We start from the raw sequence: 56,622 nt of genomic DNA, 5'->3' as shown, positions 1-56,622 counted from the left end.
CGCGCCAAGCACGGCGGCTTCGATCTCGTCGGGCGTCAGCATCAGCGGCGGCATGTCGAAGCCGCGTTCGAGGATATAGCCCATGCCGGCTTCGCCGCGGATTGGGACGCGCTGCGCCATCAGTGTCGCGATGTCGCGATAGATCGTCCGTTTTGACGTTTCCAGTTCGGCGGCAATGGCGTCCGCCGTTAGAGGCTTCCGCGTGCGCCGAAGCACCTGGATGATCTGAAACAGGCGGTCCGCGCGTCTCATGGTCGTCTCTCTGTCTTGTTGGGTCCACTGTCGATGCTGACAGCATGTTGGCAGCAGGGGGCAGTCATACAGGAGCCAGGTTCAAACGAACGAAGGATTCTGCAATGACCGCTTTCGATAGCCTCGAGGCATTTTCGCATGATGACCGGCTCTGGCGCATCCGGGCATGGCTGCTCGAACGCACAATTTTCGTCCTGTCGGGAGACCTTCGCTGGGCCCTGATCGGGCTTGGCTGGCGGACGATCTCCGCTGCAGCGCTTCAGACCCGGGCTTTGGTCGCTGGCCTCGCCCGGCGTGACCGCTGCTGACACCACGGTGGCAGCAGCGACTGCCTAGTTTCTTGTCCTTATCACTTGGAGAAACCACATGATCGTCCTTCACGGCGCAGGCGCGGGCTTCGGCCTGCCGGAAATCAGCCCTTTCGTCACCAAGACGGAAGTCCAGCTCAAGATGGCCGGCTTACCCTATCAGAAGCAACCGGCACGGCCGCAGGATTCGCCGAAAGGGCAGATGCCCTATATCGATGACGGCGCCGAGACCATTGCCGACTCCACCTTCATTCGCGCCCATATCGAGCGTAAATATGATGTGGATTTCGATCGGGGCCTCGATCTGGCTCAGCGCGCGCAGGCTTGGGCAATCGAGCGCATGATCGAGCATCATCTCTACTGGTCGCTGGTCGGCGTACGCTGGGTCGACGCTGACAATTTCGCCAAGGGACCGTCGCACTTCTTTGATGGCATTCCAGAAGCGCAGCGCGACGACATCCGTGCATCCGCGCGAAAGTCTGTCATTCAGAATCATCTGGCGAACGGCCTTGGCCGCCATCCCGCGGATGAAGCCCTCCAACTCGCCGATCGTTCCCTGATGGCGCTGTCGGTGCTTCTGGCCGGAAAATCCCACCTGATGAGCAACCGCCCGGCCGGAGTCGATGCGACCGCATTCGCCGTCCTTGCGGGGATCTTGGCTCCATTGTTTCCATCGCCTCTGCAGCGCCAGTTGCAGCGCTACGGCAATCTCGTCGTCTACGTCGATCGCATGATGGCAGAGTATTATCCCGAGCACGCCTGGCAGTGCAGTGTCGCTGCCTAACACTGCGTGCCCTTCAATGCGGCGACGCTGCACCTTTCAGCGTCGCCAGTTCGGCTTCCAATTCCTCAATCCGAGCATCGCGTGCTGCCAGTGCCGTCGCGACATCGGCCGCATCGAATTTCTGCGGGATATGCTGCGGGCAATTGGTGTCCCATGCGGCGATCGTGAACAGGATCACCTGCTCGGGCTTCGCGCGATAGCCTTGTGGCATCAGCGATGCCATCAGCGCTGGATCATCCTCGACCACCCGCGCGGTGCCCCACAGCTTGACGCGTCGGCGATGCGCGTAATCCATAATGAAGATGTTGGCCTTCGGATTCTCAGCGAGATTGCCCTGAGTGATGTATTGCCGATTGCCGCTATAGTCCGCGAAGGCCAGCGTATGCTTGTCGAGCACCTTCACGAAGCCCTTAGGCCCGCCGCGATGTTGCATGTAAGGCTGCCCGTCAGCGCTGGCGGTAGCCAGAAAGAAGCTATTCGCCTCGGCGAGAAACGCTGCGAGATTGTCGTCTACCTCGGTGCGCCAGCCGCCGTTTTCCTCGACATGCGCATAGCCGGAACGCGACCCCTTGCGGGTCTGGATCGCCTTGACGGTCGGCGTGAAGGCGATGTCGCTCGAATAGGTGTGAATGTCGGCCATAGCTTACTCCCTGATTGGAGCTTGGAGCGGATACGTTCCCAGCGCCTGACAAAGGTGGCTCTTTCCTTCGGCAAGAACAATCATCGGAATTGACACTTCATTATTGCGGGATATGAAATGGTGCGATGGATCGCATCGAAGCCATGACCGTCTTCGTCGCCGTGGCGGACCTGCAGGGGTTTGCACCTGCGGCCCGCAAGCTCGGGCTCTCCGCCTCTGCGGTTACCCGCATGGTGGCGGCGCTGGAGGAACGGCTTGGCGCCCGCCTGCTGCAACGGACCACGCGCTCAGTCATGCTGACCGATGTCGGCGCGCGCTATCTGCAACGGGCGCGCCAGATTCTCGCGGATATCGAGGAGGCCGAAGGCTCCGCACAGGCCGAACGGGCGCGGCCAAGCGGGCGTCTGGTTGTCTCCGCACCGGTCGGTTTCGGGCGCCTGCATGTCACGCCGCTGGTCTCAGCCTATCTGCAGCGCTTTCCGGATGTGTCCGGCGAATTGCGGCTGACCGATCGCATGGTCAGTTTGGTCGAGGACGGAATTGATGTCGCTGTCCGGATCGGCCATCTCCCCGATTCCAGTCTGGTGGCGCGCCATGTTGGCAGCATGCCGCGTATCGTCGTTGCGTCGCCGGATTATCTGGCGCGGCGCGGCGAGCCGAAGGTGCCGGACGATATCGCGAAGCACGATACGATCCAGTTCGGCACCATTGCATCAGCGCCGGAATGGCGTTTCGTGCAGAACGGTGACGATATCCGCATCACGCATACGCCACGTTTCACGGCTGATGTTGCCGATGCCGCCATCTGGCATGCCGAGCATGGTGGCGGCTTGACCCGTGTGCTGGCCTATCAGGCGGCAGACGCGCTGGCGGCCGGGCGCCTCAAACGCGTGCTTACGGAGTTCGAGCCGCCGGCGGTACCGATCCACATCGTTTATCCGACCTCGCGTTTGTTATCGGCGAAAGTGCGCGTCTTCATCGATCTCGCTGCAGATACCTGCCAGTGGGATTTCAGTAAGCGATAGCGATCGCTACACTTTTGGCGGTGCTACGCTGAAGGTGCCATTCGCTCGGGCGCAAGGCTCGCCATCCGCTGATATCAGCGCCTGCGCAAAGCAGAGACGTTTGCCGGTCTTGATGACCTCCGTTTCGATCTGCAGCCATTGCCCGATCTGTGCAGAGCCGAGAAAATCAGCGGACAGATTGACTGTCACCAACCGCGTTCCGCCACCCAGCACATGGCCGCAGCTTAGGCCCATCGCATTGTCGGCCAGCGCCGTGATCAGCCCACCATGCGCCATGCCCCGCGAATTGGTATGTGCTTCGGCGATGCGGAGACCGAGGATGACGTTGGTGTCGGTCACCTTGGAATAGATCGGCTCCCACGGTGCGGTGAGGGGGCTCTTGCGATAGTGTGGCGTGAAGCCCTCGGGGATAGCGGTGTCGGTCATGGTGCATCCGTCTGGATTGTTTGCGCCATCAAAACCAATTCGCGCGAGAAGGACAGACCAACAAAGTTTCAAACGGGTCTGGCGGGACGTTTAAAATAGTGGGCGTCCTACGATATTAATACGGCAGCCCCACATAGTTTTCCGCCAGCGCCGCCGTTGCGGCATCCGAATGCACGACGTAGTCGAGCTCGGCCTGCTGCAGCTTGGTGCCGAACCCGTCATTGTCGGGAAAGCGATGCATCATCGAGGTCATCCACCACGAGAAGCGTACAGCCTTCCACACCCGCTTCAGCGCGACGGCCGAATAGAAGTCGAGACCGCTCGAGGATTTCTCGTCATAGAACTCGCGCAGCGCCATCGAGAGATAATGGACGTCGGAAGCCGCAAGGTTGAGCCCCTTGGCGCCGGTCGGTGGCACGATATGGGCGGCGTCGCCGGCCAAAAAGAGCCTTCCGAAACGCATCGGTTCCGCGACAAAACTACGCAGCGGCGCTATACTCTTCTCCAGGGACGGGCCGGTGATGAGGCTTTCGGCGGCCTCCGTGTCGAGGCGGCGGCGCAGTTCGTCCCAGAACATGTCGTCGGTCCAGTTCTCGACTTTTTCGTCGAGGGAACACTGGACGTAATAACGGCTGCGCGTCATCGAACGCATCGAGCACAGCGCAAAGCCGCGGGTGTGATTGGTATAAATCAGCTCGTGCGAGACCGGCGGCGTATCCGACAGCAGGCCAAGCCACCCAAATGGATAGACGCGCTCGAAGGTCTGTACAGCGGATGCCGGAACGCTTTGCCGTGACACGCCGTGGAACCCGTCGCAGCCGGCGATGAAATCGCAGGCAATCTCGTGGCTTACGCCGTCCTTGACATAGCGGACGCGCGGGCTGGCGCCGTCGAAATCATGCAGGCTGACATTGTCCGCGTCATAGACCGTAGTCAGCCCGGCCGCGGCGCGGGCGTCCATCAGGTCGCGAGTGACTTCGGTCTGGCCATAGACGGTTACGACCTTGCCGCCGGACGCTTTCTTCAGATCGAGGCGGTGGCGAATTCCGCCGAACAGAAGTTCGATCCCATCATGGATCAGGCCTTCGTGATGCAGACGCTCAGTAATCCCCAGCTTTTCCAGGAGGCCGACGGTGCCCTGTTCGAGCACGCCTGCGCGGATACGAGCGAGGACATAGTCCCGATCCTTACGCTCCAGAATGACGTTGCCGATCCCGTAGGCATGCAATAGTTGCCCAAGCAACATTCCAGCCGGACCAGCTCCAATGATTGCAACTTTCGTACGCAACGCTTGCTCCCGCGGTTGATATAGGCTCTGTCGTCCGACTGAGTTGACAAGTCAAGCGTTGTCGCGAGACTAGCCGCCCAGCACGTGCAATCGCACTGCTTGCAATGATGATTATAACATATAACAATATTCGCAAAGGGCCGTTCAAGGTCCGGTGAACAAGTTCGATAGAACAAGTTCGAGAGAACACGTCCAAACGGGCGTAAAGGGAGAGACGATGAGGAAGGCAATTCTCGCATTGCTGGCGGCTGGCTGTATGATGCCAGTACTCACGCCCGCTCAGGCGCAAGACAAAACCGTCAATATGAAGGTATCGTTGTGGGTGCCGCCGGCGCATCCGCTGGTGCCTGCCACGCAGGCCTGGGCCGCCGATATCGAGAAGGCCTCGGGCGGTAGCATCAAGATGTCGGTGTTCCCATCCGAGCAGCTTGGCAAGGCGTTCGACCATTACGACATGGCGCGCGACGGTATCGCCGACATCACTTACGTGAATCCCGGCTATCAGCCCGGCCGTTTCCCCATCGTGGCCGCGGGCCAGCTGCCGTTCGTGTTCTCGGACGGCAAGAAGGGCACCCTGGCGCTCAACGAGTGGTATCAGAAATACGCGAAGACCGAGATGAAGGATACGAAGCTGTGCTTCGCCTTCATTCACGACCCCGGCTCGCTGCATGGCAAGAAGAAGATCGTCGTGCCCGGTGACCTCAACGGCGTGAAGGTGCGCCCGGCGCAGAGCACCATCGGCGAAATGGTCAAACTGTTCGGCGGCACCAATGTGCAGGCCTCGGCGCCGGAATCGCGCGACGCCATCGAGCGCGGCGTGGCGGATGAGATTGCATTCCCCTGGGGCTCGATCTTCCTGTTCGGTATCGACAAGGTTGTGAAGTATCACATCGATGCGCCACTCTATTCGACGGTGTTCACCTACAACATCAACCTCGCCAAATATAACTCGATGTCGCCCGCGCAGAAAAAGATCATCGACGATCACTGCACGCCGGAATGGGCCTCCAAGGTCACTGATCCCTGGGTCGATTTCGAGGCCAATGGCCGCACCAAGATGAAGGCGCTGCCGGATCATGAGGTCTACAAGCTGACGCCCGAGCAGCTTGCCGAGTGGAAGAAGGGCGTTCAACCGCTTAACGCTGCCTGGGCTGCGGCCGTGAAAAAGGCCGGTGGTGACGCTGATGCCATCGATGCGGACCTCAAGGCGATGCTGAAGAAGCACGACGCGGGGCTGTAATCCCAACACTGTCATTCCGGGGGCGCTTCATCGGTGCGTCAGCATCGATAAAGCGAACCCGGAATCCCGAAGTGTTCAGCCATGTCGAGATTCCGGGTTCGTGCGGGCTTCGCCCGCCCCCGGAATGACGAGTTTCTGATCCGGAATGACCAACTGAAATCGAATCCATCATGACTGCCACGCCCCAAATCTCCCAAGACGGCGCCCTCGGCACTCCGCCGGATTCGCCGAAGAAGAACGTGATGGATCGCTTTATCGATTCCATCGAATGGATCGCCGCGTTCTTCGTCGGAATCGTCGCGTTGAACACCTTTGTCGCGGTGTTCATGCGCAAGTTTTTCGCAGTCACGATCCCCGATTACTACAATATCGGCCAGTTCATGCTCGGCGTGCTGATCTTCTGGGGCATCGCAGCGACCTCCTATCGCGGCTCGCATATCACCGTCGATCTGGTCTGGGCCAATGCCAAGCCGAAATATCAGCGCTGGATCGATGTGTTTGCGACGCTGGTGCTGCTGTTCGTCGTCTCGGTGCAGACCTACACGCTGTTCGACAAGGTGGTCGATACCTATTCCAGCCACATCGTCACCATGGATTTGCAACTGCCGGTCTGGCCGTTCTTCCTGTTGTCATGGATCGGCGACGTCTCGGCAGTGCTGCTGATTGCGATCCGCACCTACCGGCTGATCTTCCATCCGGAGGAGATGCATGAACCCGAAATCAAGACGGCAGAGTAAGTCGCATGGATCTTAGTAACGAAGCGGTTGCCGTCATCGGCTTTGTCAGCCTGTTCGTGCTGATGTTGCTACGCGTGCCTGTCGGTATGGCGATGGGCCTCGTGGGCATTACGGGCTTCGGTTATCTCACCGGCTTTGCGCCGGCGCTCAAGCTGGTTGGCCAGACCACCATGCGGACGGTGACAGATTATTCCTTCGGCGTGATCCCAATGTTCCTCCTGATGGGCGCCTTCGTCTCGGTGTCGGGTATCAGCCGCGAACTGTTTCGTGCGGCCAATACCTTTGTTGGCCACTGGAAAGGTGGACTGGGCATCGCCACGATCGCCGCCTGCGGCGGCTTCGCTGCGATCTCCGGCTCGTCGGTGGCGACGGCCGCGACGTTCTCCGCCGTGGCCTATCCGGAAATGCGCCGTTTCAATTATCCGCAGAGCTTCGCCACAGGCGTCATCGCCGTGGGCGGCACGCTTGGCGCGATGCTGCCGCCGTCCACGGTGCTGGCGGTTTACGGCATCATTACCCAGCAGGACATCGGCAAGCTGTTCATTGCCGGCATTGTGCCCGGTCTCCTTGCCATCGTTATGCACATGATCACCATCGCGATTATCGGCGTGGCGAAACCCGGTTTCCTGCCTGCAGGCCCGAAGGCGTCATGGCGCGAGCGCGCCGCGGCGATCCGCGATGTCTGGTCGCCGCTGCTGCTGTTCGTCTTTGTGATCGGCGGCCTTTATGGCGGCTTCTTCATCCCGACCGAAGCCGGCGCGGTGGGGGCGGTCGGCGCCTTCATTATCGGCGTGTTGCGCGGGAAGCTGACGAAAGACGGCATCCTGCAATCGCTGTTGCAGGCGACGCGCACCGCTGCCGCCGTATTCACCGTTCTGATCGGCGCACTGTGCTTCGGTTACTTCCTCACCATTACGCAGACGCCGCAGCACGTCACCGAATTCCTTACTGGTTTGGGCATCGGCCCCTATGGCGTGCTGGCGCTGATCCTTCTGATGTATCTGGTGCTCGGCTGTCTGATGGACGCCATGGCGATGGTGATCCTCACCGTGCCGATCGTGTTTCCGGTGGTGATGGCGCTGGGCTTTGATCCGATCTGGTTCGGCATCGTCATTGTCATGACCGTCGAACTCGGCCTGATCCATCCGCCGGTCGGCATGAACGTGTTTGTCATCAAGAGCGTGATCAAGGATGTCAGCATGGCCACGATCTTTAAGGGCGTGCTGCCGTTCGTGGCCACCGACTTGATCCGCCTGATCTTGCTGATCCTGTTCCCGCTGATCGCCACCTGGCTGCCGATGCGGATGATTGGGTGACGTCATGACCACACCGCCCCTTGCGACGAAATATGTGTTCAGCCTGTCGATCAAGGTCGGCACGCCGATCGTGGTCGGCGATCTCGGCTATGGCATCCGCCGCGTCATCCCGGTCCTTGGCGGCAGCGTGCAGGGCGAAGGCATCAAGGGTACGATCCATTCGGGCGGTGCGGATTTCCAGGTCATTCGTCCGGACGGCTTTACCGAACTTGAGGCGAAATACGCGTTTGAGCTCGATGATGGCGCTGTGGTCTATATCGAGAATATAGGTGTCCGCTTTGGCCCGAAGGACGCGCTTGATCGCATCGCTCGGGGCGAGGCGGCCGATCCCGCACTGATCTATTTCCGCTCGGTGCCGAAATTCGAGACAGGGCATCCCAGGTATCGCTGGCTGATGCAGAACCTGTTCATCGGCGTCGGAGCACGGCATCCCGACCGTGTCGAACTCGCGGTGCATCAGGTGCTGTGAGGTCTGCGCAGTCGGGCCGTGCTTACTTTCTCCCACTTCGTGTTGTTAACTACGGTTGACCGGCAAAAGCCGGCGCATATCGGGAGGATACAACATGCGGAAGGCTTGCGTGCTTGGGTGTTCGATCTCTGTGTTTGCGATCATTTTGCCTGCATCTGCGCAGGACTGGACCAAATCGAAGTGGGGGCCGAACGATGAGATCGGCGCCGCGAACTACATGAAGCCCGACCTGGTGAAGTCGGCCGCGCAACTGGTGAAGACCGGGAAGACCTACGCACTCGGCATTCCGGTGGGCGCGGACACGCCGGCCTATCCGCCCCGCGGTTTCAAGATCACCGTGGTACAGCCCGGTCAGGCCGGCAATCCCGGGCTCGGTCCCAATCACGCGACCTATAACGACGACATGCTCAACGGCTGGGTCGGCGTCGGCAGTCAGATGGACGGGCTCGGCCATCTCGGCGTCAATCACGTCTACTATAACGGCAACAGAATCGCGGACTTCGGTGATCCCACTGGCCTGAAGAAGCTCGGCATCGACAAGGTGCCGCCGCTGGTCACCCGTGGCGTGCTGTTGGACATGGCGGCCTACTACAAGACCGACGTGGTCAAGGAAGGCACGGCTTTCAACGTCAAGGAAATCGAGGAAGTCGCCAAGGCCCAGGGCGTCGAGATCAGGCAAGGCGATGTGGTGCTGTTCCACACCGGTTGGCTCAGCCTGCTTGGCAAGGACGACAAGCGCTACAATGCCGGCGAGCCCGGTCTTGGCGCCGAGGGCGCCAAGTATCTGACCAGCAAGGGCGTCGTCGCGGTGGGCGCTGATACCTGGGGCGTCGAGGTGCTGCCGTTTGAAACCGGCAATGTGTTTGAAATCCACCAGATATTGCTGGCGATGAACGGGACTTACATCCTCGAAAACATGGACACAGCCGAACTGGCCAAGGACAAAGGCTACGAGTTCCTGTTCGTGCTCGGTCAGCCCCGCTTTAAGGGCGGTGTGCAAAGCATGATCAATCCGGTGGCGATCCGCTAGCCATCATGGGAGAGGCGGTCCGGTCTGTCCTGCCGGGCAGGCGAGACCGGATCGCTGTCGTGCACCGGAATACGTGACTTTTTTTGTAGGACGAGATCCGTCCCTATTGCACCGCAAGATTGACTCATGCGATATTCGTTATAATATATAATTATTCTAGCTAGGACCTAATCGCGCTCATGACCGAAGCCGTTGCCGCTACCGCTATGCTCCAGATCGAAACCCAGGGCCGCGTGTTGATCGTGGGCCTGAACCGTCCCGCCAAGCGCAACGCGCTGAATGATGGGCTGATCCTGGAGATCGAGCGTTGCTTCGCATCGCTGCCGGACAACATCGGTGCGGTGGTGGTGCACGGCATCGGCGGGCATTTTTCTGCGGGTCTTGATCTGTCCGAACTCACCGAGCGCGATGCGACGGCCGGCCTGATGCATTCACGGATGTGGCACCGGGTGTTCGATATTATCCAGCATTGCCGCGTCCCGGTGATTGCCGCACTACAGGGGGCAGTGATCGGCGGCGGGCTTGAACTGGCTTGCTCCGCCCATATCCGCGTTGCCGATCCCTCGGTTTACTACGCGCTGCCGGAAGGCAGCCGCGGGATCTTCGTTGGTGGCGGCGGTTCGATGCGCCTGCCGCGCCTGATCGGTGTGCACCGGATGGCCGACATGATGCTCACGGGCCGCGTCTACAAGGCGGAAGAGGGCATGTCGCTCGGCTTCGCGCAGTATCTGACGGAAGCCGGCGGCGCCTTGCCCAAGGCCATCGAACTTGCCGAGCGTGTCGCGCAGAACGCGCCGTTGACAAATTTTGCCGTGCTGCAAGCCTTGCCGCTGATCGCCGAAGCCAGTCCGCAGACAGGGTTGATGCTCGAAGCGCTAATGGCCTCGGTGGCGCAGAGCGATCAGGAGGCAAAAAATCGCATCCGCGATTTTCTGGATCGCAAGGCCGGTAAGGTGAAGCCCGGTTGATCCGGCAAGACGACAACGAACAAAAATAAAAGCAACAATCGAGACGAATACACAGGGCGGAAACAATGTCTGCAAGCGCCGACAAGATCGATCAGACCAAGCGGGCAGAGGCGGCGCATCCGTTGCGGCCGATATCCTATGGCGATCCCGCGGTCACCATCGAGCGCCACGATAACGGCACCATCTATCTGCGTCCGACTAATGCCATCGGCGACTATCCGGAGCGCGTCACCGATTATCTGCATCACTGGGCCAGGGAGACGCCGGATCGCGTCTTCATGGCGGAGCGCGCGGAAGGCGGCGGCTGGCGTGAGGTCACTTACGCGCAGATGCTGAACGCGGCGCGCCACATCGCCTCGGCTCTGCTGGCCCGCGGGCTGTCGGCCGACAAACCCATCGTCATCCTCTCCGGCAATTCGGTCGATCATGCGCTGATCGCTTTTGGTGCGCTCTATGCCGGTATCCCCTATGCGCCGGTGTCGCCGGCCTATTCGCTGGTGTCGAAGGACTACGGCAAGCTCAGCTATCTCATGAAATTGCTGACGCCGGGGCTGGTGTTCGTCGATGATGGCGACCTGTTCGCGGATGCCGTCCGCTTCAATATCCCAGCTGATGTCGAGGTCGTCGTGTCGCGCGGCGTGTTGCCAGATCGCGGTGTGACAAAGCTCTCTGAGCTTCTCACGACGCAGGAGGCAGCCAATCTCGACGCTGCGAATGCCGCTATCGGTCCTGACACAATCGCCAAGTTTCTGCTGACTTCGGGCTCGACAGGGAATCCGAAGGCTGTGATCAACACCCAGCGCATGATGTGCGCCAACCAGATCATGCTGCGCGACACGCTGGCTTTCCTGAAGGACGAGCCACCTATCATCATCGACTGGCTGCCGTGGAATCATACTTTCGGCGGCAATCACAATATCGGGCTGACACTGTTCAATGGCGGCTCGATGTATCTCGACGACGGCAAGCCGACACCGGCTGGCATCGAGCAGACCATCCGCAATCTCCGTGAGATTTCACCGACGGTTTATTTCAACGTTCCCAAAGGCTATGAATCGCTGCTGCCCTATCTGCGCGAGGATGCGGCGCTGCGCGAGAAATTCTTCACGCGGCTGCATGCGATGTTTTTCTCGGGTGCTGCGCTGTCGGCCTATGTCTGGGACAGTCTCGATGAACTGTCGGTCCAGACCACCGGCGTGCGCGTGCCGATGCTGACGGGTCTCGGCGCGACCGAGACCTCGCCCTTCTTCATGTGTGTCAATCCCGTCACCAGTCGCTCCGGCCATGTCGGTCTCCCGGTGCCGGGCAACGATGCAAAGCTGGTGCCGAACAACGGCAAGATGGAAGTACGCGCAAAGGGGCCGAACATCACGCCGGGCTATTGGCGCGAGCCGGAACTGACCGCGAAGGCGTTCGACGAGGAGGGCTATTACATCTTCGGCGATGCGCTCAAAGCGGTCGATCCCAATGATCTTTCCGCAGGCTTCGATTTCGACGGCCGTATCTCCGAGGATTTCAAGCTCGGCAGCGGCACCTGGGTCAGCGTTGGCCCGCTGCGCGCGCGCTTCGTCGGCACCTGTGCACCGCTGGTGCGCGATGTCGTCATCGCCGGCATCAACCGCGACGAACTCGCAGCTCTCGTTATTCTCGATCTCGACGGCTGCCGTGTGATCAATCCCGATCTTCCTGCGGGCGACCTCGCTGCGGCAGCCAATGATCCGATCATCCGCAACGCGTTTCGCGAGCGCCTCGCGCGCTTCATGGCCGGCGCCACTGGTTCATCGACGCGCATCGCCAAGGCCGTGCTGCTCGATACACCGCTGTCGATCGATCGCGGCGAAGTCACCGACAAGGGCTCGGTCAATCAGCGCGCGGTGCTCGAGCATCGCGCCAAACTGATCGACGACATCTATGGGAATGCGGAAGCAGCGAAAGTCATTGCGATCTGACCACACACGGTCATTCCGGGGGGCGTCAGCTGTACGCGAGTCCAGAATGACGAGCGGGGACTACAAGAAGAGCTAAACACGGGAGAGCGTCATGCAACTCACAAATCAATCCGCTATTGTCACCGGCGGCGCATCCGGCCTCGGCGCTGCGACAGCGCGCAGGCTCGCTGCGCAAGGCGCGAAAGTCGCGCTGCTTGATCTCAACACGGCACTCGCCGAAACCGTCGCCAGGGAAATCGGCGGCATCGCGATCTCCTGCGATGTGTCGGACGCTGCGTCCGCTGAAGCCGCGGTCGCCGCCGCCGCCAAGGCGCACGGCCCGGCGCGCGTGCTGGTGAACTGCGCCGGCATTGGCGTCGCCAAGCGCGTGATTGGCCGCGATGGTCCGATGGCGCTCGGCGATTTCGACAAGGTCATCCGCGTCAATCTGATCGGATCCTTCAACATGATCCGTCTGGCGACCGATCCGATGTCGAAGTTGGAGCCGCTGGAGACAGGCGAGCGCGGCGTGGTGATCTTGACGGCCTCGGTGGCCGCTTATGACGGCCAGATCGGTCAGTCCGCCTATTCGGCGTCGAAGGGAGGCATCGTCGGCATGACGCTGCCGATCGCGCGCGAAATGGCCCAGTTCGGCATTCGCGTGCTGACGATCGCACCGGGCCTGTTTATGACGCCGCTTCTGGCCGGTCTGCCGCAGGAGGCGCAGGACAGTCTCGCCGCGGCGATCCCATTTCCGCGCCGGCTCGGCCATGCAGACGAATTCGCGTCTCTCGCACTGCACATGATCGATAATCCATATCTGAACGGCGAGGTGGTCCGGCTCGACGCCTCGCTGCGCATGGCGCCACGTTAAGCCTGCGGCAACGCATCAGTGCGCCAGCCCTTTACCGGTACCGGCGCACTGACCTAAAGAAGGGGCTGATAAAGCAGCCGAACTTTGATTTAGCTGACGATACAAAAATAACCTTGAGGGAGAGACCCATGACCAAGCATCACTTGGCGATCGCGGCCGTCGCCGCCTCGCTGGCACTGGCCGGCCCAGCCATTGCCCAGACCTCGGACATCACCATCGGCATCACCACGTCGACCACCGGCCCCGCGGCCGCCCTCGGCATTCCCGAGCGCAATGCGCTGGAATTCGTGCCAAAGGAAATCGGCGGCGTGCCGCTCAAGATCATCGTGCTCGACGATGGCGGGGATCCGACCACCGCGACCACCAATGCCCGCCGTTTCATGACGGAATCCAAGGCCGACATCATCATGGGCTCGGCGGTTACGCCAACCAGCATTGCGGTGTCCAATGTGGCCAACGAAGCTGGTATCCCGCACTTTGCTCTGTCGCCGCTGCCGATCACGCCTGAGCGTGCCAAGTGGTCGGTGGCCATGCCACAGCCCGTGCCGATCGTCGGCAAGGTGATGTACGACCACATGAAGGCGAAGGGCATCAAGACCGTCGGCTATATCGGCTATTCCGATAGCTACGGCGATCTGTGGTTCAACGATCTCAAGACCCAGGCGGTGCCGATGGGCATCAACATTGCTGCGGAAGAGCGTTTTGCCCGTCCGGACACCTCGGTCACGGGTCAGGTGCTGAAGCTGCTCGCCGCCAATCCTGACGCGATCCTGGTCGGTGCCTCCGGCACCGCGGCCGCGCTGCCGCAGACCGAACTGCGCGACAAGGGCTACAAGGGCCTGATCTACCAGACCCACGGCGCCGCCTCGATGGACTTCATCCGCATCGCCGGCAAGGCCGCCGAGGGTGTGCTGATGGCTTCCGGCCCGGTGATGTACCCGGAAGGGCAGGCCGATACGGCGTTGACCAAGAAGCCCGGCATGACGCTCAACACCGCCTATGAGGCCAAATATGGCCCGAACAGCCGCAGTCAGTTCGCCGGCCACTCCTATGACGCCTTCGAGGTGTTGAAGCGGGTGGTCCCGACAGCGCTGAAGACCGCCAAGCCCGGTACCCCCGAGTTCCGCGAGGCGATCCGGCAGGCATTGCTCACCGAGCGCGAGATTGCCGCCACCCAGGGCGTCTACAACTTCACGGAAAAGGACCGCTATGGTCTCGATGAGCGGTCGCGCATCCTGCTCACCGTGAAGGACGGCAAATACGTTCTCGCGCAGTAACGCAGATCTGACGGAGGACAGGGGCGCGAAGCGCCTTTGCTTCGCCAGCATTTTTCGATAACAAGGCCGGCCCTCGCCAGAGGGTCGGCTTTTTGCTGCGCGCGAGCCTTCGCGCGGCCACAACCAGCGCCACGTCTGCCGGTATCACTCCGCTTTCGGCGCCCTCCGAGTCCACACGAGAAAGATACGACATGTCCAAGCTTCACCTGGCGATCGCGGCTGTTGCCGTCTCGCTGGCGATTGCCGCCCCCGCCGAAACCCAGACCGCCGAGATCGCCGTCGGTATCAGCATCTCCACCACGGGCCCTGCGGCGGCGCTGGGCGTGCCTGAGCGCAACGCGCTGGAATTTGTGCCCAAGGATATAGGCGGCGTGCCGTTGAAGCTGATCGTGCTCGATGATGGCGGTGATCCGTCCATCGCGACCACCAATGCGCGCCGGTTTGTGTCGGAATCCAAGGCCGACATCATGATCGGTTCGTCGATCGTGCCGTCGTCGGTGGCCATGTCCGCCGTCGCCAATGAAGCCGGCGTGCCGCATTTCAGCCTGTCGCCGATGCCGTTCACGCCGGCGCGTGTGAAATGGTCGGTGGATATGCCGCAACCGGTCGAGATTGTCGGCAAGGTGATGTACGACCACATGAAGGCCCATGGCGTGAGGACCATCGGCTATGTCGGTTACTCAGACAGCTATGGCGATCTGTGGTTCAACGACCTCAAGGCCCAGACATCAGCGATGGGCATGTCCATCGTCGATGACGAGCGCTTCGCGCGTCCGGACACGTCGATCACCGGTCAGGCGCTGAAGTTGATCGCAGCCAATCCCGATGCCATCCTGATTGGCGCGGCCGGCACTGGCGCCGGCATGCCGCAGTCCGAGCTGCGCGACCGCGGCTACAAGGGCCTGATCTACCAGACCCATGGTGCGGCCTCGAGCGATTTCATCCGCATCGCCGGCAAGTCTGCCGAAGGCGTGCTGATGGCCGCCGGTCCCGTGATGTATCCGGAAGGCCAGCCGGACACGGCGCTGACCAAGAAGCCCGGCCTCGAACTCAACGCAGCCTATGAAGCCAAATATGGCGCCAACAGCCGCAGCCAGTTTGCCGGTCACGCCTATGACGTGTTCGAAGTGCTCAAGCGTGTCGTGCCGGTCGCACTGAAGACCGCCAAGCCCGGTACCCCGGAATTCCGCGAAGCCATCCGTCAGGCGCTGATGAGCGAGAAGGAAATCGCCGCGACACAGGGCGTCTACAACTACACCGAAAAGGACCGCAATGGCGTTGATGATCGCTCGCGGATTTTGCTGACTGTGAAGGACGGGAAATACGTTCCGGCGAAGTGAGCTGGAGCGCAGCTCAAACAAAAGCCGGCTGTCGCAAGACAGCCGGCTTTTTTACGTGATCGAGATCAGATCGCGCTCGTTCCCTCGTGCTGGAAGCCGAGATAGCTGGCCACGACGCGCTGATTGTTGGCAATGTCGCCGGCGTTTCCGTCGAGCACGAATTCACCGAGTTCCATCACATAGGCACGGTCGGCGATCTTCAACGCGGCCTGCGCGTTCTGCTCGACCAGCAGCACGGAAACGCCGGCTGCCCTGAGCTCGCTGACGATACGGAAAATGTCGGCGACGATAATCGGGGCGAGGCCGAGGCTCGGCTCGTCGAGCATCAGCAGCTTCGGAGCGCCCATCAGCGCGCGACCCATGGCCAGCATCTGCTGTTCGCCGCCGGACATCGTGCCGGCCAGCTGCTTGCGACGTTCCTTGAGGCGCGGAAATAGCGTGTAGACTCGCTCGAACGAACGCGCGGCCGTTGCCTTGTCGATGCGGAAGGCGCCGAGAAGCAGATTGTCTTCCACATTCATGGTGGCGAACAATTCGCGATGTTCGGGCACGAGGCTGAGGCCAGCAGCGACACGATCCTCGATATCGAGTTTTGAGAGATCCTGTCCCGCGAATGTCACGCCGCCTTTCAGCGGCAGGATGCCCATCGTCGCATTCAGCAATGTTGTCTTGCCGGCACCATTGGCGCCGATAATGGTGACGATCTCGCCTTCGCGCACCTCGAGATTGACCGCACGGACCGCCTCGACCTTGCCATAGGCGACATGCGCATCGGTAACCGTCAATAACGCGCTCATGCGACCGCTCCCAGATAGGCTTTGATAACGTCGGGGTTGGTCTTGATGTCAGCGGGCGTGCCCTCGGCGATCTTGGTGCCGAAATCGAGCACCACGATGCGGTTGGCGAGATTCATCACGAAGCCCATGTCGTGTTCGACCAGGAGAACCGACATGCCGCCGTCGCGGAGTTGGCGCAGCAGCGCTGCGAGCTGTTGCTTCTCCATGTGGCGCAGGCCGGCCGCGGGCTCGTCGAGCAGCAACAGCATCGGATCGACGCAGAGTGCGCGGGCGATCTCGACGATGCGCTGCTGGCCAAGAGACAGGGATCCTGCGAGCTGGTTCATCTGGTCGCCGAGGCCGACGCGCTCAATCTGCTTGGCGGCTTCCGCCAGCAACTTCGCTTCGTCGGCGCGGTCGAGTCGCAGCATGCTGGCAACGGCGCCGGAGCGGCCGCGCAGATGCGCGCCGAGGGCGACATTTTCCAGCACGGTCATGTCGGGCACCAGCTTCACATGCTGGAAGGTTCGGGCGATGCCAAGGTTGACGATCTCTTGTGGTCGTGCGCCAGAGATACTCTTGCCGAATACCGCGACCTTGCCTGCGGTCGCGGCCAGTACGCCGGTGATGAGGTTGAAGGTCGTGCTCTTACCGGCGCCGTTGGGGCCGATCAAAGCGACGATCTCGCGCGCCTGCACATTGAACGACACGTCGTTGACGGCGACCACGCCGCCAAACTGCTTGCGCGCCTTGTCGACCTGCAGCAGCACGCCGGATACCGGATGGCGCTCCGCACGTGTTGGCAATGCATCGGCTGGCGCGGGGCGCTTACGGTTGTCGCCAGACGGCAGCCACGCGGTCAGCCACGGCCACATACCAGTTGGTGCGAGCTGGAGGAGGGCGACGAGCAGGATGCCAAACACGATGGTTTCGAGCTGGCCACCGCCGCCGCCGAAGATCAGTGGTAGATAGCTTTGCAGCACTTCCTTGAGGATCACGACTACGGCCGCACCGAGCACACCGCCCCAGACATAGCCGGCGCCGCCGACCACCGCGATGAATAGATATTCGATGCCGAGATGCGGTCCGAACGGTGTCGGGTTCGCAGCGCGCTGGAAATGCGCATATAGCCAGCCGGACAGGCCGGCTAGAACTGCTGCATAGATGAAGACCAAGAGCTTCGCGCGCGCCGTCTGCACGCCGAAGGCTTCGGCTGCGATATGGCCACGGCGCAGCGCGCGGATAGCGCGGCCCGTCCGCGAGTCCAGAAGGTTCATCGACAGCAGCGCGCAGATGATGACCGCAATCCAGATCGGGAAATAGATCGAGCCGGGATCCAGCATCTTCCACGTGCCGATCGACAGCGGAGGAATGCCCGAGATGCCGTCGTTACGTCCGAGGAATTCCAACTTGCTGAACAGGTAAAAGAGGCTGATGCCCCAGGCGATGGTGCCGAGCGGAAGATAGTGGCCCGACAGACGCATGGTGATGATGCCGAGTAGCACTGCGGCGAGGCCTGAGACGATCAGTGACATCGGCAGGGTCAGCCACGGCGACATACCATAGGCGGTGGTGAGATAGGCCGTCGTATAGGCGCCGAAACCGCAGAACGCCGCCTGGCCGAATGAGGTCAGGCCGCCGACGCCGGTGAGCAGCACGAGGCCCATGGCGACGAGTGCGGCAAGGCCGATATTGTCGAGCAGCACGATCCAGAATGGCGGCACGCCCGGCACGAACGGGATCGCGGCCATCACCAGCGCGAAGACGAGAATGGGAAGGAGACGCTGTTGCATGGCGCTTAATCCTTCTCTTCTTCGACTTCAGGTGCGGCGAGCGAGCGCAGCACCAGAACCGGAAGGATCAGTGTGAAGACGATGACTTCTTTGTAGTTGCTCGCATAGAAGGACGAGAATGCCTCGACACAGCCAACCAGGATCGCGGCGGCAGCCGTCAGCGGATAGCTGACGAGGCCGCCGATGATTGCGGCGACGAAGCCCTTCAGGCCGATCAGGAAGCCAGTGTCGTAATAAAGCGTGGTGATCGGCACGATCAAAATGCCTGAGATCGCGCCGATGACCGAGGCCAGCAGGAACGCGATCTGACCCGACAGTGAGGTGCGGATGCCGGAGAGGCGAGCACCGAGGCGGTTCACCGCCGTGGCGCGCAGCGCTTTGCCATAAAGCGTGTAGCCGAAGAACAGCCACAATCCGACGATCAGCGCAATGGTGATGCCATAGACGGCGATGCTCTGGCCGGTGAAGCGCAACGCGCCGATGGTGATCGCGTCGGAAGAGATCGCCGGACCGCGCTGGCCTTCGGCGCCGAAGAAGACGAGGCCGAAGCCCTGTAGCGCCAGGTGGCAGCCTACCGAGGCGATCAGCAGCACCAGCACGGAAGTGTGGGCAATCGGCTGGAACGCGATGCGATAGAGATAAAGGCCAATGGCGGCGACGATCAGCAGCGACAGCGCGATATTGAGGGCGATATTCCCTGGCCGTCCACCCAGCGCCCACATCACGCCCCAGATAGCCAGCGGGAATAAGATATTGACCGCAATCGAGCGCAGTACGCGCTTGGCGTGCAGCGCCTTGCGGAAGGTGAAGAGGTCGAAAGCAAAGGCCACGACCCCCATGGCGACCGCGAGCTTGATGGTGCCCGGCATCTGGCCGGCCGAGAGGCTGGCATAAGTCAGCGCACCAAAGGTGATGAATTCACCCTGGGGGATCAGGATGATGCGTGTAACCGCAAAGACCAGCACCAGGGCCAGCCCTAGCAGCGCATAAATCGCGCCATTGGTGATGCCGTCCTGCAAAAGGAACAGCAAAATCGTCGTATTCAAAGCCGCGCGCTCCCCCACACTGTCTGCGCCGGATACCATAGGCGCGGGACGATCAACAATGGCGGTTGAAACCCGCCGTCTATTTGATATATCTCATAACGATTATCAAACATAATCTCAAGGCCCGTCGCACTTCGATCGGGTGTTTCATTCAAGCTGCCGGGTACCGCGGAAAGCGAGCAATGACTGTTTCAAAAACGTCGTCTCAGGATCAAGCCAAGCAAGTCGCGCCCGTCGGGTTCGATGAGGAGAGTGGTGCGCTGCAGCTCGGTGAACTCTCCGAACTGTTGGGCTATTCGCTGAAACGCGCGCAGTTGAAGGTATTCGAAGACTTCCTGCGCTGCATGGCGCCGTTGCAGCTGACACCGGCGCAGTTCTCGGTACTTTTGCTGCTGGACAAGAACCCGGGCCGCAATCAGACCGAAATCGCCAATACGCTCGGCATTCTCCGTCCGAATTTTGTTTCGCTGCTCGACGCTCTGGAGAGCCGCGACTTGCTGACGCGGATGCGCTCGCCGAGCGATCGCCGCTCCCACGTGCTGATGCTCACTGACAAGGGCCGCGCCACGCTCATCCGCGCCAAGAAGCTGGTGGCGACGCGGCATGAAGCCCGGTTGATCGAGGTGCTGGGGCCGGCCGAGCACAAAGCGCTGCTGGGCATGATGGCGAAGATCGCCCGGGAGTTTTAGCTCGTCATTCCGGGTTCGCGACCGCGAAGTGGCGCTCGCGCCCCGGAATGACGAGCGTAAATCTCAATCCACCAAAATCACCCTGACATCATTCACATTGGTCAGCGTCGGCCCAGTGTGCAGCAGATCGCCCGTCGCGGTGAAGAACGTCGTCGCGTCATTGTTCGCCAGCGTTGCCTTCGCATCCAGCTTCTGAGTGCGCATGGCGTCGAACGTGCGTGCATCGATAATCGCGCCGGCGGGATCGCTGGCACTACCGGCGCCGCCGTCGGCGCCGTCGGTGTCTCCGGCGAGCGCAACGATGCCACTGGTGTCCTTGAAAGCCTCGACCAGCGTCAGCGCATATTCCTGGTTCGGGCCACCGCGGCCGTTGCCGGTCACAGTGACGGTCAGTTCTCCGCCGGAGAGGATAGCGAGCTTCCTGCCGTCGGCCTTCGCCTTGAGGGCGAGCTTCGCATGTTCCGCCGCTACTTCACGCGCTTCGCCTTCGAGATCGGCGCCGAGATCGATGATCTCATAGCCGGCTTCTTTCGCTACCTTGATCGCTGCATCGAGCGACTCGCGCGGCCGCGCGATCAGTTCGAAGCGTGCGCGCGAGAACGCCGGATCGTTCGGCTTCACGCTTTCATTGGCCGCGTCGTTGAGCGCCGCGCGCACCGTATCATCGGTGGTGAGATTGAACTTGGCGATAATGGCGCGCGCATCAGCTAGCGTCGTCATATCCGGCACGGTCGGGCCCGACGCGATTACGGCGGGATCGTCATGCGGCACGTCGGAGATCGCCAGTGTGACGATTTCGGCTTTCTGGCCGGCACGGGCGAGGCGGCCGCCCTTGATGCGCGATAGATGCTTGCGCACCGTGTTGATCTCGCCGATCACTGCGCCTGAGCGCAGCAGCGCGCGGTTGAGCTGTTGCTTCTGCTGGAAGGTGATGCCCGCCACTGGCGCGGTCCAGTTGGCCGAGCCGCCGCCCGAGATCAGCACCAGCAGCAGGTCGTCGGCAGTGGCTTCCGCCGCGAGCTTCAGTGAATCGTCGGCGCCCTTGAGCCCGGCTTCGTCCGGCACGGGATGGCCGGCCTCGACCACGCGGATACGCCGTGTCGGCACCCCGTGACCATGGCGCGTGGTGGCGATGCCGATGAGGCGCGCGGGATCGAGTTTGAGCTCGTCAAGATAGTGTTTCTCGGCGGCGGCAGCCATGGCAGCGGCACCCTTGCCGGCGGCGAGGCAGATGATGCGGCCCTTCGGCGGCGCCGGCAGGTGGGCGCTGAGGATGACATCGGGATGGGCCGCAGCAACTGCGGCATCGAAAATTGCGCGGAGCAGGGGGCGTTTATCGGTCATGCCCGGGGTTATGCCGCTCTACGGCAGGGACAGCAAGATGTCTTGCCTTCCCTTCCGGAACGCAGCAAACAGCAAAAAGCCCTTCGCGACGCGCGAAGGGCTTTCCTGTTGCACTATTGGACGGCCATTTAACCGCCGCTGCCGCCCGCGCCGAGTTCTCCGGTGAGCACATCGCCGAACAGCTTCCAATTCTCGCCCTCGAAACGCATCAGCTGCATCTGCTCGATGGGCGAGAAGTCGGTGGGCGAGGTGTTGACCTTGACGCCCGGCAGCAGCGTCGACTGCTGGACATCCTTGAGGTTTGCCGCCTGCTTCATCACATTGGCGCGGGTGAGGTCGTCGCCGCACTGCTTGAGCAGGATCGCCATGGTCTCGGCGATGTTGTAGCCGGACATCAGCGAACTGTCGGCCGGGTTGCCGTCCGGGACATATTTGGCCAGGAACTCCTTGTACGCCTTCATGCCCGGATCGTCCTTCCACTGCGGGTCGGTAGCGTCCTTGGAGTAATGCGCGGAGATCAGGCCCTGTGCGTTCTCGAAACCCGCCGGACGCAGCACCTGGCCGATCGAGACGCTGACACCAGGCACGATCATCGCCGGCTTCCAGCCGAGTTCGGCGATCTTCTTGATGGTCTGCGCGGCAAACTTTGGCGTCGCGAAGATCACTACCACGTCGGGATTGGCGGCCTTGATCTTCACGATATGTGAATCGACCGTTGGTTCGGTGAGCTCATAGCTGTCTTCGATGGCGATGGACGACGCCTTGTCGCCGAACCCGTCGCGCAGGCCCTTGAGATAGTCCTTGCCGAAATCGTCGTTCTGGTAGAGCACGCCGATCTTGGCGCCGGCCTTTTCCTTCAGGAGATACTTGGCATAGATGCGGCCTTCGCTCTGGTAGCTCGGCAGCCAGCCCATGGTCCACGGGAAGTTCTTCGGATCGGCCCATTTGGTGGCGCCGGTGGCCAGGAACAGCTGCGGTACCTTCTTGGCGTTGAGATATTTCTGGATCGCGGTGTTGGATGGTGTGCCAAGCGCCGAGAACATCAACAGCACTTCGTCAGATTCAACGAGCTTGCGGGTCTGCTCGACGGCCTTCGGCGGCGAATAGGCGTCGTCATAGGAAATATAGTTGATCTTGCGGCCGTTGATGCCGCCCTGATCGTTGATCATCTTGAAATAGCCTGCCTGCGCCTTGCCCACCGCGCCATAGGCCGAAGCGGGGCCGCTGTAGGGCACGATATTGCCGAGCTTGATTTCGGTGTCGCTGGCGCCGGTGTCGTATTTCTTCTGGGCGAGGACGTGGGTAGAGGAGACGGCGAGCAACATGGTGGCGGCCGAGAGCGACAACAGTCGCGCGGACGTGGCAGACATTTGAGTTCCTTCCCTTGCTTGCAAGGCGAGATTTTCTTGTTCAGCAGGCTCTTTTGCGCCTGCGAGATAGTCATACCGCGATTGCACAATGGCTCAAATGGAAAGGGATCAAAAACAAGATGAGGCCCGCGCTGTTTTTGACGCGGGCCTCACATATTTTCCGTTATGTGGAATGAGGGCTATCAGCCGCCCACGTCAGCGCTAATGACCTCGCCGAACAGCTCCCATTTATCGCCCTTGAAACGCATCAGCTGAAGCTGGCTGATCGGTGCAAAGTCTGTCGAAGATGTGTTGATCTTGATGCCGGGCAGCAGCACCTCGGTTCGAAAGTCCTTCAGGCTAGCCGCCTGCTTCATGACGTTTTCGCGGGTCAGGTTGTCGCCGCACTTCTTAAGAACCTCGACCAGCGTCTGGGCAACCCCATAACCGGTGACGATCAATCCATCGAGCTTGTTGCCTTCCGGAAAATCCTTGTCGAGGAAGGCGAGAAATTCCTTCATGCCGGGATCGTTGTTCCATTGGGCGTCCGCGACGTCCTTCAGATATGCGGCGGAAATAATGTCCTGCGAGTTTTCGAAGCCGGCCGGCTTCATTACGCTGCCGATCGAGTTGGACACGTTGTTAAGGAAGTGCATCGGCTTCCAGCCGATCTCGGCGGCCTTCTTGATTGCCTGTGCCGCAAATTTCGGCGTCGTGATGTTGACGAAGACGTCGGCGTTCAACGACTTCAGCTTGACGATGTGGTTGTCGATGGTCGGCTCGGAGGTTTCGTAGCTCTCCTCCACCACGATCATCGAAGCGGCCTTGGCGCCGAGACCGTCCTTCAGACCCTTGAGATAGTCTTTTCCGTAGTCATCGTTCTGGTAGAGCACGGCGATTCTTGCGCCAGGCTTCTCCTTCAAGAGATATTTCGCGTAGATCTGGGTTTCGCTCTGGTAGTTCGGTTGCCAGCCCATGGTCCAGGGAAAATCCTTCGGATCGTTCCACTTGGTAGCACCGGTGGCAACGAACAGTTGCGGCACCTTCTTGTTGTTCATGTATTTCTGGATCGCCGAGTTCGGCGGTGTGCCGAGCGAGTTGAACACCAGCAGAACCTCGTCCGATTCCACCAGCTTGCGCGCCTGCTCGACGGTCTTTGGCGGCGAATAGGCATCGTCATAGCTGATGAAGTTGATCTTGCGGCCGTTGATGCCGCCAGCAGCATTGATCTTCTTGAAGTAGGCTTCCTCGGTCTTGCCGATCACGCCATAGGCGGAGGCGGGTCCGCTATAGGGCATGATGTTTCCGATCTTGATTTCGGTGTCCGACGCGCCGGTGTCGTATTTTTTCTGGGCAAGCGCGCCGGTGGCGGACGCGGCGAGCAAAGCCAAGGCAGCCAAAGAGGCAGCCGAAAGCGCGGCCAGGCGCAGATGCGTTGCGGGCATTTCTGATCTCCCTGATCAATTGTGATGTGTCACGTTTCTTGACATGGAACTCTGCGGCTCCTGAGAGCATTCAACACCCGCCTGCATGTCGCAGCAAGAAAAAGCCCCCGCGACATGATCGCGGGGGGCGGTATAAATGGTGTTCGCTGATGCAGCAGAGTTGCTGCTGCAACTGAGCTATTGCGTCGCGACGTCGGCGCTGAAGATCTCGCCGAAGCGCTCCCACTTGTCGCCCTTGAAACGCTGCATCTGCAATTGCGAGATCGGCGCGAAATCGGTGGGCGAGGTATTGATGGTGATGCCCGGTAGCAGCGTGTCGGGGGTAAAGTCCTTCAGGCTGGCAGCCTGCTTCATGACATTCGCCCGGGTCAGGTCGTCGCCGCACATCTGCAGCACCTTGACCAGCGTCTGCGCAGCACCATAGCCGTAGACCGTGCTCGAATCCGCCTTGTTGGCGTCTGGCATGTATTTGTCGAGGAACGCGTTCCACTTCTTCATGCCCGGATCGTCCTTCCACTGCGAGTCGGTGCCGTCCTTGGTGTAGGAGGCCGACAGTACGCCCTGCGCATTGTCGAAGCCGGCGGGCTGCATCACCGCTCCCACGGAGACGCTGACATTGGCGAGAATCTGCAGCGGCTTCCAGCCGAGTTCGGCGGTTTTCTTGATGGTCTGCGCCGCAAATTTCGGCGTGGTGAAGATCATCAGCACATCTGGATTGGCGGCTTTGAGCTTTACCACATGGGTGTCGATGGTGGGTTCGGCGATCTCGTAACTATCCTCGATGGTGATCATCGACGACGCTTTGGCGCCGAGACCATCCTTGAAGCCTTTCAAATAATCCTTGCCGAAGTCGTCGTTCTGGTAGAGCACGCCGATTTTCGCGTTCGGCTTCTCCTTCAGAAGATACTTCGCATAGATCTGCGCTTCGCTTTGATAGGAGGGTTGCCAGCCGATCGTCCACGGGAAGCTCTTCGGATCGTTCCACTTGGTGGCACCGGTGGCAACGAAGAGCTGCGGCACCTTCTTGCCGTTCAGATATTTCTGGATCGCGGTGTTGGAGGGCGTACCGAGTGGATTGAACACGACGAGCACCTCGTCGCTCTCCACCAGCTTGCGCACCTGCTCGACGGCCTTCGGCGGCGAGTACGCGTCGTCGTAACTGATGAAGTTGATCTTGCGTCCGTTGATGCCGCCTTGGGCATTGATCATGTTGAAATAGGCGGCCTCGGTCTTGCCGATCGTTCCATAGGCAGATGCCGGACCGCTATAAGGGATGATGTTGCCGATTTTGATTTCAGTGTCGGTGGCGCCGGTGTCGTATTTCTTCTGCGCGAGCGCGCCGGACACACTGGCGGCCAGAAGCGCCATTGCAGCAGGCAGTGCTGCAAGGCGCATGGATCGTGCGAGCATCATGGATCTCCGTGATCATTTCTTCCCAAGTCTTTGTTGGAGTTCTGCGACTCCTGTCCGCATTGAATACCCCTGATGCGCCGGTCACAAGAATAAGCCCCTGCGACCAAATCGCAGGGGCGCCGTTGTTTCAGTGGTGCAGTGCAAAGTGCTGCGGCACTAGTCCGGCGCAGTCGTGTCGGCATTGATTACGTCGCCGAACAGCTCCCACTTGTCACCCTTGAAGCGCATCATCCGCAACTGCGCGATCGGTGCATAGTCGGTGGCCGAGGTGGAGATGGTGATGCCCGGCAGCAGCGTATCTGGCGCGAAGTCCTTCAGGCTTGCAGCCTGCTTCATGACATTCTCGCGGGACAGGTTGTCGCCGCACATCTCCAGCACCTTCACCAGCGTCTGCGCAGCGCCATAACCGTAGACGAGGCTGTTGTCCGTGCGGTCGGCACCCGGCATGTATTTGTCAATGAAGGCCGACCATTTCTTCATGCCCGGGTCGTCCTTCCACTGGGAGTCGGCGCCGTCCTTGCGATAGTCGGCGGACAGGACGCCTTGCGCATTGTCGAAACCGGCGGGCTGCATCACTGCGCCGACGGAAACGCTGACATTGGTGACGAGCTGCAGCGGCTTCCAGCCGAGTTCGCCGATCTTCTTGATGCCCTGGGCTGCGAATTTTGGCGTCACGAAATGGACGACGACATCAGGATTAAGCGACTTCACCTTCACGATGTGGGAATCGATGGTCGGCTCAGAGATCTCATAGCTCTCTTCCGTGACCAGCATCGTGGCAGCCTTGGCACCCAGCGCTTCCTTGAACGCCTTCTGGTAGTCCTTGCCGAAATCGTCGTTCTGATAGATCACCGCGACCTTGGCGTCCGGTTTCTCCTTCATCAGATACTTTGCGTAGATCTGTGCTTCGACCGCGTAGCTCGGCTGCCAGCCCATTGTCCATGGGAAGTGTTTCGGGTCGTTCCATTTGCTGGCGCCGGTGGCGACGAAGAGTTGCGGCACCTTCTTGGCATTCATGTATTTCTGGAACGCGGTATTCGACGGCGTGCCGAGCGAATTGAAGATGAACAGTGCCTCGTCGCTCTCGACCAGCTTGCGGGCCTGTTCGACCGCCTTGGGTGGCGAATAGGCGTCGTCGTAGCTGATGAAATTGATCTTGCGGCCGTTGATGCCGCCCTGGTCGTTGATCATCTTGAAATAGGCGGTTTCGGTCTTGCCGATCAGTCCGTAGGACGAGGCAGGGCCGCTATACGGCATAATGTTGCCGATCTTGATTTCTGTGTCAGTCGCGCCGGTGTCGTATTTCTTCTGGGCCAGCGCGCTGCCGCTGGTTGCGACGCTGAGGGCCGCGGCAACCGACAAAGCCAGTGCGCGCGATTGGATCGAAGGCATTTCAGAACTCCCTGATTTTTATTCGTCTCGTTTTACGGGCCTTTGCGGCTCCGGCCGGATTGAACACCGTTCGCGTATATGCGGCAACAAAAAGCCCCTCGCGATGACACCGCGAAGGGCTGCTTTATTGGGCAACGGATATGCCGTTCCCCGGTATAATTCAGCGGCTGATCTCGCCCGAGATCACAGGGCCAAACAGCTCCCATTTGTCGCCCTTGAAGCGCATCATCTGCAACTGTTCGATCGGGTAGAAATCAGTCGCCGACGTATTGAGTTTGACGCCCGGCAGCATCGTGTCCGGCGCAAAGTCCTTCAGGCTGGCGGCTTGCTTCATCACATTGGCACGGGTGAGATCGTCATCCGCCTGCTTTAGCACCTGCACCATGGTCTGAGCTGCGCCGTAGCCGTAGACTACCGAGATGTCATTGCGGCGGGCATCCGGTGCGTATTTGGCGAGGAACGCATAGAAGCGCTGCATGCCGGGGTCATTGTCCCATTGCGGATCGGAGCCGTCCTTGGCGTAATAGGCCGACAGGATGCCCTGCGAGATCTCCTGTCCCGCCGGCTTCAGCACCGAACTGATCGACGCGCTGGCATAGCCCTGAATGTAGAGCGGTTTCCAACCGAGTTCAGCCACCTTGCGAATGCTCTGTACCGCAGACTTCGGTGTGGTGACGCTGATGAACGTATCGGCGCCCGAGGCCTTTAGATTGATGATGTGGCTGTCAATGGTCGGCTCGGTGACCTCATAGCTCTCGGCGGCCACCAGCATGCTCGCGGCCTTGTCGCCGAGGCCATCCTTCAAACCTTTCAGCACATCCTTGCCGAGGTCGTCATTCTGATAGAGCACTGCGATCTTCGCGTTGGACTTTTCCGTCAGCAGATATTTCGCATAGATGCGGCCTTCACTTTCGTAAGGCGGTTGCCATGCCATGGTCCATGGGAACGCTTTGTGATTGCCGAAATAGGTCGCGCCGGCAGCAACGAACAGCTGCGGCACCTTCTTAGTGTTGAGATATTTCTGGATCGCCGCGTTTGACGGGGTGCCGAGCGGATTGAACACCACGAGCACCTCGTCTGATTCCACCAGCTTGCGTGCCTGCTCGACAGCCTTTGACGGGTTGTAGGCATCGTCATAGCTGATGAAAATGATCTTGCGGCCGTTGATGCCGCCCTGATCATTGATCATACGGAAATAGGCGGCCTCGATGACGCCCGCGATGCCATAGGCCGAAGCCGGCCCGCTATAAGGCATGATGTTGCCGATCTTGATCTCGGTGTCAGATGCGCCGGGATCGTATTGTTTCTGCGCGAGGGCATGACCAGCACAAGCGAGGCTCAGTGCAGCGGCCAAAGGTAGAGTGGCGTGTTGTCGAAACGTGTTCATTCCAGAGTGATCCTCGCGGCCGTTCATCGTGAGGCGCTGATGGCATATGCATCAACAGAAATCCCCTCGCGATGTGATCGCGAGGGGCACTTTCTGTGTGGCGGAAAGATGGTGGCGGTTCCCTTCGTCCCCGATTGCGGGAAGAGGTCGGCGCGCTCCTGATACGGTCGTACTAGCTCGAACCAAAAAAGCGGCCACCAAGGCGGCCGCTTTTTCTTGTCTGAATTGAAGGACCGACCTAACCGCCCGATCCGCCAATCACTGCGCGGACGGTATCGTCCGGGCCGAAGTCTTCCGCGCCGTCCACATAGAGCAGGGCGCTGAGCTTCGAGCGGGCGCGATTAACGCGGCTCTTGATGGTGCCGACGGCGCAGCCGCAGATTGTCGCCGCGTCTTCATAGGAGAAGCCAGAGGCGCCGACCAGAATAAGCGCTTCGCGCTGGTCCTGAGGCAGCTTCTCGAGCGCCGCGCGAAACTCCTCAAATTCCAGATGGGCGTTTTGCGCCGGCTGCGTCTTCAGAGTCTTGGCATAGCTGCCATCCGCATCCTCAACTTCGCGCCGCCGCTTGCGATAGTCCGACCGGAACAGGTTGCGCAGAATGGTGAATAACCACGCAGGCAGATTCGAGCCGACCTGGAAGGAGTCGATATTGGCGAGCGCGCGCAACAGCGTTTCCTGTACGAGGTCATCGGCCCGGTCGCCATTGCCGGAGAGCGAGATCGCGAAGGCCCGCAGACTAGGGACTGACGCCAGAATGTCGTCACGCAGAGAATCTGTGAGAGGCATTATTCCCCTCCTTCAGTTTTGGCCGCCGAATCGCCAGCGATCTGGGCTTGAGCCTCAGCCCCGTCCAGCTTGCGGATCAGCTCCGCAAATCGATCCGGCACGCCCTGTCGCACGACATCGTCGTACATGGCGCGCAGCTGATGCCCGATCCGTGACTGGATTTCGGCGTTTAATCCGCCCTTTGGCTTCACATCTTTCATGACCCGTTCCACATTCCCCAGAAGATACGTCCCCTGGAATTTGAGAAATTTTCTTGATTTTTGAAGCCTTTGCGGCGTCTGTCGGCGATCTAATGCGGAGCGCGGCGGAAAGTTCCGGCTTGGTGGAACTTTTGTCTTACTGGAACGTAGACACGCACATCGAAGGAGCCGGTTGTATTCTGGTACTCCTTTGGCTTTGGCTTAGAACAGGATGGAGTGGGGATGTCCCGATCACAGCTCGTAGCTGAACACTTACCGCTGTTGCGGCGCTATGCCCGAGCCCTCACGGGCAACCAGGCGTCAGGCGATGCCTATGTCGGCGCCATGCTGGAAGCGTTGCTGCAGGATCAGTCGCTGCTTGACGAGCAACACGGAGCCCGCGCCGGCTTGTTTCGCCTGTTCACTCAGATCTGGAACTCTGTCGCCCTGAATGACAATCCGGATGTCACGTCGCTGCAGGCCGCCTCCGAGAAGCGCATTTCCAACATCACCCCGCTGCCACGACAGGCCTTCCTGTTGCTGTCGCTCGAAGGCTTCTCGGAAGAGGAAGTGGCCTTCGTACTCGACGCTGACGTGGCGGAGGTGCGTACGCTGGCCGACACCGCCGGCCGCGAAATGGCTGCCGAGATCGCCACCGACGTTCTCATCATCGAGGATGAAACCTTCATCGCGATGGATCTCGAAAGCCTCGTGAAGAATCTCGGTCATAACGTCATCGGCGTTGCCCGCACCCATGCGGATGCGGTGGCGCTCGCAAAGAACAAGAAGCCCGGCCTGATCCTCGCCGATATCCAGCTCGCCGATGGCAGCTCGGGTCTCGACGCGGTGAACGAGTTGCTGCGCATCTTCGAAGTGCCCGTGGTCTTCATCACCGCCTATCCGGAGCGTTTCCTGACCGGCGAACGTCCGGAGCCGGCCTTCCTGATTTCAAAGCCGTTCCAGCCCGCGATGGTTTCGGCCGTCGCCAGCCAGGCGCTGTTCTTCCAGCGCAACTCGAAGAACAAGACCGCCAGGGCGTCCTGATCTCATTTTTATCGATTACGATCGTAACGGCCGGGCTAAGCCCGGTCGTTTTTTGTTTGGGCGATGCGGCGCGGCGGATCATAACTGCCCAATAAGTCCGCTGTCCTTGCGCAAACTATCAGCGAGCGGCGGGAGGGGGCCGGCACTATTGTGTTGAAGCAGCGATCAATGCCGATATCATCCCCCGATAGGCGGCATATTGCCACGTCCGCAGGGCTCATAGGCTCTGAAGGGCTGGCCGGGCTGCGTGACCCTTCTGGTCGAACCGGTGCGCATGAACTCAACTGCCGACGCTGAACCTCACATCTATCGATCCACAGTGACACGCCCCGTTGCGGTCAATGTCAGCAAGATGTCGCTCACCTTCGATACGGCCGATGGCAAGGTCGAAGCGCTGTCCAATGTCGATCTGCAAATCGGTGGCGGTGAGTTCGTCTCCTTCATCGGTCCCTCCGGCTGCGGCAAGACCACGCTGCTGCGTGTGATCGCGGATCTGCAGCAGCCAAGCTCTGGCACCGTCACCGTCAATGGTATGAGCGCCGAGCAGGCGCGGCTCGGCCGTAACTACGGCTATGTGTTTCAGGCGCCCGCATTGTTTCCCTGGCGCAGCATCGAGGCCAATCTCAAGCTGCCGCTGGAATTGATGGGCTTCTCGCCGACCGAACAGAAACAGCGCGCGACGCGCTATCTGGAGCTGGTCAATCTCACCGGCTTCGAGCGCAAGTTTCCCTGGCAGCTCTCGGGCGGCATGCAGCAGCGCGTCTCGATCGCGCGTGCGCTGTCGTTCGATCCGGAATTGCTCTTGATGGACGAGCCGTTCGGCGCACTGGACGAGATCGTCAGGGATCATCTCAACGAACAGTTGCTGCAGTTGTGGGCCAAGACCCGCAAAACTGTGCTGTTCGTGACGCACTCCATTCCTGAAGCGGTATTTCTCTCCACGAGGATCGTGGTGATGTCGCCGCGGCCGGGGCGTATTACCGACATCATCGACTGCAATTTTCCGCGCGATCGTACGCTGGAAATCCGCGAGACACCGGAATTTATGACGATCGCGCAGCGCGTGCGGACAGGCCTGCGCGCCGGGCACTCCTATGACGAGTAGTGCGGTGAACACGATGCCGATCGCGCGCGCTGCGTTGCGCACGCATCCGCTGGTGACGCGCAATGCACCGGTCGTGACCATCGTCGCGGTGCTGATCGTCGTCTGGTACGTCGGTGCGGTGTTGATGAATCTGTCGTTGGTGCGCGGCGGTTTCGAGCGCGAAGAAGCGCCCTATACGACGATGGAATTGCTGGAAGGCACCATGAGTGCTGAACGGCCACTATTGCCGGCGCCCCATCAGGTGGTGGGCGCCTTCATCGATGGTGTGTTCGGCTATGCGCCGACGGCACCACGTAGCCTTGTCTACCATTCGGTGGTGACACTATCGGCCACGTTGCTCGGCTTCGCGCTCGGGGCGCTGCTCGGCATCGTTCTGGCGCTGGCCATTGTGCATAGTCGCGTGCTGGAACGCAGCCTGATGCCGTGGATCATCTGCTCGCAGATGGTGCCCATATTGGCGCTGGCGCCCATCTTCATCGTGGTGCTCGGCGCCATCGGGCTGCAGGGCTTGCTGCCGAAATCGATCATCTCGGCCTATTTGAGTTTCTTCCCGATCACGATCGGCATGGTGAAGGGCTTTACCTCGCCCGATCCGATGCAGATGGATCTGATGCGGACATGGTCGGCAACATCCAGGCAGGTACTATCGAAATTGCGCTGGCCCTCGGCAGTGCCCTATCTCTTTGCCAGCCTCAAGGTCGCCATCACCATTTCGCTGATCGGCGCTATTGTCGCTGAACTGCCGACCGGCGCCGAAGCCGGCATCGGCGCGCGCTTGCTCGCGGGATCCTATTACGGTCAGACCATCCAGATCTGGTCTGCGCTGGTTGCCGCCGCTGTGCTGGCTTCTGGTTTGATCGCCATCGTCAGCTATGCCGAACGCAAGGTGGCGCAGCGGATGGGGGCGCGGTCATGAACCGTCGCCAGATACGCCTCGGCTTCATCATGTCGGCAGTCTGCGTGCTGATCACGCTGATGCTGCCATTGCCGCTAGCAGGAATACCTGTTGCCGCGTTGATGGCGCGGCCGCCGACATTTCTGCTCACGGGCGTGATCGTGCTTGTGTTCGGCTTTGCTGCGGGCTTTCGCGGCCTGCCGGCCATCGTGATCGGCCTCATCGGCGCAGGCATCACGGCGGACATGACTCTGATGTTGCTCCGCGATCCCCTGATTGCCGGCGATGCCGCGTCGGGCTTCTGGATGGTGGTCGTCGGCGTCTGGTTGGCGTCGTGGATCTGTGTGGTCGCGCTGGCCGGGCTGAAGCCGCGCGGCGGCGCGTTTCGCAAGGCGATTGATCTCGCCATTCCACTGCTGTTCGGCGCGGCGGTGTTCTATCTCTGGGAGGTCGTGGTGCGCGGCGCCGGTGTGCCGCCGGTGCTGCTGCCGTCACCAAGCGCAGCTGCTGCGAAGTTCATGGCATCACTGCCGACGCTTGGCGCGGACTTCGTGCAGACCTTCATTCGCGGTGTGCTGATCGGCTACGCCATAGGCTGCGGTGCCGGATTGCTCGTGGCGGTCCTCGCCCATCGTTTCGAATTCTTTGGTCGCGGGCTGCTGCCTTTGGGTAACTTCTTCTCGGCGCTGCCGCTTGTCGGTGTCGCGCCCATCATGGTGATGTGGTTCGGTTTCGACTGGCCGTCGAAGGCCGCGGTCGTGGCGCTGGTGACATTCTTCCCGATGCTGGTGAATGCGCTGGCCGGTCTGCAGGCCGCCGGTGAAATAGAGCGCGATCTCATGCGCTCATACGGTGCGAGCTATGCCCAGACTCTCATCAAGTTGTATCTACCTTCTGCACTACCTTTCATCTTCAACGCCTTGAAGATCAATGCCACACTGGCCTTGATAGGCGCCATCGTTGCAGAATTCTTCGGGACGCCGACGCAGGGCATCGGCTTTCGGATTTCCACCGAGGCCGGGCGTATGGCGCTCGATATGGTGTGGGCGGAAATCGCGCTCGCTGCGATCGCGGGAATGGCATTTTATGGACTTGTTGCGCTCGCCGAGCGCGTGACGACGTTTTGGCATCCATCCATGCGGACCTAGTTCGGCAGGTTCGTCAATTCTGGAGTTGAGCATGAAGAAGATCATGGCATTCGGCGCAGCGATGGCTCTCTCGCTCGGCTCCGCACAAGCGGCGGACAAGGTCACTATCCAGCTCAAATGGGTCGCGCAAGCGCAGTTCGCCGGCTATTTCGTCGCCAAAGAGAAGGGCTTCTACAAGGACGCTGGCCTCGACGTCACCATCAAGCCGGGCGGCCCCGATGTCGCCCCGCCCCAGGTGATCGCGGGTGGTGGTGCCGATGTGGTTGTGGACTGGATGCCCTCGGCACTGGCCTCGCGCGAAAAGGGCGTACCGCTGGTCAATATCTCGCAGACCTTCAAGAAGTCCGGGCTCGAACTGACCTGTCGCGCCGAGACCGGCATCAAGAAGCCGACCGACCTCAAGGGCAAGATCACCGGCGTCTGGTATGGCGGCAACGAATATCCGTTCCTGTCATGGATGTCGAAGCTCGGCTACAAGACCGATGGCTCGCCCGCCGGCGTCAAGATTATCAAGCAGGGTTTCAACGTCGATCCGCTGCTGCAGAAGCAGGCCGATTGTGTATCGACCATGGCCTATAATGAATACTGGCAGGTGATCGATGGCGGCTACAAGCCGAGCCAGCTCACCGTGTTCAAATATGAGGACGAAGGCGTCGCGACGCTGGAGGATGGGCTCTGGGTGCTCGACAAGAATCTCAAGGATCCCGCTTTCGTCGCCAAGATGGCGAAATTCGTGAAGGCGTCCATGAAGGGCTGGGACTATGCCAAGGCCAATCCTGATGAAGCCGTGGAGATCATCCTTGCAGGCGACTCCACGGGCGCCAAGACCGCCAAGGACCAGAAACGGATGATGACCGAGGTCAGCAAGCTGCTCGGCGATGCCAATGGCAAGCTCGATGTCAAGGACTATGATCGCACGGTCGCGACGCTGATGTCAGGCGGATCAGATCCGGTGATCACCAAGAAGCCGGAAGGCGCCTACAGTTTTGCGGTCTATGAGGCGATGAAGTAATTGCGCATCATCGGCGCGCGAACAATGGCTGCGCGCCGATTGATTTGGCGAGGTGATCGCCAAAGGCTTCGCTGATCGGCGGCAGGGTGCGGCCGCTCTTCTTGATGATGGTGATCGCGCGCGAGAAATTCGCGACGTCGATTTGCCGCGACCGCAGATCGGGCTCCGCGCCGATCTCGCGCGCGGAGCCGGGCAGGATGGTGATGCCAAGCCCCGCACGCACCATGGCGATGGCGGTCATCATATAGGTCGCCTCGCAGGTCGGCTGCGCGATGTGTCCTGCTTTCAGGAACGCACTGTCGACGACAGCACGGACGCTGGTCGCGGGGTCCATCAGCACCAGCGGATACTTCATTAGATCGTCGATGGTGACCTTGCGGATGCCGCCGATCGGGTGCTTTGCCGGAAACACCACATGCATGCGGTCGCGCACCTCAAGCAGCACTTCCACATCGTGGCCGGTGATGGTGCCGCCCATAATGCCGAGATCGACATCCTCCGAGCGGACAAGTTCAAGAACGCGGTTGGCGATCACGTCCTTCAGGACGAAGGACGCGCCGGGCTGCAACTCGCGAAACGACTTGATGGCCTCGGGCAGGGCGCCCGCGGCCACCGAAGGGAGCGCCGCGATCCGCACCACGCCCCGGCGCTTGGCCGCGATATCGCGCGTATCCACGACCACCGCATCGAGATCCCTGATCATCCGCTGGAACACCGGCAGCAGTTCGCGGCCGACCCGTGTCAGTTCGACGGAGCGGGTGTTGCGATCGAACAGCTTCACTTCCAGCGTCTCTTCCAGGCGCCTGATCTGAACCGTCAATGTTGGCTGCGCCAGGTGCAGCATCTCTGCGGCGCGCGTGAAGCTACCGGCCTGGGCGACGACGACGAATGAGCGGATTTGCCGGAGATTTACGTCCATAGTGAATTTCTATCAATGAGATAGAATTTATTCAATTGAATATGGGAGAGCTTCTGGCTTCAATATCCACAAGCGACATGCGTGTGATCGCCTGTTCAGGCCCGTGACGTGTTCGCAACAAGAGATCGGGAGATGACATGCAGCGATCGCGTCTTCGCGATGTGACTGCAGGCAAGTCTGATCCAGGGAGAACCGCTCGTGCGCACCATCAGGATTGGATCTGGTGCCGGCTATTCCGGTGACCGGATCGAACCGGCGATCGAGCTCGCCGAAAGTGGCAACCTCGATTATCTCGTCTTCGAATGCCTGGCCGAACGCACCATCGCGTTGGCCCAGCAGGATCGGCTGAAGGACTCGCATGGCGGCTTCGATCCGCTGCTGGCTGATCGCATGAAGGCGGTGCTCCCGATCTGCCGGAAGAATGGCGTCAAGGTCATCACCAATATGGGCGCGGCCAATCCTGTCGCGGCAGCGCAGGCAACGCGTGATATCGCCAGGGTGTTGGGATTGACCGGCCTCAAGGTTGCGGCCGTGACCGGCGATGATGTGCTGGAGCAGGTGCGCACGTCCGACGTCGTGCTGGACGAAGGCGGCTCCGTCAAGGCGCTCGGTAATCGCGTGATCTCGGCCAATGCCTACACAGGCGCGGCCCCGATCGCTGAAGCGCTTGCCGGCGGCGCCGATGTCGTCATCACCGGCCGTGCGGCCGATCCCGCGCTGTTTCTCGGGCCGCTGGTGCATGAATTTGGCTGGGCGATGGATGACTGGGACCTGCTCGGCAAGGGGACCATGGTCGGCCATCTCCTGGAATGCGCCGGCCAGATCACCGGCGGCTATTTCGCCGACCCCGGTGTGAAGGATGTGCAGGGTCTCGCGCGGCTTGGCTTTCCCATCGGCGAGGTGCGCGAGGATGGCGATCTCGTCGTCACCAAGGTCGCGGGCTCCGGTGGCCAGATCACCCGTGCGACGGTAACGGAGCAATTGCTCTACGAAATTCACGATCCGACGCGCTACTATCAGCCGGATGTGCTTGCCGATTTCTCGCGGGTACGTGTCGAGGAGGTTGGTCCTGATCGCATCCATGTCACAGGCGGAAGCGGTACGCCTAAGACCGGCCTGCTGAAGACCTCGATCGGCTATCTCGACAGCTATATCGGCGAGGGCGAGATCTCCTATGCTGGCGCCAATGCCGTGGCGCGCGGGCGGCTTGCACTCGACATCGTGCGTGAACGTCTCGCGCTCACCGGCGTGAAGATGACGGAGAGCCGGTTCGACCTGATCGGCGTCAATGCGCTGCATGGTGACGCCTTGGCTGAGGGCCGTGATCCCTATGAAGTCCGCATCCGCGTCGCGGGGCGCACAGACACTCTCGCAGAGGCGGTGAAGATCGGCAACGAGGTCGAGACGCTCTACACCAATGGTCCGGCGGGCGGTGGCGGGGCCTGGAAATCGGCCCGCGAGATCGTTGGGGTTGCGTCAGCCCTATTGCCGGAGAGTGTCGTGACGCCATCAGTCACGTTCATGGAGGCATGACAGTGAAACTCCATCAGGTCGCGCACTCACGCAGTGGCGACAAGGGCGACACGTCCAATATCTCCGTCATTGCTTTCGATCCCGAAGACTTCGCGTTCCTGGCCGAGCATGTGACCGCTGATTTCGTTGCGGATCATTTCGGCGATGCCATCACCGGCACCGTCACGCGCTATGAACTGCCGGCGCTCGGCGCCCTGAACTTCGTACTGACGGGTGCGCTAGGCGGCGGCGTGGTGAGGTCGCTCGCGTTGGATATGCACGGAAAATCATTGAGCTCTGCGCTGCTTGAATTCGAGCTGCCGGACAAAGGGGCGTCATCCGGCTCACCATGATCTTCGTCACAACAGGACGACGATACACTCATACCAAAAAACCAAAACGGGAGGATTATTGATGAAGCGACGTACGTTCCTGGCTGGCCTCGGTGCGACTGGTGTCAGCGCTGCTGTTTTTTCTCCGGCGATCGTTCGTGCCGCGGCGGATACGCCGCTGAAGTTCGGTGTGCTGTCCGACATGACGGGCCTGTTCGCTGATAATGGCGGGCAGGGTTCGGTGGCGGCAGCGCAGCTCGCGATCGAGGAATGCGGCGGCAAGGCGCTCGGCAAGACGATCGAGCTGATCCAGGCCGACCATCTCAACAAGCCCGATGTCGGCGGCAATATTGCACGCCAGTGGTATGATCAGGAAGGCGTCGACGTCATTCTCGACGTGCCGGTGTCGTCTGTTTGCATCGCCGTGCAGACTTTCGCCAAGGACCGCAACAAGATGTTCATCACATCGGCAGGTGGTTCGGCGGATCTCAGTGGCAAGTTCTGTTCGCCGAATTTCATTCAGTGGACCTACAACACTTATGCGCTGGCCAATGTCGCTGGCAAGGCAATGCTTCAGCGCGGTGGCGACACATGGTTCTTCGTTGTTGCGGATTATGCCTTTGGTCAGGCGCTCGAGCGTGATGTGACGGAAGTTGCCGTGAAGGGCGGCGGCAAGGCGCTTGGCCGTGCGCCGCATCCGATCAACACGGCGGATTTCTCCTCGCAGCTTCTGACGGCCAAGTCGTCGGGCGCCAAGGTCATCGCCATTGCCAATGCCGGCAGCGACACGCAGAACGCCATCAAGCAGGCGGAAGAATTCGGTTTGATGGGCGGCGATCAGAAGATGATTGCGCTCTTGATCGACGTGAATGACATCCGAAGCGTCGGATTGAAGAGCGCACAAGGCCTGCTGGTGACGTCTGGATTCTATTGGAACATGGACGACCGTACGCGTGCATTCTCCAAACGCTACGCCGCCAAGATGGGCAAGCCGCCGAGCATGATGCAAGCCGGTGTCTATTCGTCGACGCTGAACTACATCAAGTCGGTGGAGGCTGCTAATACCAAGGATCCTGCCGCCGTGGTCAAGGATTTGCAGGGGCGTACCTTTGACGATGCCTTCCTACGCAACGGGAAGCTGCGTCCGGACAATCTGATGGTCCACGACATGTATCTCGCCGAGGTCAAGAAGCCCTCCGAGGTCACCGATAGCTATGACGTGTTCAGGATCCTCGCTACGGTGAAGGGGGAAGACGCGTTCTCGCCGCTCTCAGCGAGCGCATGCCCGATGGTGATGAGCAAGAAGTAGACCGAGCAGATAACTCTGGGAATTGAGCGTCGTGGGCAGGGAGATATCTTTGCCCGCGATTTCTTTTGAAGGGTGAGAAAACCTTACATAACATCACGCAAAAATAGCTCGGATGGATTGCGGAAAGTTCGAGAGGCCGATTTCCCGCCATCAGTCAGACCTTCATTCGGAACGTCGATCGGGGGGGCGCTCCGAGCCCCTTCGAAAGTTAAACACGTATTTATTCGTGAAATACAAAAAATTTCCTATCTCCTCGGTATGGGACCTGTGCGAAGCCAATCTTGAATTTCCAGCGCACGATGATCTCGGAAACGTAACCCTCGGCTGCCCGTCTCGCAGGTTTTGCAATCGCGATTTCCCGATCGACGGGACCGCGAGTGGCATGCTTTGAGGTTCACAGCAGATGGAGATGAATGATGATTTTCGATCGACAATCCAGGTGTCTCACCGCGGTCTTTGCCGTTGCCGTCGCGCTTTCATTTACAGCGCTGAGATCGCAACCTGCTGAAGCCACGCCACTGCACCGTGATGCGTCGCCGTTCTGTCTGTTGCCAGGCTCATCCAATGGTCCAGGGGGCGCGCCGCAGATCTGCAGCTACTATGATTATCAGGAATGTCTGCAGGCCGCGGCCGACATGCACGCCAACTGCGTGGAGAACATCGATTTCCGCGGTAGTTATGAGCGAACGCCTAACGGGTGGCGTGCCCGGTACTGAGCTCCTTCGCGAGCGGCACGGCCCGGTCAATAAAATCTCTTGTGCGGAAACGAGATCATCTTGAAAAAGTGGCGCCGAGAGGCGCTTCTTTCGCTTCTCGGGATGGCGGCGGCAACGCCGCTCGCTTGGGGTGAACTACCGCTCACGCCTGCCCCATGCGAATGGCACCAGCAGCACGGCAAGCAACGCGGTCGCTGCCAGCATTGCCCAGGCATCGTTCACACTCCAGACAAAAGCCGCCTTTTCGATCATAGGCCGGACCAGGGCTTCCATGGCGGGAGTGGGTGGGCCGGAGAGACCGCTTGTCAGCAATGAGGGATCGAGGCCAATGGCCGTTGCCGCCGTGGCGTCTCCCGATAACAACCGCATCTGCAACGCATCGGCGTAGATGTGGGCGCGGCTATATAGGATGGTGTCAATCAGCGCGATGCCAATCGCGCCGCCCAGATTGCGCATCAGGTTGAACAGGCCGCTCGCTGCTGGCACCTGTGCTTCCGGTAGGGAGCCCAACGCAAGGCGGGTCGGCGGCAACAGGCAGAACATGATGGCGATGCCGCGTACGATCTGTGGCCAGAACATCTGGTTGAAATCGGTGTAGGGTGTCTGAAACATGCTGAGGGCGAGTCCGATACCAAACACTGCAAAACCTGCTGCGGTCAGCCAACGCGCATTGATTCGCCGTTCCAGCGCGACGGCGATGGGCGACATCGCCAGTTGCGCGGCACCGGTTACCAGCATCGTCGAACCAATCTGCAGGGCGTCGTTGCCCCTGACGTAAGCCAGAAAAACCGGGATGAGATAGACCGAGCCGTACAGGCCAGCACCCAGGCAAAAGCTCAACGCACATCCGATCGCGAACGAGCGGTTTCGGAACGGGCCAAGCTGCACGACAGGATGGGCAGCACGCAATGTGCGTCGTACGAATAGGCCGCCGCAGAGCGCACTGATTGTGAACAGGCCCGTGCAGGTGGTCGACGCCCAGCCATCATGGGGTGACTGCTTCAGTCCGATCTCCAGAGCGGCAAGCGACATCGCCATCAGAACTAGCGACCGCCAATCGATTTCCGCAACGTCGCCAAAGTTCAGTTGCTGCCGGGGCAGCAGAGGAGGCGCCACAATGCAAGCGATCAGCCCGGGAACGACATTAATCAGGAACAGCCAGTGCCAGGACCAGGTCTGCGTGATCCAGCCGCCGACCACAGGTCCGACCGTCGGCGCCAGCACAGCCACGATGCCGGCGATCGTCGTGGCGATACCTTGGCTGCGCGGCGGGAACAGCAGGAAGACTGCGGCGAACACCGCTGGGATGAGCGTGCCGCCCGCGAATCCCTGCAGCACACGAAACGACACGAGGGCGGTGAAGGTGCCGCTCGCGGCGCAGCCGATCGACGCCAGCGTGAACAGCGCAAGGGCGGAGGCAAACAGCAAGCGCATCGAGAGCACATGCGTTAGCCAGCCCGTCAGAGGAATGGCTATGATCTCGGCAATCAAATAGGAGGTCTGGATCCAGCTCATCGTCTCCGGGGAGATGGCAAGGGCATTCTGAATGGTCGGCAGCGATGTTGCTACCACCTGAATGTCGAGGATCGCCATGAACATCCCAAGGCACATCAGGACAAAGCCAAACCACGTGCGGGTGTCAGCGAGGGGCAGTTCGGTACGCAGGGTCGTCATGGGTTCACGAGCGGTGGGGCCGGCAGCACGGCAGTGTCAAGGCCATCCATCGCGTGGGTCAACCGGGTGCGGCGGACGATCGAGCTGATCAGGCCCGGGCCGCGCGTGGCCGCGGCGAACATCAGGTTTCGGCTGATGCGATGTCCGGCAAGGCAGGAGACGATGCTCGCCAGCCGGATCGGTCCGGCAATGAGTTTTCGCGCGGCCGCCAGATACACGTCGGGTGAAAGCCTCTCCCGGATATGAGCGACTGCCAGCGCGGCCGATCCAAGGGCGATGGCAAGGCCGTCGCCGGTGAAGGGCGGGATGTGGGCGAGACGGTCGCCCACTCGATAGGCTGCAGCGTTTCGCTCGCGATGAAGATGCCCGCCGCTGGGACAGACGACTGCCTTCGGCTTGTCCCACAGCGGCTCGGCGTCTACCAGCCGCTCGGCCAATGCGGGAAGCGCCGTCGCCACATGGTTGCGTAGCGCTGGCCAGCCGGATCCGAACTGGCTCATGGTTTCACCTGGCAGCACCATGCAGAGGTTGACGATACCGTCTTCGACCAGTTCGAGGCCGATATAACTGGCCTCCAGAAAGTAAAGCTCGACCCGGCCCTCGAGCGCTCGGCGAATGTCGGGGGCGGGCCGCAGGTGCATTTTCAACCCGACCTGCGAGCCGTCGCGCGTGTCGTCGATGCCGCGCAGACCCAGCTTGCCGGTGGCTAGCACGAGGTTCCGGCAACCGACTGTGTGGCCGTTGTCGCACACGACCAGCCAGCCGGATCCATCGGGTCTCGCCGTTTTCACCGTCACGTCGCGATGCAGGCGTGCACCGCAAAAATGAGCGTGCCGCAGTAGCGCGGCATCGAGACGATAGCGCGAGAGCGACAGCCCGCGAAACGGTAGTGCCGAGGTCACGCCGCGGTGCGAGGAATACAATGCCACTTCATCGACCGGCACCGCGCCGAGCGCCAGCGGATCGACGCCCAGCCGCCGTAGCAGTAGCTGTGTCTCGACGCTGAGAAATTCGCCGCACACCTTATGCTGGGAGGTCGCCGTGCGCTCGATCAGCATGACGTCGTGGCCTTGACCGGCCAGACCGCAGGCCACCGCGCTGCCGGCCGGCCCGCCGCCGATGACGATTGTCTCGACCTGGATCATCGCACACGTCCGATCACGAAGCGGAACAGGAACCATCGCAGGCGCACCGCGCGTGGCGCGATCCCGGCATCGTGTAGCCGTGCGGTCCATTCCGCGCGGGTGAGGGCCCTCGCAACCGAGATCCGGCCGTCGTGAATGACAATGGGATGCAGCCGCGTCAGCCGGCCCATCAGGCTGATGAAATGGAACGGCACCCGGTGGCGCTGAAGGTCGTAGATCATCCAGCCGCGCCGCGCGTTCCTCTCCATCCAGCGCAGGAACGTCACGATCATCTCGTCGGACATATGATGCGTGAGCAGGCTGCTGACGACGAAGTCGATGGGGGAGGACGGGATGAAATTGAAGATGTCCATCACCTGATATTCGATATTGAGATCGTTTTCTGTCGCCGACCGCGCGATGCGGACCGTCTCACGATTGAGATCGAGCCCGATCAGCTTGATCTGCCGGCCGCGTCCGGCGGCCCAGCTGCGGATCGCCCGCAGCAGATCGCCATAGCCGCAACCGACATCGACGAGCGTGAGCTCGGTGCCTTCAGGTATCCGCTGGATGGCGGCGTCCAGCCAGGCGATCACCGCCCTGTGCCCGAGCATCGCGCCGTTGAAGCGGGCGAGGTCGCGCAGCACAAGCTCGAGCTCTTCCGGGCTTGCGTCGGCACCGTCTAGCCATTCGGCTTCGGTGCTTCGCTGCGACAGGTCCGTCGCTGCGGCGTGGGTGGTGCTGAATGTGCTCATGACGTCAGGCCGCAGTTCGAAAAAGCATGGTTTCCGCGATCAGTCCGGGCCCGAACGACATCGCGCACCCGCTGCGGCCGCGTGCGCCCGAACGCATCAGCCGCTCGATCACGAACATGACCGTCGCCGACGACATGTTTCCATAACGGCGCAGCACATCGCGCGACGCGGCCAGCGCGGTCGGCGCCAGCGCGAAGGCTCGCTCCACCGCGTCGAGAACGGTCCGGCCGCCGGGATGCACCGCCCACAGGTCGATCGACGCCGCGGGCGCTCCAGCCAGGATTTCATCGGCACTCTGGCGCAGGCCGTCCTGGATGACGGCCGGAACGCGTCCCGACAACACCATGTCGAAGCCGGCGTCGCGGATGTTCCATGTGATCAGATCGCGGGTCTCGGGGACCAGCATTGCGCGGAAACTGTCGAGCGCGATGCCGAACGGCTCGGCGCTCACAAGGCTTGCCGCGCAACCGTCGGCAAACAGCAGGAACGAGAGCATCTGCTCAAGATCGGCGGTTTCCTTGAGATGCAGCGTACAGAGTTCGAGGTTGACCACCAGTACGCGCGCCGATGCCTCGGAGCGGACGATGTGATAGGCCAGCTTCAGCGCGTTGATGGCGGCGTAGCAGCCCATGAAGCCGATCACGGTGCGTTCGACCGTCGTCGGAAGCTCGCAACGCGCGATGAGATCGAGGTCGACGCCGGGTGCGGAGAAGCCTGTGCAACTGGTGACGATCAGGTGTGTGATGCGGTCACGATCCGCTCCGAGATGCAGGCGATCGACGGCGGCTTGCGCGAGTTCAGGCGCGTGTCGCTCATATTGCTCCATCCGCGTCGCCGTATCGGGAAAATCACTACGGGCATAGAAGCCGCCGGCATCAAAATGGTCGCTTTCCGGCCGATTGCTCGGCGTGAGGCACGAGAAGCGGTGCTCTATACCGGATTTGTCGGCCATGCGTTCGAACAGCTGGGCCTGACGCGGGTTGGCCAGATGGAGCGTCGACCGGGCGAAGCGGCGAAAGGCATCATGGACGTCGTAAGGCGGCACAGCCGTTGCGACACGATTGATATAAACTGCTGGCAAGGGAATCCCTCCGTATGCCTCCGCCGAAATGACCGCCGGCCGATGAAGGTCGAGATAGCGAGGAAAGTCCGCGGAGCGATTAAATTGCGATTTAAGAACCGACCGACGCTCTGCTTCGGTCGCTGCCGAGGGGTGTCGATGGCAGGTGTCTGGCCGACAATCGCCGCGCATGGGACGTCGCTGCGTCGCAAGTTAAATTCGTATTTAATTGAAGAACACAGGTCTTCCGAAGATGTTGCGCCCATTGGTCTGCTGTTCGGTTGGGCGCGTTCCGATGACTGCTGTGGTATCGCGAGGACAGGACATGATCGACATGGCGCAGGCCGTGCTGTGTTACGGACACGAAGAAAATCTCGGCCGCCTGGCCCGGCAGATCATGGCGACACGGCATACCGATGCTAGAGCAACGCCGTACGCCATCCCGGGATCCTCGGTACCTATCGTAGCGGCGAGGCTTGCACCGACCGGATGGACGAAATGACCGAGTTTCGACAAAATGACGACGTTTTCCGTTATGCTACGGAGCGGTCGCACCTTGTTGCGTCTTCAGATCAAACGGCGCCCGAGATACCCCAGATGACCAAGATTCTGCTCATCGAGGACGACAGTGAGACTGCCGAGGAACTCGCGGCCGAGCTGACGCAGCGCGGCTTCGAAGTCGAACATGCCGCGAGTGGCATCGAAGGCCTCGACAAGGCCCGTTCCATCAAGCCGGACTTGATGATCGTCGATCGCATGTTACCGGGAATGGACGGACTCACCATCGTCGAGGCGCTGCGGCATGACCAGATTCGCACACCCGTACTGATCCTGAGCGCGCTCGGAGCGGTCGATGATCGCGTTCGCGGATTGCGTATGGGCGGCGATGACTATCTGACCAAGCCTTTTGCGATCGTCGAACTGGTGGCGAGGATCGAGGCCCTATTGCGCCGTCCGATCGAAACGCGGGAAACCATGTTGCGGGTGGGGCCGCTCGAACTCGACCTGATCGAACGCACCGCGCGACGTGGCGAGCGGGAGATCGAACTGCTGCCGCGGGAATTCCGCCTTCTCGAATACATGATGCAGCGGAACGAGCAGCTGCTGACGCGGGCGATGTTGCTGGAGGAGGTCTGGAACTATAAATTCGTCCCGGACACTAATCTTGTCGATGTCCATATGGGGCGGCTGCGGCACAAGATAGACACGCCTGGCGATCCGCCGATGATCCACAATGTCCGCGGCGCAGGATTTATTCTTCGTGCGCCTTCCTGATTTCGTCCGCACGACGACGTTCCGGTGGACGTCCATTGCGATCGCGCTCTGCATTCTTTTGTTCTCAGCCTTCGTGTACTGGGAGGCTGGCAGTTCGATGCGGGCCGACATGGACGCTTCGATCGCAGAGGCGAGCGAGGCGATCGCTTCGGACGTGCCGGAGCGCAGGGTCATCGCAATCGAGGACCGTCTGGCGTCCGATCCGCGTCGGACCCGGCTGGCCGGTTTGTTCACCACCGATGGAAAACGGATCGCCGGCAATCTGCGCGATATCCCGCCGCAATTGGCGATCGACGCCCGGATTCATGCGACGCAGGTGGTCAGGATCGATCCGCGCAAACCGGAGTCGATGTCCGTGCGCGCCATCGGTCGCCGCTTGCCCGACGGCCAAGTGTTGGTCATCGCCCGCCATAGCGGTGAACTCAAGGAACTGGCGGCAGCGATCGGCCGTGCCCTGCTGCTTGGTCTGCCGGTGGCGGGCGCCCTCAGCCTGGCGATCGGTGGTGTGCTCAGCCTGCGGGTGCAGCGTCGTGTCGATGAACTCCATGCGCAGGTCAGGCGCATTATCGATGCCGACCTGCGCGAGCGACTTCCCACGGCCAGCCTCGACCACCCCTTCGACAAGCTGGCGATCATCGCCAACGGTATGCTCGACGAGATCGAGGTGTTGGTCACCGAAATGGCGGGGACCGGCAACGAGATCGCGCATGATCTGCGCACGCCGCTGACGCGTGTCCGCGTCGGCCTCGAGCGCGGCCGCGCCAATGCCACGACGGTCGCGGACCTGCAGGCGGTCGCCGACCGCGCGATCGCTGGCGTGGACGAAGTGCTCACCATTATCACCAGCCTGCTGCGTATCCGGGAGATCGAGCACTATGGCGACCGCAGAGGGTTCGGCGATGTGGTGCTGGCGGGTTTGCTGCGTGAGGCCTGCGACCTCTACGAACCGATCGCCGAAGACAAGCAGGTCAGCCTACGCGTCGATGTCGACGACGAAGCCATTGTCCGATGCGACCGCGATCTGCTGCAGGAGGCCGTCATCAACCTGGTCGATAACGCGGTCAAGTTCACGCCGCCCCATGGATGCGTCCAACTGGCTCTCGTGCGAGGGCCCAGCGATGTCATTATCAGAATATCGGACACCGGACCCGGTATTGGAGAAGACGAGCGCGAAGCGGTGCTGCGGCGGTTCTATCGCTCCGACAAAAGTCGCAGGACCGTCGGCACTGGTCTTGGCCTCAGCCTGGTTTCCGCGATCGTCAAGCTGCACGGCTTCCGGCTGACGTTGTCGACCGGTCCCGGCTGCGTCGCGGAGATCGCCTGTCCGCTGCCGGAAAGGTGATCTGTCTAAAGCGCATTTTAATCGCCTCGCCGTGTCAGCTCACCATGTTCCGTAGATCGCGCTGTTGCCTCGACGCCGGATGGACGTTCACGACAACAGCGGCATCGATGGAAAGGATGAGATCATGAAAGGACGTACATTCAAGATATTCGCAACGGCTGCGCTGGCATTGAGCCTGCTGGCCACCGCCGCAGATGCACGCGGCGGCGGCGGCCACGGTGGTGGTTTCGGCGGCGGTGGCGGCCACATGGGCGGCTTTGGCGGCGGCTTCGGTGGTGGTCACATGGGCGGCTCTGGATCCGGCATCGGCGGCGGTCATATGGGAGGCGGCATCGCCGCCGGTCATGTGGGTGGCATCGGCGGCGAGCATCTCGGCGGAATGGGAGGCCAGCGTTTCGCAGGAGGTGGATTCGGATCGCACGCCTTTGCCGGACATCACCTCGTCAGACATACCGGCCGTGGCTTCGGCTTCCCGGGCTACTACGATGATTACGGCTACGACTGTCCGTATGTTTACGGCCCGCTGCATCCCAACCACTATCCCTGGGGTGCCGGCTGCAGCTGACGAACCGTCCTGCAAGGCATCGCCGGCGTGACGTTGCGGAAGCCACGCCACGTCGGCTTCGTTCGTGCCGCAAGCCGAACCTGAATTCGAATTTATATCCTTAACCTGCAATTTAATGGTTCCCGCGACAGCCACCGCTATCTTTTCAGGATCGTCCGCAAAGGCCGTGACATCGGCCCCGGACATCGATCAGCAACAGATTAATCGCAGCGGAGCGGCTGACATGAATACCGATGGAACGTCGACAGAGTATTCCACACCGGCGCCTGGTTTGGCGGCTCCGATCGGGCTGCGGTCACCTGCGGCAGCCGACACTGCCCTGAATTATCGAACCGACATCCGGCGTTTTGCGATGCTGCAACGTGAGCAGGAACACGTGCTGGCGATACGCTGGCGTGATCACGGCGACCGTGCTGCAGCCGAGCAACTTATTACCAGCCACTTACGCCTCGCCGCCAAGATGGCCATGAACTATCGCGGTTACGGCCTGCCGCTGTCGGAGATCACTTCGGAGGCCAATCTCGGCCTGTTGCAGGCCCTTGACGGGTTCGACCCGGATAAGGGATTCCGCTTCTCCACCTATGCAGTATGGTGGATCCGTGCAGCGATCCAGGACTACATCCTGCGCTCATGGTCGCTGGTGAAGATCGGCACCACCGCGAGTCAGAAGAAATTGTTCTTCAAGCTACGTTCGGCCAAGAGCAGGATTTCGGCGCTGGGAGGCGGCGACTTGCGGCCCGACCAGGTGACCCTGATAGCAGCCGATCTGGGCGTGACTGAGAAGGACGTCGTCGACATGAACCGTCGGCTCGGCGGTGATGCTTCGCTCAACGGGCTGGTGCACGATGACGAGGGCGCCGCCGAGTGGCAGGACTATCTGATCGACGAGGCGCCCACGCCAGAAATGGTCACGGTCGAGCAGGACGAAATCGATCATCGGCGTCAGGTTCTGGTGCGCGCGATCGATGTGCTCAATGCGCGCGAGCGCCACATCTTCGAAGCGCGTTATCTCGCCGACGAGCCGGACACGCTCGAAGACCTCGCGCAGCACTACGGGCTGTCGCGCGAGCGGATCCGCCAGATCGAGCAGCGGGCGTTCGAGAAGGTGCAGTCGGCGGCGCGCAAGCTTTCGCACGATCGACGTCGCACCCGCGCCCCCGCGCTGGCGATGCACTGAATTGCGGCATTCCGGCGGGCGATGAGGAATTCGCGCAAGCGCGGGAAATCCGTTATGTTGGCGGTTCAAATGTCCCTCACGGGCCGCTCACGAGATGAATCTGGCCGAGTTTGCGAGTAGTTCGACCTTCCGCGCCGCCACGGTCGCGGCTGTCGCGCTTTCTTTGTTCGTGCTGGTCCTGTTCGGCTTCATCTATTGGAAGACCGACCGCCTGCTGGTGACCCGCTCGGATCACGTTATCGCTTTGCAGCTACAAACGGTGGCGGCATTACCGAATGATCGCAGGCTCGAGGCGCTTCATCTTCAACTCAGCCAGGATTCGCGCGACGTGCATTTCATCGGCCTGTTCCGGGCGGATGGAAGCAGGGTTGCTGGCAATCTCGAGCGCCCGCCGGCGACGCTGCGGCTGGACGCCACGGTGCAGACCGTCGAGATTACAAGGCAGCGCCCCGCGGGGCCGGAGCAACTAACCGTTCAGGCCATCGGCCAGCAGTTGCCGGACGGCGAGGTATTGGTGATCGGTCGCTATGTCGATGAGGCGAAGCAGCTGTCGATGGTTGTCAGCCAGGCTCTGGCTCTCGGTCTGATCCCGGCTCTGCTGCTATGCCTTGCGCTGGGCGCACTGCTCAGTCTGCGCGCCGAACGTCGGATCGCCGGCGTCAATGAGCGCATTCAGCGCATCGTGGCGGGCAATTTGCACGAACGGCTCCCGGTCAATCGCGGCCGTGGCCGCGATCCGTTCACTCAACTCGCCGGCATGGTCAACAGCATGCTGGACGAGATCGAAACGCTGATCCACACGATTGCCGGAGTCGGCAATGACATCGCGCACGATCTGCGGACCCCGTTGACCCGGGCACGCCTGGCCCTGGAGCGCGGCCGGGATAACGCCAAGACGCTGCCCGAACTGCGATCTGTGGTCGACAGGGCCATCGCGAGCATGGATCAGTCGCTGGCGATTGCCGCAGCGCTGCTGAGGCTGGCCGAGATCGAGAACAGCCGTCGCTCCACCGGATTCGGTAAGGTCGCACTGGAGGAGCTGCTGCACGAGGTCCGCGATCTCTATGCGCCGATAGCCGAAGACAAGGGCATTACGCTGCGCACCGATATCGTTCATGCCCCGGTCGTCGAGGGAGATCGTGACCTGCTGATGGAAGCGATCGCCAACCTGGTCGATAACGCCGTCAAGTTCACGCCGCGGGGTGGGCAAGTCCAGATTACGACGGTGTCCGGCGACGGCGAGAGCATCCTGCGCATCACGGACACTGGCGCGGGGATAGGCGAACATGAGCGTAGCGCGGTACTGCGGCGGTTCTACCGCTCCGATGCGTTTCGCAAGACGCCAGGCCTTGGGCTTGGCCTCAATCTTGTTGCCACGATTGCCAAACTGCACGGCTTTCGGTTGACGATCTTTTCGGGCGCGGGGTGCGTGATCGAAATTGGATTCCCTCACGCTTCCGAGATAAAAGTCTAGACCGCGATCACATCGCAGCGAGATCGCTGTCCGTTGCCCGGTGCGCCGTTTCCTAAATCGTTATTTAGTTGGCCTGCCGCATCGCATCATTATTTCTTCCAAAGACCCAACAGTCGCGCGCAGCTGGATTGCCAATCCGGTCGGGCGCCAAGGAAGGAATGATCCAATGCGCTCAGATCTCATGCCGGTAGTGTCAGCAGTCTTCATCGCGTTGATCGCCATAGCGGCAGCTCCGAATGCCGCGATGGCCCGTGAATCCGTCGTTGCATCGAAACCCCTGCCGGCGCCGGTGGGGCACGCCCAGCCGACCCCGGATGGCTTTCTGTCAGACGAAGATGCGAACGCGGACGAACAGCAGCGACTTTCGAAGTTCGATGCGCAGCAGCATCTGCTGGACGAGCAGCTCGACAAGTCACTGAACATCTGCCGCTGCTGAGCTTCAGCTTTCACGCGGCGCGTAGGGGCAGTCGCAGGATTCTTCCACGTACGGACAATCTGGGAGCGAGCAATGGGCATCGTGCGGTTTGCACTGAGATTTCCGTACACCTATTACGTAGTGGCAGTGCTGATCCTGTTCCTCGGAGGTGTTGCCATCCGTTCGATGCCGACCGACATCTTCCCAGAGATCCGAATTCCCGTCGTAACGGTGATCTGGAGCTACACGGGTCTCTCGACACCTGAGATGGAAGATCGGGTCTCGACCTACAGCCAGTACTCCATCAGCGCTAACGTCAACGGCATCAAGAATATCGAAGCACAGACGCTGAACGGGCTCTCGATCCAGAAGATTTACTTCCAACCCGACGTCAATCTCGATCTCGCAATTTCGCAGATCGTCTCGGCTACAAATGCGATCCGTGCGCTGATGCCGCCTGGCATCCAGCCGCCAATCGTGGTGCAGTTCAATGCCTCCAGCGTTCCGGTGCTGCAGCTCAGCCTCAACTCCGATACGCTCAACGAACAGCAATTGTATGATTTCGGCATCTACAGGGTCCGGCAACAGCTGGCACCAGTGCATGGCGTGACGTTACCTACGCCGGCTGGCGGCAAGTATCGCCAGATTATGGTTGACCTCGATCCTGACAAACTTCTGTCACGCGGATTGACGCCGCTCGATGTCGTTAACGCGGTCAATACTCAGAACCTGACGCTGCCGACCGGAACCGCAAAAATCGGTGACAAGCAGTATACGATGCGTACAAACGCGACGCCCGCCAGCATCGCTGATCTCAACATGATCCCGGTCAAGTTCGTCAACGGCGCGACGATCTTTCTGAAGGACGTTGCCCAGGTTCGCGACGGATCGGCAGTGCAGCAGAATATCGTGCGCCAGGACGGCCGGCGTTCGGTGCTGTTGAGTATCATCAAGAACGGCAACGCCTCGACGCTGACCGTCGTCAACGCAGTCAAGGACGTGCTTAAACAGGCGCGGGCAGCAGCGCCCGCAGGGTTAAAGATCAACGAGTTGTTCGACCAGTCCGTATTCGTCAAGTCATCGGTGACGGGCGTGCTGCACGAAGGCGCGATTGCCGCCGGCCTGACTGCGCTGATGATCCTGCTCTTCCTGGGATCATGGCGCTCGACGCTTGTGGTGATGATCTCGATCCCGTTGGCGATCCTGTCGTCGCTCGTGGTGCTATATTTCCTCGGCGAGACGCTCAACACGATGACGCTCGGCGGCCTCGCGCTCGCGGTAGGTATTCTGGTCGACGATTCCACGGTAACGATCGAGAACACGCATCGGCTTCTGACCGAGGAGCACATGGCGCTGCCGGACGCCACCTTGCATGGCGCAGCCGGCATCGCGATCCCGACGCTGGTCTCGACGCTGGCTATTAGTTGCGTCTTCACCTCGGTGGTGTTCCTCGACGGCCCGGCGAAATATCTGTTCACGCCGCTTGGTCTGGCAGTCGTATTCGCCATGCTGGCATCTTACGGCCTGTCGCGGACACTCACCCCGATCACCATCGGGCTGCTGCTGCGGTACGAAAAGCATGGCCCAGATGATGGCCATCCGAAGGGGCTATTTGCGCGGCTGTCGGGTGCGTTCGAGCGCGGTTTCGAGCGGATGCGTACTGGCTACGTTGCGCTGCTGACCCAGTTACTCAAGAATCGCGTCGTCGTGCCGGTGGCTGCGGTGCTGATCATCGGTCTCGGCGGCGTTATGCTGGTCTCGGTCGGCCGCGATTTCTTTCCGCTGATCGACGGCGGCGAGATCCAGCTCCACGTTCGTGCCCCCGCCGGCACGCGGATCGACGCCACCGAAAAAATCTTTCAACAGGTGGAGGACAAGATCCGCCAGATTGTTCCGGAGAGCGAGCGCAGTCTGATCGTCGACAATATCGGCCTGCCGGCACGACCCTATAATCTTGCCTTTACCGATGGCTCGACCATCGGTGTCAATGACGGCATTATCCAGGTGGAGCTCAAAGAGGGGCACAAGCCGACCGCCGACTACGTTCGCAAGCTGCGCGAGGTGCTGCCTGCGGCATTCCCCAACGATGTGTTCTATTTCCAGGCTGCTGACATCGTGACGCAGATCCTGAATTTCGGGCTGCCGGCGCAGATCGACGTCCGGACCGTCGGCTACGATCCCGGTGACCTTGCCATCGCGCAGAAGCTGCGGGAGCGCATCGCGGCGATCCCCGGCATTGTCGATGCGCATCTTCAGCAGGAAACTGACGCGCCGTCATTTTATACCGAGATCGACCGTACCCGTGCGGCGCAGCTGGGACTCAATGCCAGTACGATCGCGACGAATATCAACGTCAGCCTGAGTTCCTCGTCGCAGGTGTCGCCGAACTTCTGGACCGATCCGGCATCTGGCATTCCCTATTATCTCGCCGTGCAGACACCTGAATACCGGGTCAATTCGCTCAACGCCTACGGTAATACGCCGGTCTCGAGCACGCTGACCGTCGGCGGCCAGCCGGTGCCGGGAATGCTCAGCAATGTCGCGACCTTCAAGCGCGAACCGCTGCCCACCAACCTGAACCAGGCTAACGTGCAGCCGGTTTACGACGTCTATGCCAGTGCACAGGGCCGCGACCTCGGCGCGATCTCCGCCGACATCAACAAGGTAACGGCCGATTTGCAGAAGGAGATGAAGCCCGGAAACAGCATTGTCGTACTGGGCCAGATCCAGAGCATGAACGATGCCTTCGTCAACCTCGGCATCGGTTTGCTGTTCGCTGCCGTGTTCGTCTACCTCCTGATGGTGGTGAACTACCAGAACTTCAGCGATCCCTTCGTCGTGATGCTGGCGCTGCCGGCCACTCTGGCCGGTATCGTCACCATGCTATTCATCACGGGTACCACCCTGAACGTGCCGTCGATGATGGGCGCGATCATGGCGGTCGGCGTGGCGTCGGCGAATTCGATCCTGCTGGTTACCTTCGCACGCGAGCAGCAACTCGCAGGCCATTCTGCGTTCGAGGCCGCAATCAGCGCAGGCCACACCCGGATCCGGCCGGTGCTGATGACCGCGGCGGCGATGATCGTCGGCATGATTCCGATGGCGATCGGCAGCGCGGGGGAGGAGCAGAATGCAGCGCTCGCCCGCGCGGTGATCGGCGGATTGCTGTTTGCGACACCGACCACGCTCTTGATCGTGCCGTACTTGTTTTCGCTGTTGCGCAAACGCGTCGACGGCCAGCCGCAACACGGCGTCTTTGAGGAGGCTAGTTCATGACCGGGATTCAGAGGTTGCATGAGGCGCGGACGCAGGAGGAGCCACCCGTGGTAAATCGGCAGGCGGATCCGCCACCGGTGCGGCCTCGCTCCAAGGCCCGGCTGATGCTGGTTCTGGCGGTTCTGCTGTTACTCGGCGGCGGTCTCGGTTTCGGCTTCTGGCGGCACGGGCAGGCGCAGCAGGCCGTTGCCGACACGGCGGAGGAGCTCCGCGATCTCGTCCCGGACGTGAAGGTCGCGGTTATTAGCGACAGCACCGGCGGCAACGACATTTCGCTGCCGGCCACCACCACGGCCTTCGAAGCGGCGAATATCTTTGCCCGCACCAGCGGTTATATTGAAAAACGCTATGTAGACATCGGCGATCGGGTCAAGGCTGGCGACCTTTTGGCCGAGATCACTGCGCCGGAACTCGATCACCAGATTACTCAGGCCCAGGCCACGCTGAAACAGAACCAGGCTGCGTTGCAGCAGACGCAGGCCAGCCGCGATCTGGCGGACGCTACCAATGGCCGGGACAGCAGGCTTGTGAAGCAGGGTTGGCTGACGCTGCAGCAAGGGGACAACGACCGGCTGACACTGGCGGCCCAGCAGGCGGCAGTCGGAGTCGCGCAGTCCAACATTGCCGCGCAAGAGGCGCAGATCCGGATTCTCACGCAGGAGAAGGCCTATCAGCGCGTGATCGCGCCGTTTGACGGCATCATCACCCAGCGCAATATTGACAATGGCAGCCTGGTTCAGTCCGGATCCACGTTCATGTATACGCTGATGCACAGCAATGTCGTCCGCGTTCAGCTATTCGTGCCGCAGGACGCGGCGTTCGGAGTGACGCCCGGCGTGAAGGCGAGCGTCCACGTTCCAGAAATTCCCAATCGAGTGTTTGACGGCACGGTCACGCGGATCGCCTCTGCGTTGCAGCCCGGCAGCCGGACGTTGTTGACCGAAGTTGACATCCCCAATCCGGATGGGGCGCTCAGCCCGGGAATCTATTGCACCGTGGATCTGCACGTTCCGCGCAAGACGCCCGCCTTCATCGTGCCGGCAGATGCCGTGATCTTTAACGCCGAGGGCACGCAAGTGGCCGTTGCCGAGCACGGCATCGTCCACATGCACAAGATCACCATAGCGCGCGATTTCGGCACCTCATTGGAAGTGCGTGACGGCATCAAGGCAGGCGACGAGGTAGTACTGAATCCGATGGTGAATCTGGCCGAAGGTCAGAAGGTGAATGCCCACAAGCAGGCGGCGTGAGCACGAAAGGAAATGTAGCCATGGTGCGACTGTTGGGCGTTTTGATGCTATCGCTGTTGAGCAGCGATGCGGTTCTGGCGCAGGTCTCGACCATGGGCACGACGTCGATGGGGCTTCCGACCACTCCTGGTACGATGGTTTCCTCGCCGCTCAACGGCCCGAGTCCGTTCTCCGCGGCGACGCTTCCGGGGGCGGCAGATACCAGCTTGGCTCCGGTGCCGCTGGCATCGGACCCGACAGTGCCGGGTACCGTTATCAATTGCGCGCCAACCACAGCGCCAAGTGCGGCGACACCCGCCGCCGCTTTGGGAACGATCTCGACGGCAAACCTCGGTAGCGCGACTGGTACGGCCACCCCGGCAACGCCGGTTGGTAGCCCGCTGGATTCCAGCAGCTGTACGCTGAACGGGAATACCAGCCCAAGCGACCCTTCATCGCTGCCGCTCACCACTCCGCTGATTTCCAGCGTCCTGCCCGGTACGCTTGAGGCGCCGACTGCCGTCCTCGGCGACACCAGTATCGCTCCGTTGGCGACGATGCCTACACCGAATGCGACAGCCTGCAACGAGACCGTCTCGATGAAACTGGCCGCCCCCGGCATGATGGCGTCTGCCAATGCCACGGGTGCCACGGCGACGCCAGGGGTAACCGCGCTTTCGGGCTGTTGAGGCATATTAGGATGCGCGATACCGACAGTCTGGAAGCGTTGTTGGATCGCGTTTTTCGCTTTCGTGCCGGCTCGTGAGATCGACGACGAAACGGCAGCGGCGCTTGGCCAGGTGCAGAACTGTGCCGATGCCTTCTTCTGGCGCAGAGCCGAGAAGATGGCGTGCCGAATACAGTTCAAAAAAATTGCAGAAAAATCAATAACAAAATGCGGAGTGTAGCTGGCATCACCACAGCTACACCCCGCGTCGCCGGTCAATTGGGGCAGGGGACGACCGGCTGTCAGGATGACGCCCACCGATCAAAACCGTTCCCGGCAACTCGAAATATTTAACACACGGTTAAGTGATCGCCGTTCTTGAACCTCCGGGCTTGACGCACGTTCCTAATAGGAGCGCCAGGCAACGTCGCGGCGCAGGGCAGGCGAGGCTCACATGTCAAAGGTATCCAGCTTGGTTTTGGGAATGGTTGCCGGTGCGACCATGTTCGGTGCCATTCAGTATGCTTCCGGCAATGATCTGCGGGGCACGTTGATCGATTCTGACAAGGTCGCGTCCAGCGACGTGAACCGGGCCGCCAAGGGCGACCGGGCGTCACTAATTACCACACAGAATGAGCAGAGCCAGACTCTATCGTTCCGCGTTCAGGGCCTGTCGGATACGTCCATCCTTCTGCGGATGGGCGTCGCGCCCGTGGTGGCTCCGACCAAGAATGAGGCCGTCAATATTCGGCCGCTCCCCATGAATGCCAAACCGCAGCGTGCGGCGGTCGGCTGCGAGCCGCCCGTGAGTGTGCTTAGTGAGATGGCAAAGATGCTGCAGCCAGGGCGCTGTGTAACCTGATCGCCATTCTGACAATTTGAATCAATCGCCGGCGACCTCATCGGGGTCGTCGGTTTCGTCTGTATCATCATCTGTCGCAGCGCTGCTGCGATTAGCCATATAGCCGAGTGCGACGCCGGCCAGCGCGAGCAGCGGAATAACCTTCTTGAGGCCCAGCGTGCGCGCGATCTGAATGCTGGTCGCCACCAGCATCGGATCGATCAGTGGCGCATTCGCCGCAGCTCTGGCTGCTG

Annotated in this window: 54 protein-coding genes (2 of these 54 running past the window's edge); 33 read left to right on the top strand and 21 right to left on the bottom strand. The window is 60.9% G+C overall.

The window, feature by feature from the left end:
* Positions 1–252 carry the start of a helix-turn-helix transcriptional regulator gene (locus AB8A27_RS18645; RefSeq protein WP_441243189.1) on the bottom strand. The gene continues 447 nt to the left of window position 1, outside the view, so 252 of the gene's 699 nt are visible here — the first part of the coding sequence; the start codon lies at positions 250–252; its stop codon lies off the left edge, out of view.
* Between the two features lie 104 nt (positions 253–356).
* Between AB8A27_RS18645 and AB8A27_RS18640 the strand changes: the two genes are divergently transcribed.
* Positions 357–560, top strand: a complete 204-nt coding sequence (locus tag AB8A27_RS18640) for a hypothetical protein (RefSeq protein WP_441243188.1) — start codon at positions 357–359, stop codon at positions 558–560.
* 58 nt (positions 561–618) lie between these two features.
* Positions 619–1,344, top strand: a complete 726-nt coding sequence (locus AB8A27_RS18635) for a glutathione S-transferase family protein (protein WP_441243187.1) — start codon at positions 619–621, stop codon at positions 1,342–1,344.
* 13 nt (positions 1,345–1,357) lie between these two features.
* Here the strand turns inward: AB8A27_RS18635 and AB8A27_RS18630 are convergent, their stop codons facing one another.
* The gene (locus AB8A27_RS18630; protein WP_441243186.1) at positions 1,358–1,984 is read right to left on the bottom strand and encodes a pyridoxamine 5'-phosphate oxidase family protein; all 627 of its coding nucleotides are present in this window, start codon (positions 1,982–1,984) and stop codon (positions 1,358–1,360) included.
* A gap of 125 nt (positions 1,985–2,109) precedes the next feature.
* Between AB8A27_RS18630 and AB8A27_RS18625 the strand changes: the two genes are divergently transcribed.
* On the top strand, positions 2,110–3,009 hold the full coding sequence (locus AB8A27_RS18625; protein ID WP_441243185.1) for a LysR family transcriptional regulator: 900 nt from the start codon (positions 2,110–2,112) through the stop codon (positions 3,007–3,009).
* Positions 3,010–3,015: 6 nt separating this feature from the next.
* Here AB8A27_RS18625 and AB8A27_RS18620 read toward each other — a convergent pair whose 3' ends face one another.
* On the bottom strand, positions 3,016–3,435 hold the full coding sequence (locus AB8A27_RS18620) for a PaaI family thioesterase (RefSeq protein WP_441243184.1): 420 nt from the start codon (positions 3,433–3,435) through the stop codon (positions 3,016–3,018).
* A gap of 115 nt (positions 3,436–3,550) precedes the next feature.
* Positions 3,551–4,723: a 4-hydroxybenzoate 3-monooxygenase gene (pobA, locus tag AB8A27_RS18615; RefSeq protein WP_441243183.1), complete on the bottom strand. Its 1,173-nt coding sequence runs from the start codon at positions 4,721–4,723 to the stop codon at positions 3,551–3,553.
* A 217-nt stretch (positions 4,724–4,940) separates the two neighbouring features.
* Here pobA and AB8A27_RS18610 point away from each other — a divergent pair, with 217 nt between their 5' ends.
* The 10 genes from AB8A27_RS18610 (at position 4,941) to AB8A27_RS18565 (ending at position 15,902) form a co-directional block, all read left to right on the top strand.
* The gene (locus tag AB8A27_RS18610) at positions 4,941–5,963 is read left to right on the top strand and encodes a TRAP transporter substrate-binding protein (RefSeq protein WP_441243182.1); all 1,023 of its coding nucleotides are present in this window, start codon (positions 4,941–4,943) and stop codon (positions 5,961–5,963) included.
* Between the two features lie 242 nt (positions 5,964–6,205).
* Complete coding sequence (locus AB8A27_RS18605) at positions 6,206–6,700, top strand: TRAP transporter small permease (protein WP_441244948.1); 495 nt, start codon at positions 6,206–6,208, stop codon at positions 6,698–6,700.
* 5 nt (positions 6,701–6,705) lie between these two features.
* Positions 6,706–8,016: a TRAP transporter large permease gene (locus tag AB8A27_RS18600; RefSeq protein ID WP_092145025.1), complete on the top strand. Its 1,311-nt coding sequence runs from the start codon at positions 6,706–6,708 to the stop codon at positions 8,014–8,016.
* 4 nt (positions 8,017–8,020) lie between these two features.
* Positions 8,021–8,485 carry a DUF3237 domain-containing protein gene (locus AB8A27_RS18595; RefSeq protein WP_441243181.1) on the top strand — a complete coding sequence of 155 codons (465 nt, stop codon included), beginning with the start codon at positions 8,021–8,023 and terminating at the stop codon, positions 8,483–8,485.
* Positions 8,486–8,579: 94 nt separating this feature from the next.
* Positions 8,580–9,515 (top strand): cyclase family protein, encoded by a 936-nt coding sequence (locus AB8A27_RS18590; protein ID WP_441243180.1) that lies wholly within the window; start codon positions 8,580–8,582, stop codon positions 9,513–9,515.
* Positions 9,516–9,694: 179 nt separating this feature from the next.
* Positions 9,695–10,483 carry a crotonase/enoyl-CoA hydratase family protein gene (locus AB8A27_RS18585; protein ID WP_441243179.1) on the top strand — a complete coding sequence of 263 codons (789 nt, stop codon included), beginning with the start codon at positions 9,695–9,697 and terminating at the stop codon, positions 10,481–10,483.
* Positions 10,484–10,548: 65 nt separating this feature from the next.
* Positions 10,549–12,432 (top strand): feruloyl-CoA synthase, encoded by a 1,884-nt coding sequence (locus tag AB8A27_RS18580; protein WP_441243178.1) that lies wholly within the window; start codon positions 10,549–10,551, stop codon positions 12,430–12,432.
* Between the two features lie 91 nt (positions 12,433–12,523).
* Positions 12,524–13,285 carry an SDR family NAD(P)-dependent oxidoreductase gene (locus tag AB8A27_RS18575; RefSeq protein WP_441243177.1) on the top strand — a complete coding sequence of 254 codons (762 nt, stop codon included), beginning with the start codon at positions 12,524–12,526 and terminating at the stop codon, positions 13,283–13,285.
* A gap of 128 nt (positions 13,286–13,413) precedes the next feature.
* Positions 13,414–14,562: an ABC transporter substrate-binding protein gene (locus tag AB8A27_RS18570; protein WP_441243176.1), complete on the top strand. Its 1,149-nt coding sequence runs from the start codon at positions 13,414–13,416 to the stop codon at positions 14,560–14,562.
* 191 nt (positions 14,563–14,753) lie between these two features.
* Positions 14,754–15,902 (top strand): ABC transporter substrate-binding protein, encoded by a 1,149-nt coding sequence (locus tag AB8A27_RS18565; RefSeq protein WP_441243175.1) that lies wholly within the window; start codon positions 14,754–14,756, stop codon positions 15,900–15,902.
* Between the two features lie 65 nt (positions 15,903–15,967).
* Here the strand turns inward: AB8A27_RS18565 and AB8A27_RS18560 are convergent, their stop codons facing one another.
* Genes AB8A27_RS18560 through AB8A27_RS18550 form a run of 3 tightly spaced genes read right to left on the bottom strand, consistent with a single transcriptional unit; the run spans position 15,968 to position 19,517 of the window.
* Entirely contained in the window at positions 15,968–16,699 is a 732-nt protein-coding gene (locus tag AB8A27_RS18560; RefSeq protein WP_441243174.1) for an ABC transporter ATP-binding protein, read from the bottom strand.
* Positions 16,696–18,471, bottom strand: coding sequence for a branched-chain amino acid ABC transporter ATP-binding protein/permease (locus AB8A27_RS18555; protein WP_441243173.1), 1,776 nt, complete (start codon positions 18,469–18,471; stop codon positions 16,696–16,698). Before AB8A27_RS18555 ends, AB8A27_RS18560 begins: the two co-directional genes overlap by 4 nt.
* A gap of 5 nt (positions 18,472–18,476) precedes the next feature.
* The gene (locus AB8A27_RS18550; protein ID WP_441243172.1) at positions 18,477–19,517 is read right to left on the bottom strand and encodes a branched-chain amino acid ABC transporter permease; all 1,041 of its coding nucleotides are present in this window, start codon (positions 19,515–19,517) and stop codon (positions 18,477–18,479) included.
* A 182-nt stretch (positions 19,518–19,699) separates the two neighbouring features.
* Here AB8A27_RS18550 and AB8A27_RS18545 point away from each other — a divergent pair, with 182 nt between their 5' ends.
* The gene (locus AB8A27_RS18545) at positions 19,700–20,206 is read left to right on the top strand and encodes a MarR family winged helix-turn-helix transcriptional regulator (RefSeq protein WP_441243171.1); all 507 of its coding nucleotides are present in this window, start codon (positions 19,700–19,702) and stop codon (positions 20,204–20,206) included.
* A 63-nt stretch (positions 20,207–20,269) separates the two neighbouring features.
* On the opposite strand, the gene AB8A27_RS18540 is transcribed toward AB8A27_RS18545, so the two are convergent.
* From AB8A27_RS18540 to AB8A27_RS18505, 8 genes are all read right to left on the bottom strand, one after another.
* A complete protein-coding gene (locus AB8A27_RS18540) occupies positions 20,270–21,550 on the bottom strand; it encodes a glycerate kinase type-2 family protein (RefSeq protein ID WP_441243170.1) in 1,281 nt (426 codons plus the stop codon).
* Between the two features lie 128 nt (positions 21,551–21,678).
* Positions 21,679–22,920 (bottom strand): ABC transporter substrate-binding protein, encoded by a 1,242-nt coding sequence (locus AB8A27_RS18535; protein WP_441243169.1) that lies wholly within the window; start codon positions 22,918–22,920, stop codon positions 21,679–21,681.
* 182 nt (positions 22,921–23,102) lie between these two features.
* Positions 23,103–24,344: an ABC transporter substrate-binding protein gene (locus tag AB8A27_RS18530; RefSeq protein WP_441243168.1), complete on the bottom strand. Its 1,242-nt coding sequence runs from the start codon at positions 24,342–24,344 to the stop codon at positions 23,103–23,105.
* A gap of 177 nt (positions 24,345–24,521) precedes the next feature.
* Entirely contained in the window at positions 24,522–25,757 is a 1,236-nt protein-coding gene (locus tag AB8A27_RS18525) for an ABC transporter substrate-binding protein (protein WP_441243167.1), read from the bottom strand.
* 156 nt (positions 25,758–25,913) lie between these two features.
* Entirely contained in the window at positions 25,914–27,149 is a 1,236-nt protein-coding gene (locus AB8A27_RS18520) for an ABC transporter substrate-binding protein (protein WP_441243166.1), read from the bottom strand.
* Between the two features lie 160 nt (positions 27,150–27,309).
* Entirely contained in the window at positions 27,310–28,536 is a 1,227-nt protein-coding gene (locus AB8A27_RS18515) for an ABC transporter substrate-binding protein (protein WP_441243165.1), read from the bottom strand.
* 238 nt (positions 28,537–28,774) lie between these two features.
* Positions 28,775–29,323, bottom strand: coding sequence for a sigma-70 family RNA polymerase sigma factor (locus AB8A27_RS18510; RefSeq protein ID WP_068735058.1), 549 nt, complete (start codon positions 29,321–29,323; stop codon positions 28,775–28,777).
* Complete coding sequence (locus tag AB8A27_RS18505; protein ID WP_441243164.1) at positions 29,323–29,523, bottom strand: NepR family anti-sigma factor; 201 nt, start codon at positions 29,521–29,523, stop codon at positions 29,323–29,325. Before AB8A27_RS18505 ends, AB8A27_RS18510 begins: the two co-directional genes overlap by 1 nt.
* A 222-nt stretch (positions 29,524–29,745) precedes the next feature.
* Between AB8A27_RS18505 and AB8A27_RS18500 the strand changes: the two genes are divergently transcribed.
* From AB8A27_RS18500 to AB8A27_RS18480, 5 genes are all read left to right on the top strand, one after another.
* Positions 29,746–30,546 carry a response regulator gene (locus AB8A27_RS18500; RefSeq protein WP_441243163.1) on the top strand — a complete coding sequence of 267 codons (801 nt, stop codon included), beginning with the start codon at positions 29,746–29,748 and terminating at the stop codon, positions 30,544–30,546.
* 352 nt (positions 30,547–30,898) lie between these two features.
* On the top strand, positions 30,899–31,651 hold the full coding sequence (locus AB8A27_RS18495) for an ABC transporter ATP-binding protein (RefSeq protein WP_441244947.1): 753 nt from the start codon (positions 30,899–30,901) through the stop codon (positions 31,649–31,651).
* A gap of 13 nt (positions 31,652–31,664) precedes the next feature.
* Complete coding sequence (locus AB8A27_RS18490) at positions 31,665–32,567, top strand: ABC transporter permease (RefSeq protein WP_441244946.1); 903 nt, start codon at positions 31,665–31,667, stop codon at positions 32,565–32,567.
* Positions 32,564–33,694: an ABC transporter permease gene (locus AB8A27_RS18485; protein ID WP_441243162.1), complete on the top strand. Its 1,131-nt coding sequence runs from the start codon at positions 32,564–32,566 to the stop codon at positions 33,692–33,694. Before AB8A27_RS18490 ends, AB8A27_RS18485 begins: the two co-directional genes overlap by 4 nt.
* Positions 33,695–33,725: 31 nt before the next feature.
* Positions 33,726–34,706, top strand: coding sequence for an ABC transporter substrate-binding protein (locus AB8A27_RS18480; protein WP_441243161.1), 981 nt, complete (start codon positions 33,726–33,728; stop codon positions 34,704–34,706).
* A 7-nt stretch (positions 34,707–34,713) separates the two neighbouring features.
* Here AB8A27_RS18480 and AB8A27_RS18475 read toward each other — a convergent pair whose 3' ends face one another.
* On the bottom strand, positions 34,714–35,625 hold the full coding sequence (locus tag AB8A27_RS18475) for a LysR family transcriptional regulator (RefSeq protein WP_441243160.1): 912 nt from the start codon (positions 35,623–35,625) through the stop codon (positions 34,714–34,716).
* A gap of 198 nt (positions 35,626–35,823) precedes the next feature.
* Here AB8A27_RS18475 and AB8A27_RS18470 point away from each other — a divergent pair, with 198 nt between their 5' ends.
* The 4 genes from AB8A27_RS18470 to AB8A27_RS18455 all read left to right on the top strand — a co-directional run bounded on the left by AB8A27_RS18470 (position 35,824) and on the right by AB8A27_RS18455 (position 39,494).
* Positions 35,824–37,158 (top strand): acyclic terpene utilization AtuA family protein, encoded by a 1,335-nt coding sequence (locus AB8A27_RS18470; RefSeq protein WP_441243159.1) that lies wholly within the window; start codon positions 35,824–35,826, stop codon positions 37,156–37,158.
* Positions 37,159–37,160: 2 nt separating this feature from the next.
* Positions 37,161–37,490, top strand: coding sequence for an AtuA-related protein (locus AB8A27_RS18465; protein ID WP_441243158.1), 330 nt, complete (start codon positions 37,161–37,163; stop codon positions 37,488–37,490).
* Positions 37,491–37,551: 61 nt separating this feature from the next.
* On the top strand, positions 37,552–38,778 hold the full coding sequence (locus AB8A27_RS18460; protein ID WP_441243157.1) for an ABC transporter substrate-binding protein: 1,227 nt from the start codon (positions 37,552–37,554) through the stop codon (positions 38,776–38,778).
* A 413-nt stretch (positions 38,779–39,191) separates the two neighbouring features.
* Positions 39,192–39,494: a DUF3551 domain-containing protein gene (locus AB8A27_RS18455; protein ID WP_441243156.1), complete on the top strand. Its 303-nt coding sequence runs from the start codon at positions 39,192–39,194 to the stop codon at positions 39,492–39,494.
* 135 nt (positions 39,495–39,629) lie between these two features.
* Here AB8A27_RS18455 and AB8A27_RS18450 read toward each other — a convergent pair whose 3' ends face one another.
* From AB8A27_RS18450 to AB8A27_RS18435, 4 genes are read right to left on the bottom strand one after another with little or no spacing between them, the layout of a single operon-like run.
* Complete coding sequence (locus tag AB8A27_RS18450) at positions 39,630–41,168, bottom strand: DHA2 family efflux MFS transporter permease subunit (RefSeq protein ID WP_441243155.1); 1,539 nt, start codon at positions 41,166–41,168, stop codon at positions 39,630–39,632.
* Positions 41,165–42,313 carry an NAD(P)/FAD-dependent oxidoreductase gene (locus AB8A27_RS18445; protein WP_441243154.1) on the bottom strand — a complete coding sequence of 383 codons (1,149 nt, stop codon included), beginning with the start codon at positions 42,311–42,313 and terminating at the stop codon, positions 41,165–41,167. The genes AB8A27_RS18450 and AB8A27_RS18445 overlap by 4 nt, the downstream gene beginning before the upstream one ends.
* Positions 42,310–43,047, bottom strand: coding sequence for a methyltransferase domain-containing protein (locus AB8A27_RS18440; protein ID WP_441243153.1), 738 nt, complete (start codon positions 43,045–43,047; stop codon positions 42,310–42,312). Before AB8A27_RS18440 ends, AB8A27_RS18445 begins: the two co-directional genes overlap by 4 nt.
* Positions 43,048–43,051: 4 nt before the next feature.
* Entirely contained in the window at positions 43,052–44,128 is a 1,077-nt protein-coding gene (locus AB8A27_RS18435) for a type III polyketide synthase (RefSeq protein ID WP_441243152.1), read from the bottom strand.
* A gap of 576 nt (positions 44,129–44,704) precedes the next feature.
* Between AB8A27_RS18435 and AB8A27_RS18430 the strand changes: the two genes are divergently transcribed.
* The 10 genes from AB8A27_RS18430 (at position 44,705) to AB8A27_RS18385 (ending at position 56,389) form a co-directional block, all read left to right on the top strand.
* Entirely contained in the window at positions 44,705–45,382 is a 678-nt protein-coding gene (locus AB8A27_RS18430) for a response regulator transcription factor (RefSeq protein ID WP_441243151.1), read from the top strand.
* Entirely contained in the window at positions 45,342–46,724 is a 1,383-nt protein-coding gene (locus tag AB8A27_RS18425; RefSeq protein WP_441243150.1) for an ATP-binding protein, read from the top strand. Before AB8A27_RS18430 ends, AB8A27_RS18425 begins: the two co-directional genes overlap by 41 nt.
* 124 nt (positions 46,725–46,848) lie before the next feature.
* The gene (locus AB8A27_RS18420) at positions 46,849–47,289 is read left to right on the top strand and encodes a hypothetical protein (protein WP_441243149.1); all 441 of its coding nucleotides are present in this window, start codon (positions 46,849–46,851) and stop codon (positions 47,287–47,289) included.
* Between the two features lie 64 nt (positions 47,290–47,353).
* Positions 47,354–48,466: an RNA polymerase sigma factor RpoH gene (gene rpoH / locus AB8A27_RS18415; RefSeq protein WP_441243148.1), complete on the top strand. Its 1,113-nt coding sequence runs from the start codon at positions 47,354–47,356 to the stop codon at positions 48,464–48,466.
* Positions 48,467–48,560: 94 nt separating this feature from the next.
* On the top strand, positions 48,561–49,940 hold the full coding sequence (locus tag AB8A27_RS18410) for an ATP-binding protein (protein WP_441243147.1): 1,380 nt from the start codon (positions 48,561–48,563) through the stop codon (positions 49,938–49,940).
* A 40-nt stretch (positions 49,941–49,980) separates the two neighbouring features.
* A complete protein-coding gene (locus tag AB8A27_RS18405; RefSeq protein ID WP_441243146.1) occupies positions 49,981–50,376 on the top strand; it encodes a hypothetical protein in 396 nt (131 codons plus the stop codon).
* A 72-nt stretch (positions 50,377–50,448) separates the two neighbouring features.
* Positions 50,449–53,631: an efflux RND transporter permease subunit gene (locus tag AB8A27_RS18400; RefSeq protein WP_441243145.1), complete on the top strand. Its 3,183-nt coding sequence runs from the start codon at positions 50,449–50,451 to the stop codon at positions 53,629–53,631.
* Positions 53,628–54,881, top strand: coding sequence for an efflux RND transporter periplasmic adaptor subunit (locus AB8A27_RS18395; protein WP_441243144.1), 1,254 nt, complete (start codon positions 53,628–53,630; stop codon positions 54,879–54,881). Before AB8A27_RS18400 ends, AB8A27_RS18395 begins: the two co-directional genes overlap by 4 nt.
* Positions 54,882–54,901: 20 nt before the next feature.
* A complete protein-coding gene (locus AB8A27_RS18390) occupies positions 54,902–55,549 on the top strand; it encodes a hypothetical protein (protein ID WP_441243143.1) in 648 nt (215 codons plus the stop codon).
* 432 nt (positions 55,550–55,981) lie between these two features.
* Positions 55,982–56,389 (top strand): hypothetical protein, encoded by a 408-nt coding sequence (locus tag AB8A27_RS18385; RefSeq protein WP_441243142.1) that lies wholly within the window; start codon positions 55,982–55,984, stop codon positions 56,387–56,389.
* A 21-nt stretch (positions 56,390–56,410) separates the two neighbouring features.
* Here the strand turns inward: AB8A27_RS18385 and AB8A27_RS18380 are convergent, their stop codons facing one another.
* Positions 56,411–56,622 carry the 3' end of a hypothetical protein gene (locus tag AB8A27_RS18380; protein ID WP_441243141.1) on the bottom strand. It continues 268 nt past the right edge of the window, so only the last 212 of its 480 coding nucleotides appear in the window; its start codon lies beyond the right edge, outside the window; its stop codon occupies positions 56,411–56,413.

This window comes from Tardiphaga sp. 768_D3_N2_1, assembly GCF_052076105.1.
Taxonomy (GTDB): Bacteria; Pseudomonadota; Alphaproteobacteria; order Rhizobiales; family Xanthobacteraceae; genus Tardiphaga.
This window is presented reverse-complemented; position numbering and strand designations above follow the sequence as displayed.

What these genes read in the sequence shown, in the direction of transcription:
- AB8A27_RS18640 (WP_441243188.1), top strand. Translation starts at nt 357, where the DNA reads ATGACCGCTTTCGATAGCCTCGAGGCATTTTCGCATGATGACCGGCTC.
- AB8A27_RS18635 (WP_441243187.1), top strand. Translation starts at nt 619, where the DNA reads ATGATCGTCCTTCACGGCGCAGGCGCGGGCTTCGGCCTGCCGGAAATC.
- AB8A27_RS18630 (WP_441243186.1), bottom strand. Translation starts at nt 1,984, where the DNA reads ATGGCCGACATTCACACCTATTCGAGCGACATCGCCTTCACGCCGACC.
- AB8A27_RS18625 (WP_441243185.1), top strand. Translation starts at nt 2,110, where the DNA reads ATGGATCGCATCGAAGCCATGACCGTCTTCGTCGCCGTGGCGGACCTG.
- AB8A27_RS18620 (WP_441243184.1), bottom strand. Translation starts at nt 3,435, where the DNA reads ATGACCGACACCGCTATCCCCGAGGGCTTCACGCCACACTATCGCAAG.
- AB8A27_RS18610 (WP_441243182.1), top strand. Translation starts at nt 4,941, where the DNA reads ATGAGGAAGGCAATTCTCGCATTGCTGGCGGCTGGCTGTATGATGCCA.
- AB8A27_RS18605 (WP_441244948.1), top strand. Translation starts at nt 6,206, where the DNA reads ATGGATCGCTTTATCGATTCCATCGAATGGATCGCCGCGTTCTTCGTC.
- AB8A27_RS18600 (WP_092145025.1), top strand. Translation starts at nt 6,706, where the DNA reads ATGGATCTTAGTAACGAAGCGGTTGCCGTCATCGGCTTTGTCAGCCTG.
- AB8A27_RS18595 (WP_441243181.1), top strand. Translation starts at nt 8,021, where the DNA reads ATGACCACACCGCCCCTTGCGACGAAATATGTGTTCAGCCTGTCGATC.
- AB8A27_RS18590 (WP_441243180.1), top strand. Translation starts at nt 8,580, where the DNA reads ATGCGGAAGGCTTGCGTGCTTGGGTGTTCGATCTCTGTGTTTGCGATC.
- AB8A27_RS18585 (WP_441243179.1), top strand. Translation starts at nt 9,695, where the DNA reads ATGACCGAAGCCGTTGCCGCTACCGCTATGCTCCAGATCGAAACCCAG.
- AB8A27_RS18580 (WP_441243178.1), top strand. Translation starts at nt 10,549, where the DNA reads ATGTCTGCAAGCGCCGACAAGATCGATCAGACCAAGCGGGCAGAGGCG.
- AB8A27_RS18575 (WP_441243177.1), top strand. Translation starts at nt 12,524, where the DNA reads ATGCAACTCACAAATCAATCCGCTATTGTCACCGGCGGCGCATCCGGC.
- AB8A27_RS18570 (WP_441243176.1), top strand. Translation starts at nt 13,414, where the DNA reads ATGACCAAGCATCACTTGGCGATCGCGGCCGTCGCCGCCTCGCTGGCA.
- AB8A27_RS18565 (WP_441243175.1), top strand. Translation starts at nt 14,754, where the DNA reads ATGTCCAAGCTTCACCTGGCGATCGCGGCTGTTGCCGTCTCGCTGGCG.
- AB8A27_RS18560 (WP_441243174.1), bottom strand. Translation starts at nt 16,699, where the DNA reads ATGAGCGCGTTATTGACGGTTACCGATGCGCATGTCGCCTATGGCAAG.
- AB8A27_RS18555 (WP_441243173.1), bottom strand. Translation starts at nt 18,471, where the DNA reads ATGCAACAGCGTCTCCTTCCCATTCTCGTCTTCGCGCTGGTGATGGCC.
- AB8A27_RS18545 (WP_441243171.1), top strand. Translation starts at nt 19,700, where the DNA reads ATGACTGTTTCAAAAACGTCGTCTCAGGATCAAGCCAAGCAAGTCGCG.
- AB8A27_RS18540 (WP_441243170.1), bottom strand. Translation starts at nt 21,550, where the DNA reads ATGACCGATAAACGCCCCCTGCTCCGCGCAATTTTCGATGCCGCAGTT.
- AB8A27_RS18535 (WP_441243169.1), bottom strand. Translation starts at nt 22,920, where the DNA reads ATGTCTGCCACGTCCGCGCGACTGTTGTCGCTCTCGGCCGCCACCATG.
- AB8A27_RS18530 (WP_441243168.1), bottom strand. Translation starts at nt 24,344, where the DNA reads ATGCCCGCAACGCATCTGCGCCTGGCCGCGCTTTCGGCTGCCTCTTTG.
- AB8A27_RS18525 (WP_441243167.1), bottom strand. Translation starts at nt 25,757, where the DNA reads ATGATGCTCGCACGATCCATGCGCCTTGCAGCACTGCCTGCTGCAATG.
- AB8A27_RS18520 (WP_441243166.1), bottom strand. Translation starts at nt 27,149, where the DNA reads ATGCCTTCGATCCAATCGCGCGCACTGGCTTTGTCGGTTGCCGCGGCC.
- AB8A27_RS18515 (WP_441243165.1), bottom strand. Translation starts at nt 28,536, where the DNA reads ATGAACACGTTTCGACAACACGCCACTCTACCTTTGGCCGCTGCACTG.
- AB8A27_RS18510 (WP_068735058.1), bottom strand. Translation starts at nt 29,323, where the DNA reads ATGCCTCTCACAGATTCTCTGCGTGACGACATTCTGGCGTCAGTCCCT.
- AB8A27_RS18505 (WP_441243164.1), bottom strand. Translation starts at nt 29,523, where the DNA reads ATGAAAGATGTGAAGCCAAAGGGCGGATTAAACGCCGAAATCCAGTCA.
- AB8A27_RS18500 (WP_441243163.1), top strand. Translation starts at nt 29,746, where the DNA reads ATGTCCCGATCACAGCTCGTAGCTGAACACTTACCGCTGTTGCGGCGC.
- AB8A27_RS18495 (WP_441244947.1), top strand. Translation starts at nt 30,899, where the DNA reads ATGTCGCTCACCTTCGATACGGCCGATGGCAAGGTCGAAGCGCTGTCC.
- AB8A27_RS18490 (WP_441244946.1), top strand. Translation starts at nt 31,665, where the DNA reads ATGCCGATCGCGCGCGCTGCGTTGCGCACGCATCCGCTGGTGACGCGC.
- AB8A27_RS18485 (WP_441243162.1), top strand. Translation starts at nt 32,564, where the DNA reads ATGAACCGTCGCCAGATACGCCTCGGCTTCATCATGTCGGCAGTCTGC.
- AB8A27_RS18480 (WP_441243161.1), top strand. Translation starts at nt 33,726, where the DNA reads ATGAAGAAGATCATGGCATTCGGCGCAGCGATGGCTCTCTCGCTCGGC.
- AB8A27_RS18475 (WP_441243160.1), bottom strand. Translation starts at nt 35,625, where the DNA reads ATGGACGTAAATCTCCGGCAAATCCGCTCATTCGTCGTCGTCGCCCAG.
- AB8A27_RS18460 (WP_441243157.1), top strand. Translation starts at nt 37,552, where the DNA reads ATGAAGCGACGTACGTTCCTGGCTGGCCTCGGTGCGACTGGTGTCAGC.
- AB8A27_RS18455 (WP_441243156.1), top strand. Translation starts at nt 39,192, where the DNA reads ATGATGATTTTCGATCGACAATCCAGGTGTCTCACCGCGGTCTTTGCC.
- AB8A27_RS18450 (WP_441243155.1), bottom strand. Translation starts at nt 41,168, where the DNA reads ATGACGACCCTGCGTACCGAACTGCCCCTCGCTGACACCCGCACGTGG.
- AB8A27_RS18445 (WP_441243154.1), bottom strand. Translation starts at nt 42,313, where the DNA reads ATGATCCAGGTCGAGACAATCGTCATCGGCGGCGGGCCGGCCGGCAGC.
- AB8A27_RS18440 (WP_441243153.1), bottom strand. Translation starts at nt 43,047, where the DNA reads ATGAGCACATTCAGCACCACCCACGCCGCAGCGACGGACCTGTCGCAG.
- AB8A27_RS18430 (WP_441243151.1), top strand. Translation starts at nt 44,705, where the DNA reads ATGACCAAGATTCTGCTCATCGAGGACGACAGTGAGACTGCCGAGGAA.
- AB8A27_RS18425 (WP_441243150.1), top strand. Translation starts at nt 45,342, where the DNA reads ATGTCCGCGGCGCAGGATTTATTCTTCGTGCGCCTTCCTGATTTCGTC.
- AB8A27_RS18420 (WP_441243149.1), top strand. Translation starts at nt 46,849, where the DNA reads ATGAAAGGACGTACATTCAAGATATTCGCAACGGCTGCGCTGGCATTG.
- AB8A27_RS18410 (WP_441243147.1), top strand. Translation starts at nt 48,561, where the DNA reads ATGAATCTGGCCGAGTTTGCGAGTAGTTCGACCTTCCGCGCCGCCACG.
- AB8A27_RS18400 (WP_441243145.1), top strand. Translation starts at nt 50,449, where the DNA reads ATGGGCATCGTGCGGTTTGCACTGAGATTTCCGTACACCTATTACGTA.
- AB8A27_RS18395 (WP_441243144.1), top strand. Translation starts at nt 53,628, where the DNA reads ATGACCGGGATTCAGAGGTTGCATGAGGCGCGGACGCAGGAGGAGCCA.
- AB8A27_RS18390 (WP_441243143.1), top strand. Translation starts at nt 54,902, where the DNA reads ATGGTGCGACTGTTGGGCGTTTTGATGCTATCGCTGTTGAGCAGCGAT.
- AB8A27_RS18385 (WP_441243142.1), top strand. Translation starts at nt 55,982, where the DNA reads ATGTCAAAGGTATCCAGCTTGGTTTTGGGAATGGTTGCCGGTGCGACC.